The sequence below is a fragment of the bacterium genome (assembly GCA_021372615.1).
Classification (GTDB): domain Bacteria; phylum Armatimonadota; class Zipacnadia; order Zipacnadales; family UBA11051; genus JAJFUB01.
In genome coordinates this window covers 1-56,134 of sequence record JAJFUB010000091.1, presented here as the reverse complement: position 1 = coordinate 56,134, position 56,134 = coordinate 1, and the positions used below count along the sequence as shown (strand labels likewise).

General features: G+C 68.6%; 39 protein-coding genes. 13 read left to right on the top strand and 26 right to left on the bottom strand.

Features of this window, described 5'->3' with window-relative positions:
- Positions 1 to 201: 201 nt before the first annotated feature.
- The gene (locus LLH23_13750; protein MCE5239535.1) at positions 202 to 840 is read right to left on the bottom strand and encodes a DUF1559 domain-containing protein; all 639 of its coding nucleotides are present in this window, start codon (positions 838 to 840) and stop codon (positions 202 to 204) included.
- Positions 841 to 1,008: 168 nt separating this feature from the next.
- Here LLH23_13750 and LLH23_13745 point away from each other — a divergent pair, with 168 nt between their 5' ends.
- From LLH23_13745 to LLH23_13730, 4 genes are all read left to right on the top strand, one after another.
- On the top strand, positions 1,009 to 1,737 hold the full coding sequence (locus tag LLH23_13745; protein ID MCE5239534.1) for a PIG-L family deacetylase: 729 nt from the start codon (positions 1,009 to 1,011) through the stop codon (positions 1,735 to 1,737).
- Positions 1,738 to 1,867: 130 nt separating this feature from the next.
- Positions 1,868 to 2,800 (top strand): hypothetical protein, encoded by a 933-nt coding sequence (locus LLH23_13740; protein MCE5239533.1) that lies wholly within the window; start codon positions 1,868 to 1,870, stop codon positions 2,798 to 2,800.
- Between the two features lie 26 nt (positions 2,801 to 2,826).
- Positions 2,827 to 3,135, top strand: coding sequence for a hypothetical protein (locus LLH23_13735; GenBank protein MCE5239532.1), 309 nt, complete (start codon positions 2,827 to 2,829; stop codon positions 3,133 to 3,135).
- Positions 3,136 to 3,162: 27 nt separating this feature from the next.
- Entirely contained in the window at positions 3,163 to 4,164 is a 1,002-nt protein-coding gene (locus LLH23_13730) for a hypothetical protein (protein ID MCE5239531.1), read from the top strand.
- Between the two features lie 126 nt (positions 4,165 to 4,290).
- On the opposite strand, the gene LLH23_13725 is transcribed toward LLH23_13730, so the two are convergent.
- Both LLH23_13725 and LLH23_13720 read right to left on the bottom strand, forming a co-directional pair.
- Positions 4,291 to 5,592: a hypothetical protein gene (locus LLH23_13725; protein ID MCE5239530.1), complete on the bottom strand. Its 1,302-nt coding sequence runs from the start codon at positions 5,590 to 5,592 to the stop codon at positions 4,291 to 4,293.
- A gap of 53 nt (positions 5,593 to 5,645) precedes the next feature.
- The gene (locus LLH23_13720; protein MCE5239529.1) at positions 5,646 to 6,443 is read right to left on the bottom strand and encodes a hypothetical protein; all 798 of its coding nucleotides are present in this window, start codon (positions 6,441 to 6,443) and stop codon (positions 5,646 to 5,648) included.
- A gap of 142 nt (positions 6,444 to 6,585) precedes the next feature.
- Here LLH23_13720 and LLH23_13715 point away from each other — a divergent pair, with 142 nt between their 5' ends.
- From LLH23_13715 to LLH23_13700, 4 genes are all read left to right on the top strand, one after another.
- The gene (locus LLH23_13715) at positions 6,586 to 9,177 is read left to right on the top strand and encodes an alpha-L-fucosidase (GenBank protein ID MCE5239528.1); all 2,592 of its coding nucleotides are present in this window, start codon (positions 6,586 to 6,588) and stop codon (positions 9,175 to 9,177) included.
- A gap of 11 nt (positions 9,178 to 9,188) precedes the next feature.
- Entirely contained in the window at positions 9,189 to 11,960 is a 2,772-nt protein-coding gene (locus tag LLH23_13710) for a glycoside hydrolase family 99-like domain-containing protein (protein MCE5239527.1), read from the top strand.
- Positions 11,961 to 12,085: 125 nt separating this feature from the next.
- Positions 12,086 to 14,176 (top strand): hypothetical protein, encoded by a 2,091-nt coding sequence (locus LLH23_13705; protein MCE5239526.1) that lies wholly within the window; start codon positions 12,086 to 12,088, stop codon positions 14,174 to 14,176.
- A gap of 75 nt (positions 14,177 to 14,251) precedes the next feature.
- Positions 14,252 to 15,088: a sugar phosphate isomerase/epimerase gene (locus tag LLH23_13700; protein ID MCE5239525.1), complete on the top strand. Its 837-nt coding sequence runs from the start codon at positions 14,252 to 14,254 to the stop codon at positions 15,086 to 15,088.
- Between the two features lie 15 nt (positions 15,089 to 15,103).
- Here LLH23_13700 and LLH23_13695 read toward each other — a convergent pair whose 3' ends face one another.
- The 13 genes from LLH23_13695 to LLH23_13635 form a co-directional block, all read right to left on the bottom strand.
- Positions 15,104 to 15,850, bottom strand: coding sequence for a glycosyltransferase (locus LLH23_13695; protein ID MCE5239524.1), 747 nt, complete (start codon positions 15,848 to 15,850; stop codon positions 15,104 to 15,106).
- A 161-nt stretch (positions 15,851 to 16,011) separates the two neighbouring features.
- Complete coding sequence (locus tag LLH23_13690) at positions 16,012 to 17,094, bottom strand: hypothetical protein (protein MCE5239523.1); 1,083 nt, start codon at positions 17,092 to 17,094, stop codon at positions 16,012 to 16,014.
- A gap of 132 nt (positions 17,095 to 17,226) precedes the next feature.
- Complete coding sequence (locus tag LLH23_13685) at positions 17,227 to 18,195, bottom strand: hypothetical protein (protein MCE5239522.1); 969 nt, start codon at positions 18,193 to 18,195, stop codon at positions 17,227 to 17,229.
- A gap of 175 nt (positions 18,196 to 18,370) precedes the next feature.
- The gene (locus LLH23_13680) at positions 18,371 to 20,197 is read right to left on the bottom strand and encodes a hypothetical protein (GenBank protein MCE5239521.1); all 1,827 of its coding nucleotides are present in this window, start codon (positions 20,195 to 20,197) and stop codon (positions 18,371 to 18,373) included.
- Positions 20,198 to 20,244: 47 nt separating this feature from the next.
- Complete coding sequence (locus tag LLH23_13675; protein MCE5239520.1) at positions 20,245 to 21,087, bottom strand: M55 family metallopeptidase; 843 nt, start codon at positions 21,085 to 21,087, stop codon at positions 20,245 to 20,247.
- Positions 21,084 to 21,941, bottom strand: a complete 858-nt coding sequence (locus tag LLH23_13670; protein MCE5239519.1) for a M55 family metallopeptidase — start codon at positions 21,939 to 21,941, stop codon at positions 21,084 to 21,086. The genes LLH23_13675 and LLH23_13670 overlap by 4 nt, the downstream gene beginning before the upstream one ends.
- Positions 21,938 to 22,990 (bottom strand): hypothetical protein, encoded by a 1,053-nt coding sequence (locus tag LLH23_13665; GenBank protein ID MCE5239518.1) that lies wholly within the window; start codon positions 22,988 to 22,990, stop codon positions 21,938 to 21,940. Before LLH23_13665 ends, LLH23_13670 begins: the two co-directional genes overlap by 4 nt.
- A gap of 12 nt (positions 22,991 to 23,002) precedes the next feature.
- Positions 23,003 to 24,202, bottom strand: coding sequence for a hypothetical protein (locus LLH23_13660; protein MCE5239517.1), 1,200 nt, complete (start codon positions 24,200 to 24,202; stop codon positions 23,003 to 23,005).
- 132 nt (positions 24,203 to 24,334) lie between these two features.
- Positions 24,335 to 25,621, bottom strand: coding sequence for an amidohydrolase (locus LLH23_13655; GenBank protein ID MCE5239516.1), 1,287 nt, complete (start codon positions 25,619 to 25,621; stop codon positions 24,335 to 24,337).
- Between the two features lie 102 nt (positions 25,622 to 25,723).
- Entirely contained in the window at positions 25,724 to 26,374 is a 651-nt protein-coding gene (locus LLH23_13650) for a hypothetical protein (GenBank protein MCE5239515.1), read from the bottom strand.
- Between the two features lie 206 nt (positions 26,375 to 26,580).
- Positions 26,581 to 27,561, bottom strand: a complete 981-nt coding sequence (locus LLH23_13645) for a hypothetical protein (protein MCE5239514.1) — start codon at positions 27,559 to 27,561, stop codon at positions 26,581 to 26,583.
- Positions 27,562 to 27,584: 23 nt separating this feature from the next.
- Positions 27,585 to 28,469: a hypothetical protein gene (locus LLH23_13640; GenBank protein MCE5239513.1), complete on the bottom strand. Its 885-nt coding sequence runs from the start codon at positions 28,467 to 28,469 to the stop codon at positions 27,585 to 27,587.
- A 45-nt stretch (positions 28,470 to 28,514) separates the two neighbouring features.
- Positions 28,515 to 29,465 carry a hypothetical protein gene (locus tag LLH23_13635; GenBank protein MCE5239512.1) on the bottom strand — a complete coding sequence of 317 codons (951 nt, stop codon included), beginning with the start codon at positions 29,463 to 29,465 and terminating at the stop codon, positions 28,515 to 28,517.
- A gap of 108 nt (positions 29,466 to 29,573) precedes the next feature.
- Between LLH23_13635 and LLH23_13630 the strand changes: the two genes are divergently transcribed.
- Positions 29,574 to 30,242 (top strand): DUF1559 domain-containing protein, encoded by a 669-nt coding sequence (locus LLH23_13630; protein MCE5239511.1) that lies wholly within the window; start codon positions 29,574 to 29,576, stop codon positions 30,240 to 30,242.
- Between the two features lie 71 nt (positions 30,243 to 30,313).
- Here LLH23_13630 and LLH23_13625 read toward each other — a convergent pair whose 3' ends face one another.
- Positions 30,314 to 33,802 (bottom strand): hypothetical protein, encoded by a 3,489-nt coding sequence (locus tag LLH23_13625; GenBank protein MCE5239510.1) that lies wholly within the window; start codon positions 33,800 to 33,802, stop codon positions 30,314 to 30,316.
- A gap of 141 nt (positions 33,803 to 33,943) precedes the next feature.
- Here LLH23_13625 and LLH23_13620 point away from each other — a divergent pair, with 141 nt between their 5' ends.
- A complete protein-coding gene (locus LLH23_13620; protein ID MCE5239509.1) occupies positions 33,944 to 36,229 on the top strand; it encodes a DUF2339 domain-containing protein in 2,286 nt (761 codons plus the stop codon).
- Here the strand turns inward: LLH23_13620 and LLH23_13615 are convergent.
- The 3 genes from LLH23_13615 to LLH23_13605 all read right to left on the bottom strand — a co-directional run bounded on the left by LLH23_13615 (position 36,217) and on the right by LLH23_13605 (position 39,927).
- Positions 36,217 to 37,449: a polysaccharide deacetylase family protein gene (locus LLH23_13615; protein MCE5239508.1), complete on the bottom strand. Its 1,233-nt coding sequence runs from the start codon at positions 37,447 to 37,449 to the stop codon at positions 36,217 to 36,219. The genes LLH23_13620 and LLH23_13615 overlap by 13 nt on opposite strands.
- A 1-nt stretch (position 37,450) precedes the next feature.
- Positions 37,451 to 38,686: an MFS transporter gene (locus tag LLH23_13610; GenBank protein ID MCE5239507.1), complete on the bottom strand. Its 1,236-nt coding sequence runs from the start codon at positions 38,684 to 38,686 to the stop codon at positions 37,451 to 37,453.
- Between the two features lie 89 nt (positions 38,687 to 38,775).
- Positions 38,776 to 39,927 (bottom strand): glycosyltransferase, encoded by a 1,152-nt coding sequence (locus LLH23_13605; GenBank protein ID MCE5239506.1) that lies wholly within the window; start codon positions 39,925 to 39,927, stop codon positions 38,776 to 38,778.
- A 534-nt stretch (positions 39,928 to 40,461) separates the two neighbouring features.
- On the opposite strand from LLH23_13605, the gene LLH23_13600 reads away from it, so the two are divergent.
- The 3 genes from LLH23_13600 (at position 40,462) to LLH23_13590 (ending at position 44,959) form a co-directional block, all read left to right on the top strand.
- Positions 40,462 to 41,799 (top strand): PhoH family protein, encoded by a 1,338-nt coding sequence (locus tag LLH23_13600; protein MCE5239505.1) that lies wholly within the window; start codon positions 40,462 to 40,464, stop codon positions 41,797 to 41,799.
- 315 nt (positions 41,800 to 42,114) lie between these two features.
- The gene (locus tag LLH23_13595) at positions 42,115 to 43,560 is read left to right on the top strand and encodes a radical SAM protein (GenBank protein ID MCE5239504.1); all 1,446 of its coding nucleotides are present in this window, start codon (positions 42,115 to 42,117) and stop codon (positions 43,558 to 43,560) included.
- A gap of 10 nt (positions 43,561 to 43,570) precedes the next feature.
- The gene (locus LLH23_13590; protein MCE5239503.1) at positions 43,571 to 44,959 is read left to right on the top strand and encodes a B12-binding domain-containing radical SAM protein; all 1,389 of its coding nucleotides are present in this window, start codon (positions 43,571 to 43,573) and stop codon (positions 44,957 to 44,959) included.
- Between the two features lie 25 nt (positions 44,960 to 44,984).
- Here LLH23_13590 and LLH23_13585 read toward each other — a convergent pair whose 3' ends face one another.
- From LLH23_13585 to LLH23_13560, 6 genes are all read right to left on the bottom strand, one after another.
- Positions 44,985 to 47,582 carry a hypothetical protein gene (locus tag LLH23_13585; GenBank protein ID MCE5239502.1) on the bottom strand — a complete coding sequence of 866 codons (2,598 nt, stop codon included), beginning with the start codon at positions 47,580 to 47,582 and terminating at the stop codon, positions 44,985 to 44,987.
- A gap of 10 nt (positions 47,583 to 47,592) precedes the next feature.
- Positions 47,593 to 49,104, bottom strand: a complete 1,512-nt coding sequence (locus LLH23_13580) for a sulfatase-like hydrolase/transferase (GenBank protein ID MCE5239501.1) — start codon at positions 49,102 to 49,104, stop codon at positions 47,593 to 47,595.
- Between the two features lie 67 nt (positions 49,105 to 49,171).
- Positions 49,172 to 50,518: a hypothetical protein gene (locus tag LLH23_13575; GenBank protein MCE5239500.1), complete on the bottom strand. Its 1,347-nt coding sequence runs from the start codon at positions 50,516 to 50,518 to the stop codon at positions 49,172 to 49,174.
- 406 nt (positions 50,519 to 50,924) lie between these two features.
- Positions 50,925 to 51,746, bottom strand: a complete 822-nt coding sequence (locus tag LLH23_13570) for a polysaccharide deacetylase family protein (GenBank protein MCE5239499.1) — start codon at positions 51,744 to 51,746, stop codon at positions 50,925 to 50,927.
- A gap of 95 nt (positions 51,747 to 51,841) precedes the next feature.
- Entirely contained in the window at positions 51,842 to 52,849 is a 1,008-nt protein-coding gene (locus tag LLH23_13565) for a 4Fe-4S binding protein (GenBank protein ID MCE5239498.1), read from the bottom strand.
- A 22-nt stretch (positions 52,850 to 52,871) separates the two neighbouring features.
- Entirely contained in the window at positions 52,872 to 56,096 is a 3,225-nt protein-coding gene (locus tag LLH23_13560; GenBank protein ID MCE5239497.1) for a DUF4838 domain-containing protein, read from the bottom strand.
- Positions 56,097 to 56,134 lie beyond the last annotated feature (38 nt).

Below are 56,134 nucleotides of genomic sequence, written 5' to 3'. Positions count from 1 at the left end.
CAATGCCGTCTATGCCGACGGCCACGCCAAGTGGCTGAAGGAGGCGCTGTACGGGTACTGGACCATAGACCCGAACGACTGAGGCGGCGTCCGCGAGTCACGAACTGGGAGGCTGTGGGAGCGGTCACCGACCGCGACGATCCGCGTCGCGGTCGGTGACCGCTCCCACAGTTTCCCAGTTCGTGACTCGCGGACGCCGCCTCAGTCGCTCGGGTCTATGGTCCAGTACCCGTACAGCGCCTCCTTCAGCCACTTGGCGTGGCCGTCGGCATAGACGGCATTGTAGCCGTCGTTGTGGCGCTTGGAGGTCGCGTAGGACATGCGGGTGACCACGCCATCGGCGGTGGTGGTGCCCATGGTGGTGGCTGAGCAGTAGATGTCGCTGATGTAGATGGTCGTGGAGGGCGCCTGCACGTCCGTCTCGGCGCGGCCGGCGCCGATGATCCCCATGGAGCTGGCCGTGCCCGTGCTGCTGCAGGGCATGTCATAGGAGGGGTTGTTTGGCCGGTCCTCCCCGCCGCTGCAGCCACACTTGCTGCCGCCCCACGGGCGGCTGGGGCAGCGCAGGATCTGCTCGTTCTTCATGTACGGCATGATGAGGTAGTACCAGTACCGGCCCATGTCCGTGCCGGTGCGGTCCAGGCACTTGGGGACGTAGCGCATGTCATAGTCCTGCGAGTACATGGCGCAGGCGGTGCCGATCTGCCGCAGGTTCGAGACGCAACTGGCTTGACGGGCTTTCTCACGGGCCTTGGCGAAGACGGGAAAGAGTATGGCCGCCAGGATCGCGATGATGGCGATCACGACCAGCAACTCAATGAGCGTGAAACCCTTCCGCATCGGGAGCCCACCCTTCGCAAGATGTGAACGTCCGCCGAGCCTATAACATGTCGTTCTTCTCCGTCGTGCCGTTATCTTCCTTCTTTCGTTCCGACGCCGCCCCATGTTCCGCCGACGAGAAGGTGAACCGCCCGGGTGGGAAGCATAGGCATGGGGAGGTGAGGTGCCGTGCGCGTGCTTGTGGTGATCGCCCATCCTGACGACGAGATGCAGTGCTCGGGCACGGTCGCCCTGCAGGCCGCCGCCGGGCTGAAGGTGACGCTGGCCGTGGCCTGCAACGGCAACCTCGGGGGGCTCCCCGGGGTGGAGAGAGCCGAGCGGAGCCGCGTCCGCCAGGCGGAGATGGCCGCGGCGTGCGAGGTGCTGGGGGCGAGGCTGGAGTGGCTGGGCTTCGGCGACGATGACCTCATGGACCAAGTGCGCACCCACTACGGCGAGACGGAGATGGCCTTTCGCAACCTGATCCGCCGCACGCAACCCGACCTGCTCATCGTGCCGGCCCTGAGCGACTACCACCAGCACCACCGGGCGGCGGCGGAGTTGGCGCTGAACGCCTCGAACAACGCGGGCAATCCGGCCATTGTGTCCGAGGAGCCCCCGTCGTCGGGCATCCCCAGCGCCCTGCACATGGCCCCCCTGCCCGGCGGGGAGTTCGTGCCCGACCTGTACGTGGACATCACGCCCGTCTTCGAGCGCAAGCTCGAGGCGATGCGCTGCCATGTGAGCCAGCACCAGTACCTGCAGGACCACCACCGCACCGATGTCTTCGAGCAGATCAGGGCGGCGGCCGTGCTGCATGGCGTGTCCTGCGGGGTGCGGTACGCCGAGGCCTACGCCCTGTGCCGGCAGTTCAACCGCCCGGCGCCGATCCAGAAGCTGGCGCAGTTCTTCCCGTAGGGGGCAGGCCGGCACCCCAGTCAGTTCGTGTAGTGCGGGCTTCCAGCCCGCCAGAAGGACTGGCCCTGGGCGGGCTGGAAGCCCGCACTACACTTTTTCCTCGGACACGGATGGTCTGCAGGAGTTGGAGATGCCACTCGGTCGTGACTTGCTCGACATGATCCCCTTCCGCGACGCCGCGGCGTGTGACGCCGTGCGCGCCATCGCCGCGGCGGACATCACCCGCCGCGAGCCGCATCACCACCCGGAGTTCTCGATCCGGGTGATCGCGGAGCCGGCCGCGCTGTACGACGCGATGGCCGAGGACATGCTGGGGCGCTTCGTGCAGGCGGCGGAGGCGGGGCGGCGCTTCGTCGGCGTCTTCCCCGTCGGTCCGACGGGGCAGTACCCTCTGCTCGCCAACAAGATCAACGAGCGCGGCGTGTCGCTCGCCCATGCCCACCTGTTCTTCCTGGACGAATACGCCTACGAAGACGGCACGACGATTGACGAGCAGTCGCCGTGGTCGTTCGAGCACACCGCGCGCCAAAAGCTCATCGAGCCGATCCACCCGGACTTGCGCCCGGCCGCCATCCACTTCCCCGGCCCCGACAACGTGGACCGCTATGACGAGATGATCGCCGAGGCCAGCGAAGGGCGGGGGGCCGATGTCATCTATGGCGGCATCGGCTGGTGCGGGCACTTCGCCTTCTGGGAGCCGCACCTGGCGGAGGAGTTCGCCGACGTGGCGGCTTGGCGCGGGGCCCACGCTGCCCACGTGCGTCTGCACCCGATGACCATCCTGCACAACGCGCTGCGCGCGGGGGGCGACTGGTCGTCCATCCCGCCGTGCGCGTATACCATCGGACCGAACATCATGCTGTCGGCGCAGTTCCGCAGCTTCTGGCTCGACGCGTACCTCGGCAGCGGCATGAGCTGGCAGCGCTTCATCGGCCGCCTGGCCACCCACGGGCCGGTCACACCGCTCGTGCCGGCCTCGTTCCTGCAGACCGCACCGGGCGAGGTCGTGTTCCTGCAGGCGGTGGCCGAGGACATCGGCGGGCCGCGGACGAGTTGGCAGTAGCCCGCCAATGGAGGAGGAAGCATCACATGACGAACGACGGAGGGGACCGACCCTATGCGGTCCAGGCCGCGGAGCGATGGACTCAAGAGCAACTGGAGCAGCAGATCGACGCCCATGTCAGCTTCGCCAAAGTGCTGCTGCCGGTGGGCGATGACAACTGCGAGGGTGTCTGGGTAATCATCCTGGAAGGCGACCAGGAGAGTGGCTTCGGCATCCTCGACAACCGGCCATTCGAGTCCGGCCCGACCATTCCCCCCGCCGGAGCCTTTGTGGAGTACCGCACGGTCGACCCAGATGACAAGCCCTACATCGTGGCCTGGGGCATAGGCGAATAGCCGACACGCAACCACAAGGAGACCGCCATGGATTTTGCAGCCTGGGGACATCCCGCCAGCGAGTTCCCTGCCGGACAGGACAGCCTGAAGGACATTGCGGGCGCGTTTGGGCGTCTGAAGGACTGCGGCCTGGACGTCTACCACGCCTTTGTGATGAGCGGCGGCAAGCACTACTTCGAGTCCCAGACGCTCGGGGCGCCGGAGCGCGATCTGCTCGGCCCGTGTGTGGAAGCCGGCGCGCAGGTTGGCCTGGAGGTCCACCCGATCATCGGCCTGGGGGCCGTCTCGGCCTCGACCGGGGAAGGGCTGTACGATCCCGGCCCGTCCGACGAGCCCCTGCCGTCCTGGGCACTCAACTGGCCCTGCGCGGCGTGGAGCGAGAACCGCAGCCGCACCTGCACGGTCGCCCGCGAGATGATGGAGATCTACCGCCCCGACGGCCTGCACATGGATTACCTGCGCTACCCGAACTCGATGGTCCTCAACACCCACCCGTGCCGGTGCGAGCGCTGCCAGGCCGAGCGCGAGCAGTGGCTCGGCAAGCCGCTCCTCGACGCCGACGACCTGCAGAACCCGGGGATGGTGTACCAGGAGATCAAGATGCGCGGCCGGTTCGTGAAGTCGGTCGTGCACGGCCTGCGCGAGGTCGCCGACGACGCGGGCGCGCCGCTGTCACTGGCGGCCCGGGCGCGCTACCTCAAGGACGCCGTGCCCGAGGGCCAGGACTGGGTGGAGTGGTGCGCCGAGGGCCTGCTTGATTTCGTCTGCCCGATGAGCTACAACCCGTGCCACGACCGCTTCCAGCGCTTTGTGGCCGAGCACACCGGCCTGCTGACGGGCGTGGGCACGCCGCTGTACTGCGGCATCGGGCGCAGCTCCAGCCTGGGCAAGATTGACGCGCAGGAGATGTCCGCCCAGACTCGCCACGCTGCCGCCCAGGGCGCCGAGGGCATCTGTCTCTTCCACGTCCGGGCGCTGGAAGAGGAGGATCTGGCAGTGCTGAAGGAACTGGCGGAGGAGCTGAAGTAGGGGGCGCCTGATGGGGGGATGGCGGGGATATGGGGCGGTACGCCCGACACTCTTGTCGGGCCGACGACCGATGCGCGCGTGGGGACACGCGCGCCCACGCGGCCTCTGCCATGCGGCTCCCGCGCCCTACGCCAGTTGGTTCAGTAGCCTCACCGCCGCCTCGACGAAGAGCCCCTCGGTGCCCCGGGCTGCCTTTGCGGTGCGAGCCAGACGGGTCTCGTAGCTGCCCTCGTCCAGAGCGCGGTCGGTCGGGCAGTAGCCGACGTAGTCGTTCGCCAACTCGACCGTCAGCGTGCGGTCGAAGGGCGAGCGCCGCTTGATCTGCAGGCCGTACTGCACGAACATCTCTCCCGGCAGGCCCACGATCCCCGCATCGCCCACGCGCAGCGCCATGACCGGCGTCGGGCGGTGCAGCGGCTCCTCGCTGACCCCGATGAGTTCCCCCGCGTAGATCCAATCCAGGTCCGCCGGATCGTGCTTGCTCTCGCGCAGGGCCCTGGCCGCGGCCAGTTCGTCGGCGGAGGGCTCGCGCCGGGTGAAGGTGACGGTCTCGTGGGCGACGCCGAGGGCCGGCGCGGCGTCATAGTCGCGGATGCCCAGCCAGGCGTAGTAGGCCGCCGCCGCCACGCGGTTGGCGACGCGCTCGGCCTGGTAGAAGGGGTGTGGGTACGCGGAGGCCGGGCGCGTGAAGTCGCAGTTGTTGATGTCGCCGCAGCAGCCGTTGGCCATCACGGCGACGAACTCGCCCCCGGCCATGCGGGTAAGAGCCCGGTCGAAGTACCCGAAGTAGTCGGCGCTCACTCGGTCATGGTACGGCCCGCCCACGTAGTGCAGCGAGTAGTTGGCGAGGGCTGCGATGGGGTCTTGGGTGTCGGCGTCGCGCGCGACGAGGAGCACAACCTCCGGGTCCGTCGGGCCGGCGGGCTCGACCATGTCCGGGTTCTGATAGCCCGGGTTCATGCGCACGCTGCCGTCCCGCATGCGCCAGCGGCGGTTGTGCGTCTCCTCGGGGCAAGCGCCTGAGGCGGAGGCGACTTCGGCGGGCCGCAACCGGTTCTGCGCCAGCTTCACGCTATCCCCCACCGTGACCATCGCCCACTGCAGGTACTCCTCCTCACACACGACGTTGCCGAGGGTGAACGGCGAGGGGCCGTAGTGGGTGTGAGTGCAGGAGATGAAGATGTGGTCGGCGGGGATGCCGGTCAGCTCCTGCGCGCGTTGCTTGGCGGCGTTGAGGTAGACCTGGTCGGCCACGATGAGATCGAGGACGCAGCAGGCGAGGGCCGTGTCGTCGCTCTCGAAGACGACGGTGCGCGCCTGCAGTTCGTCGGCGACATCGGCGGCGAGGCGGTCCTGGAAGTAGCCTGCCAGATGGCAGCCCAGGTGGGGTGTGATGTTGCTGCGGTGTGCGCCGACGCGCAGTGCCATCGGTGGTGCCTCTCCCCGACAAGGGTAACGGCGCGGTCCCCTGATCCCCGCCCCTACGCCTGTGCTTCGTCGGCCAGCACCTTGGCGACGGCCTCGCGGGCCTTGGGGTCGGGGTGGTGCTTGCCGGCCCAGCGCAGGCTGTCCCAGTCTTTCTGGGAGCGCATGGCGCCCATCACGGGCCCGAGCGCGCGGGCGACGTTGGTGCGGACCGATTCGAGCCCCGAGTTCTCGGCCACGACGATCATGTCCGCGCCACGCCCCTCGCGCGCCAGGCGGCGCATCACGAGGTCATTGTTGGCCAACTTCAGGGCGGCCATGCGCCGCGCGTCCTCGAAGGCGCCGGCCTTGGCGATGGCTATCAGCACCTCGCCGGCGATCTCCGAGGTGTTCAGCTTCTGGGCGATGCCGTTGACGATCAGCTCGCGCAGAGGGTCGCGGTCTATGCCGGCCTCGCGGCTCAGCGCGGCCATGCGGCTGGTGTCGGCCGCGTCGGCGATGTCCTGGGCCTCCTGCATGATGTGCTCGGGAATCCCGGCCTCGTCCTCCTCGGCATCCATGTCGCGGAAGATGCGCTTGGCGCGGGCGGGGTTGTGCACGATGACTTCCTGCCGCCGCACCTGCCGCCGCAGACACGCGGGGAGCGCCAACTCCTGGAAGCGCTCGGCCTCCAGCAGCTTGGTGATGATGCGCCGCGCCGGCACCTCGGCGGCCGTGATGGCCCAGATGGCCAGCAACCCCCACTGCTCGTCGGCCAGCAGGCGCTGCAGGCCGCGATCTAGTTCGGACTCCAGCAGCCCCTCGTAGATGCTACGCAGGTTGCCGGCGTGACGTGATAGCGCCGTGATGTCCATGGTCGGCCTCACACATTGGTCTCTGAGGGGAGAGTTCCGCGCGGGGCTGCGACACTCCTGCGTGCTGCCCGGAGGATGCGGAGGCAGGTGCGGCCGGGGAGGAAATGGAACAGAGCAGCACTATCGTGGAGGGACCGTGCCCATGCGCCTGGCCCTGCTTGCCCTGCTGCTGGCTGTAGCCTCCTGCGCGATGGCCCAGAAGCCGCGCAACGACTGGTACCGCAGTTCGCTGGTCAACATCCACTGCGACAACCACTCGGGGCTGCTGGGCAAGGGGGTGCCCCCGGACGAGCTGCTCGAGGCCTTCCGCAGTGTCCCAGTGACCATGGTCCAGGTCTCGGCCCAGAGCAACGGCTACGCGACCTACCCCACCAAGGTCGGCCTGAACAACCCCAACGCCGACGGCTATGACACCCTCGCGACGTTCAAGACGGTCACGCAGAAGCTGGGCAAGAAGCTCTGCATCTACATGTCGGTGGACCGGCGGCCGCTGCAGGTCAAGGACCACCCCGAGTGGGCCATGCGCACAGCCAAGGGCGAGATCACCATCAACGGCGACCCGTGCGTGTGCAACCGGCCCAACCGCGATAAAAGGGGCTACCTCTACGAGCAGTTCCTCCCGCAGATCAAGGAGATCATCGCCCGGTACGACCCCGATGGCTTTTGGTTCGACGGTGACTACATCCTCACGAAGCCCTGCTGGTGCGACAACTGCCTCAGGGAATGGAAAGCTGACACGGGTCAGGACGCGCCGCGCGATGAGGCCTCCCCGCTGTGGGCCAAGTGGTGCGACTGGCACTACCAGCGCTTCCACGAGTACCGCCGCCTCGTCGCCGAGACGATCCACACCGCCAGCAAGCGGGCGATGTACACGAGCAACTGGTCATGGTCGCACAAACCCGAACCGATGCCGGACTGGGCGGACACCCTTACGGGCGACTGTGGCTCGATCCGGCAACTGCCGGCGGTGGTCATGCGCTGGGGGGCGCAGCAGAAGATCCCCTGGGACATCATGAGCTACGCGGCCCCCTACCGGGCGCTGACGCGGGTCTATTCGCCGCAGCGCACCTTCCAGGAAGGCGCGCTGACGATGGCCCACGGCGGCCAGTGGTTCGCCTGGACGGTCGGTGGCGACCTCCCGCCCTCGGCCATCGAGATGACGCGGCGCATGGCGCAGTTCGTGCGCGACCGCGCCCCGGCCCTGGGGCCCTCCACGTCGCTGTCGCAGGTGGCCGTGCTGGACAGCGAGACGACCTGGCTGGCGCAGGGCCGCAAGTGGGACACGACCGTCGCTGGCAATGCGGCCCGGTGTCTGCAGGAGGCGCGCTACTTCACCGACATCGTCAATGAGGAGACGCTCCGGCAGGGCCTGGCGCCGTACCGCGTGGTGGTGCTGCCGATGGGGAACGCCCTCGCCCCCGAGACGATGCAGTGGCTGGAGGCCTTCGTCCGCCAGGGCGGCGTGCTGCTGGTGTGCGGCGACGGCCTGCGCGATGACGGCCTCCTGGGCCTCAAGCGCACGGCGCGTCAGGCCAACAAGCCCGCGGCGATCAGGATCGGCGACCGCAGTTGCTGGATGCTGGGGTCGTGGGATGTGACGCCGGGGACGGCGCAGACGCTGCTGTCGTTCGCCGACGGCCGCCCGGCGCTGACCGTGCACACGCTGGGGCAGGGGAAGGTGGCGTACCTGGCGACTGACCAGGTGCTCTACCCGCAGGATGAGGCGCTGCTGGGGGCGCTGAAGGCCCTGGGCTGCGGGCCGTCGTACGGCGCGGTGGCCAATGCCGGGTTGGCCCCGTTGCTGTGTACGCTGCGCCAGAAGCAGGGGCAGATCGTCCTGCACATCGTGGACATGAGCAGCCGCGTCGGCGGGCGCATGACCGACCTGAACGCCGACGACTACACCGACCTGAACCCCGAGCTGCGCAACGTGCGGGTGTGGTTGCCGCTGCAGGGCGAGGCGCGCCTCCTGGCGGCCTATCCCGCGCTAAGCGGCGCCACTGTGACGCGGCAGGGCGAGTTCCTGGCGGTGCGACTCGAGTACCTCAAGGACCACGCGGCGGTTGTGCTCGGGTATGACGCGCCCCCGCAGTTCGGCCTGTGCGGCCAGAACGTCCCCGAGACGCTGGGGGACTTCCACCCCCTCGACCCCAAGACGAGTGGCTTCTCCGAGGACTTCGAGGACCTCGCGGTGGGCAGCAGGCCAGCGACGCCCTGGCAGTCCTGGAACCGCGACGCGGCGACGGTCGCCGTCAGCGATCAAAACCCCGCGGCCGGGAAGCGCTGCGTGAAGTTCACCGACGCGGCCGGCTGCAGCTTCTGGCCGTTCATGCACCGCTCGGTGACACCCTTCCGGACGGGCCGGGCGCGGTTGACCTTCGACGTGCGGGTGGACGGCGCCGACTGCCTGCTCGAAGTTCGCTACGAGGGCAAGGGCGCCGGCCCGCTGGCGCGCTTCAACCACGACGGGAAGCTCTCCACCACCGCCGGCGAGGCCATGGCCTTCCCGCTCGGGCAGTGGCTGCACGTCCAGTGTGACTTCGCGCTCGGCGTCGAGAAACCGGCGTACACGCTGACGGTCACAGCACCCGGTCAGGAGCCGAAGGTCTTCGCGGACCTCAAGTACGCGACCGAGTGGTTCTTCCTGTGTGACAGCGTCTACTTCGTGGGCTCCGGCGACACGCCGGGGAGCTTCAGCCTGGACAGCATCCGCTTCGAACGCTTGCCGGATTGAGGAGGACTGTCATGAGAGCCGGGATGCTGGTGCTGCTCGGGACGTTGCTCGCAAGCTGCATCTTCGCCGCCCCGCAGGTGGTGAAGGAGTGGAACTTCAACACCGCCGGCGACGTGGAGGGCTGGAAGGGCGCCAACCACATCAAGGACGTCAAGGTGGCCGACGGCCTGCTGCAGGGCACGATCGTGGACTGGGACCCGTTCCTCATCGGCCCGCAGTTCGAGATCACGGCGACGCCGTGGCAGGCGGTCGAGGTGCGGCTGAAGACCGATGACGGCGGCGACGGCGAGATCTTCTGGACCAACACCACCCAGACGCAGTACGGCGGCTTCTCGCCCGGCAAGGAGACACACTTCGCCGTCACCGGGGATAACGAGTGGCACGAGGTCCGCATTCAGCCGTACTGGCAGGGCGAGGGGAAGATCATCCTGCTGCGGCTGGACTTGCCGGCGGTGCGCGGCGGGCAGAAGACCTTCGCCATTGACTGGATCCGCATCGTGGACCTGGGGGCGGCGGCGCCGGTCAAAGAGGAGCGGTGGAACTTCGCCGGCGGGCTGCAGGGCTGGACCGGCCAAGGCGGCGGCACGGTCACGCCCGCCCGGGGGCTGCAGTTCGCGGCCACGGGCGACGACTTCCAGCTCGTGAGCCCGCCCCTGCAGGTGCCCGTGGATGACAAGTGGGTCGTGCATGTGCAGATGACCGCGACCGGCGCCGAGGCGGCCACGCTCACCTGGGCCTCGGACAAGGCCTCGGGTCTGCAGCGGCTGGCCTTCCCGCTGCGCGCGGATGGGCGGCCGCATGTTTACAACCTGGATGTCTCGGGTTCGTCCGGCTGGGTCGGCAACTGCCTGCTGCTCGGGATCAGCCTGCCCCGGGGCGCCGCGGGGACGGTCCAGACGGTGGCCCTGGCCGCCGAGCCCGAGGGCCCGCCCGATGTCGAGGTGACGGGGTTCTTCGCCGAGGATGCGCTTAACCGCGCCGGGCGCGATTCCCCGCTGCTGCTGACGGTGACCAACCATGGCGGCACGGCCGCCCAGGGGCTGAAAATCGGGAAGCTGGACCTGCCGGCCGGCATGCGGCTGGTGGGCACCGGGGCGGCGCTGAACCTGCCGGAGGTGCCGCCTGCCGAGACGGTGCGGCAGCGGCTGATCGTGCGCGCTGATCGGCCCATCGCAGCGCGCGTGCAGGCGACGCTGACCGGGCCGGGCGCGCCCGCGGCGCCGGCGGCGGCGGAGGTGCGCCTGCTACCGGACCTCAAGCTGCCGAAGGCCTCATATGTCCCCGAGCCCAAGCCCGTGCAGTGTGACTACGAGATCGGCGCCTACTACTTCCCCGGCTGGGACGGGGCGAACAAGTGGCGCTGCGTGCGCGATGTCGCCCCGATCCGCAAGCCGGTGCTGGGCTGGTATGACGAAGGCAACCCCGAGTGCGCGGACTGGCAGATCAAGTGGGCCGTGGAGAACGGCATCAAGTACTTCAGCGTGGACTGGTACTGGAGCGCCGGCGGGCGGCACCTGGAGCACTGGCTGCACAATGCCTACATGAAGAGCAAGTACCACAAGTACCTGAAGTGGTGCATGATGTGGGCCAACCACAACGCCCCCAACACGCACTCGGAGGCGGACCAGCGGGCCGTGACGCAGTACTGGATTGACCACTATTTCGCCATGCCCGAGTACTACCGCATCAACGACATGCCGGTGGTATGCATCTGGGCGCCGGGGAACATGCGGCGGGACATGGGTGGCAGCGCCGGGGCCAAGAAGCTGCTGGACATCTCGCAGGAGATGGTGAAGGCGGCCGGCTACAAGGGCATCTACTTCATGGCCATGTGCAGCCCCGATGCCGGCGCCGTCAAGCTGCTCAAGGACGAGGGCTACTCGGAGACGACGACCTATCACTACATGGGCCACGGCGGCAAGGCCGCCAACCCCATGCGCTTCTCCTTCGACCTGGTCGCGGGCTCCAGCCGCGAGCACTGGCAGCAGTTCGTGGACATTGACACGCTGCCGTTCATGCCGAACATCTCGACCGGCTGGGACAGCCGCCCGTGGCATGGCGACCGCGGCGTGGTCATCACCGGCCGCACGGTGCCCCTCTTCCGCCAGATCTGCGAGGAGGCCAAGAAGTTCGCCGACGAGCACGGCATCAAGCGGCTGATGCTCGGCCCGCTGAACGAGTGGGGCGAGGGCTCCTACGCCGAGCCCTGCGCGGAGTTCGGCTTCGGGATGTATGAAACGGTGCGCGATGTGTTCTGTAGCGGCGCCATTCATGGCGCCCCCGGCGCGATGAATCGCGCCCCTACGAACTTCGGGCCGCAGGATGTGGGTCTCGGGCCGTACGACTTCACCGACATGGATGTGCCGCCGCGCACGAGCTGGGACTTCAGCGACGGCACGCAGGGCTGGGGCGCGGCGATGGGCGTGGGCGACTTCAAGGCCGAGAACGGTGTGCTGAGCTTCGTCACGGCCAGCCGCGATCCGGCCCTGACAGCCGCGCTCCAGGGCGTGCGCGCGAGCAAGTTCAGCCGGCTCGTGATTCGCCTCAAGTATGAGGGCCTGCCGGCGGGCAAGGACACGGCGCAGCTCTTCTGGTCGGTCGGCTCGGGCGTCAGCGAGGCGCTCAGTTGCCGCGCGGACATTGTGGCCGACGGGCAGTGGCACGACCTGGTCATGGACCTGAAGGCCAACCCCCGCTGGCGCGGCAAGGTCGTGCAGTTCCGCTTCGACCCCTGCAGCGCCCAGGGAGTGAAGGTGGCGATAGACGAGATGCGGCTGCAGTAGCGGTGCAATTCATCGCGCCCAACGATGGAGCGGCGAGGCCGAATGGCGGCGCGATGAATCGCGCCACTACGCCGATCCCGCCGGCGTGGCGAGCGACGAGTGAAGAGCATACATGAGGGCACATCATGCTAACCGGCCAGCGACGACTCACGGCAGTTCTCGCGGGGATTGTCTGCTTGGCCGCTGGCCTCGCCGCCGCTGCGCCGGTCTCCTTCGCCGGCGGCACGGCTCTCGTCGTGCAGCCTGAGAACAGCTATAACGGCTATGACTTCACGATCTACTCCGCGCTGCTGCGGCGGGGGTTCGCGGTGACGCAGGGCCAGCCGGACGACCTGGCCGACGCGGCGAAGCTGGCCGCCTACGACCTCGTCGTCACCAGCCTGAAGCGCCACTTCACCCCCGAGCAGATCGCGGGACTGAAGGCGTACGTGGCTGCCGGTGGCGCGATGTACGGCAACTGGGGCGGGCCGATGTCCTGCCCGGAGCTGCTGGCCGCCTGCGGCGTCAAGAACGCGCGGAGTGTGTACATCAAGGGGCTGACGCTGCCCGACTCGCCCCTGACGGCCGGCCTCGGGGAGCAGCATTGGGCCTTCCCGGTGTTTGCGGGCCATCTGAAGCTGGGCGACGGCGGCCGCGAGATGGTCGCCTTCGACCGGCTGGACGGCCTCGAGGTGGCCCGCGATGCCGAGGGGCGCTGTCTGGGGTCGCTGCGCGAGGAGGGTCAGGGACGCTGCGCGGTGTTGGGCTTCTGCCCATCGAACTACCGCTTCGTCACCGACGACAGCGGCACGGCAGCGCAGGTGCTCGATAACCTCCTGGCCTGGCTCCTGCCCCATGGCCCGGGCGTCCACCCCCTGCCGCAGACGTTCCGGGTCGCGCTCCCGCGCGGGGCCAGGGTCTCGTCGGTCTCGGTGGACGGGAAGCGGCTGGCGCGACCGGAGGCGCAGACGCTGGGGTCGCTGACGGCGGTGACGATCCCCGTGGCCGGCCTGGCCGACGGGAAGACGGCGTCGGTCCGCGTGGCCTGCGAGTTGCCGCGCGTCAAGCAGCACCTCGAGACCTGGCTGCATGACCCCTCGGCATGCCTCCTCACGAGCTTCACACCTCCGGAAGCCGCCGACTTCCTGACACGGCTGCATGTCGCCACGGTCCAGCCGTTGTTGCGGTATGAGGGCGGCGGGATCAACTGCGCCCACAGCATCCCCGGCGACGCGCTGCGCGGCTCGCTCAAGGACTACCCGGGCGACAAGTTCGCTGACGCCCTCGCCGCGTGCCAGGCGCGCGGCATCCAGGTGATCGGCGGGCTCTACCTGGACTGGAAGCGGTTCCCGGTGCACCTGAAGGACGCACCGCCGTATGTCGGCAGAGATCGCGTCGTGCCGGAACCCAAGCTCCGCCAGACCGTCTGCCCGCTCGATCAGGGCGTGTGGGAGCACAACCTGGGGATTGTGCAGACGCTACTCGACAGCTACCCGACGCTCGATGGCGTCATCCTCGACGACAACTTCGAGTTCGACCGGCAGCCATGCTACTGCGCGGCGTGCCTGGCGAAGTTCGCGGCGTGGTGCGCAAAGCAGCCGGGCAAGCCCGACCCGAAGGCCGATAGCGCCGGCCCGGCGTGGAAGGCCTTCTGGGTGGAGCGCAAGCTGGAGTTCTGCAAGCGTGTCCATGACCTCTGTGCCGCGCAGGGCAAGCCGGTCGGCGGCTGGACGGGCCAGCGCGGCCCCATTGCCTTCCGGGGCGTCTTCGACTTCGCCGGCGACATGGTCTATGTCGAGCCCCCCTGCAGCGTCGCTGCGCTGTGGCCGCGGGTCGCTGACTTCCCGGTCGTCACGCTGTTGTGGGGCATGAACCGCAAGCCCGCCGGGATTGAGGGTGACTTCGTCGAGGCCATCCGCGCGGGCAGCAACATCGCCGGCTTCTGGATCCAGTACGCGCATGTGGACGGGGCGACGGACAACCCCTGGTCGTTGGGCTGGACGAACCCTGAGGGCTTCGCCCTCACGTCCGGAACGCTCACGGCCATCGAGCACGCCTTCGCCGGGGCCGAACAGGCCTGGCGGGACTACTACAGGGACAACCTGGTGCAGGGCGACGCACGCTTCGTCATCACGAGCGCCAGGCTGGACGCCAAGGGCCTGACGGTCAACGTGACGCGCCTGCCGCAGCCCGCGCCGCAGCGGATCATGGGGCCGGTGAGCCTGTCGGGTCTGTAGGGCGGGGGCGGGGTACGCCCGACACTCCTGTCGGGCTCGCGCATGGGGCATCCCCCCCATGCCAGGAGGTCGGCCATGGGGCCGTTCCAGTTGGGGTGCTACATTGACCCGCGTGACCCGAGACTGGCGGCCCGGCTGGCGTGGCTGCGCGAGCGCGGTATGGGGCACATCGGCTTCGACGGCATGGGCCGTGAGGATCAGGCGGCGCGCGAGTACGTCAAGGCGGCGGTGGCGAGCAGCGGCGTCACTGTGCAGGCGGTGCATGGGGAGCCCGGGCTGGTAGCGGCTGAGGGCGAGGAGGAGGCGCTGCGGGCCCAGCACCGGCACGTCGTGGAGCGCGCGGCCGCCTTCGGGGCGCGGGTGGTCGTGCTCCACTTCGGCATTCTGCCCCGGCCGCTGCCGCGCGACGAGCACTTCGGGCGCAGTGCCGACCTGCTCCACTGGCTGGCTCCGCAGGCCGCCGCCGAGGGGGTCGTCATCGCCCTGGAGAACCTGCCGCCGCAGTACCCGGCGGGCTGCCGCATCGAGGACATCATCAGCTTCCTCGAGTTGCTGGCCCTGCCGAACGTGCGCTGCTGCCTGGACAGCGGCCATGCGCACCTGGCGGGGATTGACGTGGCGGGGGCGGTGTGGCAGGCGGCGGGGTGGCTCTACACGACGCACCTCCACGACAATTGCGGCGCGTGCGCGGCGGAGGCGCAGGTGGCGGACGTGGACCGGCACCTGGCGCCGGGCCTCGGCACCATCCACTGGCCGGAGGTTCTGCGAGCCCTGGACGAGGTCGGCTTCGTGGAGCCCGTCATGTTCGAGGGGATACGCACCACGCGGCATGGCCAGGACCTGGATGTGGAGCGCGCGACGGAGATCACGCTGGCGAACTGGGAGGCCTTCGGGCGGATCGCGCAGTGGTAGACGGGGGCATGCGCTTCAGCGCCGGCCGGGGGCGGTGGTCAGGCGCCACCACAGCCGCCACAGTTCCCAGAACGTGCGCCAGATCGTGCGCGGCTTGCTGATCGTGGCCACGCCGGTGATCCGCGCCGCCATCGGTGACTCGATCTCGACGAACCGATAGCCCAGACGCTTCGCCTTGGCCAGGACCTCGGCCAGGTAGACAATCCCCCCAAACTCGATGTGCAACTCGGAGAACAGGCGCGTGGGATAGAGGTGGATCCAGTTGACGTCACGCAGGCGCAGGCCCAGCAGTGTGCAGGCCAGCGCGTGGTAGACGCCGCTGCCCACGTGCTGCCAGCCCCGATAGCCCAGGCGCCGGGGCCGGTAGCCGACGACGATGGTGTCCGGCCCCGAGGCGGCCAGAAAGGCCCGGAGCTGCGCGGCCGACAGGGGGCTGTCCACCGGGCAGATGATGGCCCGGTCGCACCGGGCATGGCGCCCGGCGGTGGTGATGCCGCCCCCGATGCCCCGGTTCTGCTCGTGGTGTAGGGCGCGGATATGGCTGTCAGCGGCGGCCAGGCCGTCGAGTATCTCTCCGGTGCGGTCGGCGCTGCCGTCGTTGACGATGACCAGCTCGAAGTCCTCGGCCGCCTCGGCGGCCGCCGCGCGGATCTGCGCCACCGACTGGGCGAGCAGCTCCTGCTCGTTGTACGCAGGAATGAGGATGCTCAGGCCGGGGCGCAGCGGGCCGGGGTCAGTTGTGCGGTCGCTGTCGGCAGTCATTGTCTCATCTCAGGTATGTCTGCGAGCGTCCTGCGGACGCAACGGCAACGCCGAACGGCGTCCTCACCCCTGCCCCTCTCCCTCGGCCTTCGGCCTCCGGAGAGGGGAGCGACAACAGCCCCGCCCCCCGCCACTTGCCACCTGCCACTTGCCACTTGCCACTACAGCCACTTCTCCAGGAAGTCCAGGCCGGCCTGCACGCGGATCTCGTGGCCGCCCTCATGCAGGTCGAGAGTCATGCGCTCAGGCTCGAAGCCCAGCTTCACATAGTGCTCCCGCGCGCGCTCGAACTCCTCGACCACGAAGGGCCACCAGGCGATGCCGTCGCCCTTGCCGGTCTGGCTCATGAAGGGGCGGGGGGCGATCAGGGAGACGAGGTCGCTGTCGCTGAACTCTCGGAGCCAGCCGGGGATGAAGATGTGGTTCTCATCCACCGACAGGAAGCAACTGTAGCGCGGGTCGTCAATCGCCATCTTCTTGACCCGGTGGTTGAACCACGCGGTGCAGATGCCGACCCTCAGGCGCGGCTCCAGCGGCATGGTGAACAGCGTGTAGGCGCCGCCCAGGCTGATGCCCCACATCGCCACCCGCGTGGTGTCGAGTTCCTCCCTGGTCTCGGCATAGTCCAGCAGACGCTTGATCTTGGCGATCTCCAGGCCCCACAGCGTCTTGTCCAGCATTGTGCACAGGCGTGTGAGGCGCTCACGGGGCTTGGCGCCGGTGACGTTCAGGGGCGCGAGCACCGCATAGCCGGCCTCGGCCAGGCGCTGGCCGTAGCAGTGGTAGAGCACGGCGTCATCGCCGAAGCCGAAGACGCGCTCGGGCGAGCTGCCGATGCCGTGCTGAGCGACGACGAGTGGGAAGGGCTTGTCGCCACCCTTGGGGAGCGCCAGGACGGCGCGCCCGCGCAGGTGGCCGTACAGATTGATGGTCACCCAGAAGGCGGTGAAGTGCTCGTTCTCGGCGAACGGCTCGACCACGGGGGCCAGGTCGGCGTCGGGGGCGCCCCAGTCGCCGACGGCCTGCAGCCAGCGCTCGCGGTTGGGCTGGACGGACCGGGCGTAGGCCTCGGGCGAGGAGTAGTCGCGCTGCCAGAGGCGATCGGCGCGCTCGGGGTAGGCTTCGGACAGGCCGCGCAGGAAGTCCTCGGCCTCGTGGCGCAGGAGGCCCTGACGGTCTTCAGCACCGCGCGCCATGAGTCCTGGCGGGGCTGTGAAGGCATTGTCGTAGAAGGTCACTGTCATCACTCCCGGGTCGCTGGTTCCCTGCGCGGCGGATAGAACCCTTGCAGTCAGACAGAAAGCGGCCTACTGACGTGGAAAGGGGCCCTCCGAACGGAGGGCCCCGGTGTGCGCATGTGGAGGATAGCGCCGTGGTTAGTCGCTGTAGCGCTTGGTCACGCGGTCCTGGTCGGTGCCGTCGGGCTCCATGGTCCAGACCTCGTTCTCGCGGGTGAAGGCGATGCGGCTGGCGTCCGGGCTCCAGACAGGGAAGCCATCGGAGCGGGCGTCCACGCTGACAGGGGCGGCGCCGGTGCCGTCGAGGCCGATCGTCCAGATGTCGAAGTCACCGTTGCGGTTGGAGGCAAAGGCCACGACCGTCCCGGTGCCTGTGGCAGCGACCGAGGGGTGCTCCTCGCGGAAGTTGTTGCCCTCGGTGCCATTGATCGCCGTGGTGGCCCCGCCGCCGGCGCTGACCACCCGCAGGCTCGTGTCCACGCCGGTATCGCCCTGCCGGCTCTGGTAGATGATCTGTGTGCCGTCGGGGCTGAAGACAGGCCACTGGGCGTCGGTGGCGTCGTCGGTGCGGTTGACCATGTGCAGGTCCGTGCCGTCGCGGTCAATGACCCAGATCTCCCAGCGGCCCGTGGGGCTGTTCTTGGTGCTGACGAACACGATCTGGGTGCTGTCGGCTTTCCAGCTCGGCTGGGCGTCGGCGCCGGGGACGGTGGCATCGGCACTGGTCAGCGGATCCAGGCGCTCGTCGTCACCCGCGCTGGGGTCCATCAAGTAGAGTGACTGGGTGCCACCGCCACGGCGGGCCACAATCGCGATGTCGCCGCCATCGGGCGCCCATGCCGGCTGCTTGCCGCCCTCGTCGGTGAGGTCCTTGTCATTGTCAGTCCGAGTCAGGAGCGTCAGGTTGCCGCTGCCGGTCGAGATCGAGTAGACATAGCGGTTGCCGTTGGCGCCTTCGGCGGTGAACGCCAGGCGCGTGCCGGCCGGGTTCCAACTCACGCGCTCCATGACCCACTGGTAGACGAGCTGGTCGTTGCTGCCGCTACAGCCGATGAGCAGCATCGCTGCGACAGCCAGAACCAGACTCACCGCCACGAGCTTGGACATCTTGGTGCTCCCTTCGTCACGGCCGGGGCCGCGGCATCTGAAGAATACGCATGGGGTTCTGACAGCGGCGCGGCGGTGAAGTTTCCGCCGCGGCAGGGATTATACAACGGACAGCAACGAACGGGCAATGGGCAATGGGAGGGCCGGCAGGGCCGCCACGGACCCACGGGCGCCTCTACTCCGTCGGTGCGGGCGGCGGGGCGACCTCCCCCACTCGGAACTCATAGCTCGAACTCCCCAGTTCGAGCCCCGAGTTCACGATGCGCACCGCCAGCCGATACGACCCACTGGTGCGCAGCTTAGGCCTGTACGGGAAGTAGGCGGCGCTGCGCGAGCCGATCACGATGGCGCGGGTCTCGCTGGACACGAGCGCGCCGTCGGCATCATAGGTCTGCAGAACGGCCTTGGGCTTCAGCGCCGCGTATGTGTTGTTGACCGCGGCCACGAACAGCGACACGTCGGAGGGGCGCCTGAACCCGCCGGCGACCGCCGCCGAACGCACGCTTACGGACAGGGGCTCGGGGTACAGGGCTGCGCTGCGGACCTGGGCCGTGCCGGAGGCGCCGGGCAGCACCTCGAAGCCCACCCGGACGCGCACGGCCCCAGGCTTGGTCCACAGCCGCGGCAGCGACAGCGTCACCGCGCCGCTCTGCCCAACCGGCACCTCCTCCGCCTGCTGTAGCCACACTGCCGCGTTGTCCTGCGGGTCGAGGCAGGCCACGACCAGACGCAGGCGGCAGTCCGGCGTCTCCGCGGCGGCCACATTGGCCTGCAGGCGGTACGGCAGGGCGCCGTCCAGCAGCACCGGATCAGACAGCCACGCTGCGCCCAGACCTCGTGCGCTCTGGAGAACCAGGAAGTTGGACTGCGGGATCGCCGTGGCCAGGTCCGCTGCGTGATGGGTGTCGCTCAGGGCCGCCCAGCCGCGCGGGTCACACTCGCCGGCCATGGCAAAGCCCCCGTTGGGCAGCAGGTTCGGCCGCAGTTCTGCCCTGATCTTCGGCGGCGCCGGCAGCGGCACATACGTGGTGTCGTGCGTCAGCTTCACGTTGTCGAGCTTGATCTGCGCGCCGTCCGTCTCCAGGCGGAACACGAGGCGCACACTGTCATAGTGCACCTGGACTGTCGCCGGAGGAGCAGGGGCAGGTTCGGGGGCGGGAGCTGTCTCGACGGCGGGAGCGGTTTCCGTCGCCGGAGCCGCCGCCGGAGCGGTCCCCTCGGCGGGGGCGGCAGGTGCCGGCTGAGTGGCTGGGGCAGCGCCCTCGGCGGGAGCAGCGGGTGCCGGCTGAGTGGCCGGGGCAGCACCCTCAGCGGGAGCGGTCGGGGTCGGCTGAGTGGCGGGAGCAGCGCCCTCCGCGGGAGCAGCCGGAGTCGGCTGAGTGGCCGGGGCAGCGCCCTCAGCGGGAGTGGCGGGTGCCGGCTGCGTAGCTGGAGCAGCGTCCTCCGCAGGGGCGGCAGGCGGCTCGGCGGGCAGTGGAGCGGGGACCTCGACCGTCTCCGGTAGCGCGATCTCGCGTACATACCGCGTGGTCGTATCGGCCGTCGGCAGGCTCTCCCAGGCACCGATGGCGAGGGGATGGCCCAGGGCGTCGCAGAACTCCAACCCGTACGAGACGTTGCCGGTGCGGCTGGAGTACGTGAAGGAGAGCGTCAGGGGCTCGTGCGTGACGCGCAGGTACCCCACGGTGGCGAGCCGCGCGCCCTGCTTGCCGAAGTCACCGAACACGCTGAGACCGTTGCGACCGTCCGTGGCGGCGTCGGGGCGAACGAACCAGGCGCCCTCGACCTGCCAGCCAACCGGTTGGCCGCCGGCGACCAGCTCGAAGCTGCCGTTGAAGGGGAAGGTGGCGGCCTGGCCGAGGGCACAGGCCCCCAGCAGCCCCAGCAGGACGGCGGCGACTGCGTGGGCGCAGCGTGGGGCCGCGTGGGCGCGGACATCCTGCACGCGCCAAGGCCGTCCGGCCCGACGCGCGGGGTTGTTGCTGTGGTTGTGGTTCTGCATGTGAGCGTTCTCCGGGACCTGCGGCGCCGGCCCCGGCGGCGCTCAGGTCAGGGCTTCAGGGCGTCATACGGCAGGGGCTGGAAGGCGGGATCGTAGCCGTAGAGCTTGCAGACCAGGTCAATGATGTCGGCGCCTTCGACTTCGCGAGTGCGCGAATCTATAACCCGACTGTGCGGCGGCGGGTTCCACTCGTCGTAGACGGGCTTCTCCCATTCCTCACGGAACACAATGGGATAGGCCAGCTTGAAGGGCTCGATCTGGCCGATGCGGCTCAGCGCGAGTTCGGCCCGCTGGCGGATCAGGTCCTGCGCTTCCTGCGGGGGTAAGGTCAGCGCCCCCAGGCGGCTCAGGCCTACCTTGACCGGGGCGGTCACGACCCCCGGGATCAGGGCCTCCACCTCGCGGCACAGGTGCGCATCACCGCTGGCGAAGACGAAGGGCACGCCATAGTGTCCCGCGATCGCCGCCTGCAGACCCGCCTCTCCTAGAGACAGGCCATTGAAGGTGTAGTTGCGCACCTCCATACACATGGTGTGTGCCAGATTGCCCTGGATTGTTCCCGCCTTGGCGTGGCCGCCGACCAGGCCGGTAGCCTGGCAAGTGGCGTCCAGATAGGGCAGCCAGAAGGGGCGCTCGCGGCCATGGATGACCAGCGGGCGGTCGTCGAGTTCGTCCAGGTCAATCGTGTAGCCGGCGCCGTGGCCGTCGTTGACGAGGACCTCCGTGGCCCCGCCGTTGTAGAAGCCGTCCACGGCGGCCTGGACCTCGCGCGCGAGCCACTTGCGGCTCCGCAACCGGCGTTCGAGGTTCTCCGCCGACTCGTCGTCGCGGTTCTCCCAAGTGTAGACGCCCGCCACACCCTCGTAGTCCGTCATCAGGTAGATCTTCATGAGGGACGCTCCAGTATCGTGGGGTCATCCGCCCAGAGCGGCTTGTACTCCGGGTCGAAGCCGTACATCTTGTCCATGAAGTCCTTCATGTTCTCGGCCTCGATCTCGCGGGTGTGGCTGTCAATAACGCGGCTGTGCTGGGGCGGGTTGGCCGGGTCGAAGACCTGGGTGTGCCATTCGTCGCGGAACAGCACCGGGCCCTCGATGGTCAGCGGCCTGACCTGCCCGATCCGCCGCATGGCCTCCTCGGCGCCCTCGCGGATCATCTGCCGGGCACGGACCGGGGTGACAGTCATGGCCGACAGCAGACTCAGGCCCACCTTCAGCGGGACCGTCACACACCCGGGGCACAGCTCCTCCATCTCGCGGCATGCGGCCACGTCGCCGGCGCAGAAGACATAGGGCACGCCGTAGTAGCCGGCCAGGAAGGCCTGGTAGCCGGTCTCCCCCACCTGGATGCCATTGATGGAGTACGACTTGATCTCCGTGCCCATGGTGTGGGCCAGGCTGGCGTGGGGGGTGCCGCCCATGGCGTGGGTGCCGAGGCTGCCCAGGCCGGCGAAGGTGCTGTCCAGGCCGGTGCAGTACTGCGGCCGGTTGCCGCCGTGCTCGATGCGCACGCCCGGGCGCACCAGATCGAGGTCAATCGTGTAGCCTGCGCCATGACCGTCATTGATCCAGATGTCGGTGGCTCCGCCGGCGCGGAAGCCATCGGCCATGGCGTTGACCTCCCCAGCCAGCCAGCGGCGCTGGCGGCAGCGGCGTTCCTGGTTCTCGGGGCTGGTGTCCGTCCGGTTCTCCCACTGGTAGACCCCGGCCACCCCCTCCAGGTCGGTGACGACATACATCCTCATGGGTGCCCCGCCTGTTCTGCCATTGAGCCTGTTTCGGGGAGGCGCAACTGGCCATGCGCGTGACGCCGAGGGATGAGCGCACCCATCATCTGGAGTAGCCCCTCGGGGTGCGATGGCGGAGTCTCGAAGCTGAACGTCTTCGTAGGCCCGATGTACTGCGTCTTGAGCCCCAACCGTTCCAGGTCGGGGCACAGATTCTGTATCTCCTGGCGGATCCGCTCCAAGTACTTCTTGCGGCAGGCGCTGTGCTTCAGCAACTCAAGCAGGGAGGGACAGAGCTGCTCCGAGCATTCGGTGAGTCGGTACGAAACCGTCTTGTCGGGCTGGACTGCCAGGAGAAAGGCGAAGAGCGTAGCCGTCACACGCTGCGTGAACTGCATCTCCGCGAGGGGGCTGTGCAACCCGATGTCGGGGTCATATGGTATGTGATAGACGACGGCAGGTAGGTCGCCCGGCTCCACATCTGCTATGATCACCCCGGTGTTGGGGCCCTCGTTACTGAGGACCGGCTCATGCGCCTCGCGTAACAGCCTTAGGCACTCGCCGTCGAAGTCAAGACCAAACACCGTGGCGCTCTGACAGGTCTGCCATCCCGCGCACTGCTGAGCCACTTCGGCAAGCCCTTCCTCCATCCTGCTTCTCGCGCCATTCACGGCCACGACGAGGCGCACAGGGGAGGGCGGATGAGCGCGGCCCAGTCTCTGCGCAAGGTCCTCGGGGTCGACAGTCAACAGCACCCTCAGCTGCGCCGCTGTGGACGACCTGGCTCCGAAACTCGCTGTCTTCAGCTCAAGGATGATCGCTGCACCCGCAGCCGCATACAGCAGTATGTCGGGTCGGCAGTGGCTGTTGACCCTGGCTCCGACGCTGCCACTGGTCGCGGAGGGTACCGGGTGCAGCGGTGGGGACAGAGCCTTGACGGCATAGCCATGCTGTGCGAAGACCGGGCGGATGCTGTCCGCGCCACCGGTCGCGGGGCCGATGCCGGCGAGGTGTAGGTAGAGATTCAGCTGGTAGAGCTCGTCCTTGGCAAGATCATCCCAGGTCACGGCGTCCCCCTGTCAGGCCTGAATGTAGTCCGCATACGGCTTTCCGCCTATGGTCGCTTCTACTCGGGGCACAAGGTGTTGCTGTATGTTGGCAATCAGGCGATGGACCACATTCCCACAGGTACCCGAGCCGATGGTGACGACGCACCCGTCGGGAGTGATCTCCATGGTGAACTGCTGGAGTAGGTGGAGGTCGACACCGTACACGTGATAGCGTCGCGAGGATATGCGGATCGGCTGTCCCCACAGGCGAAAGGGCGGTCTGCCCTTCGCGATGGTGGATGAGAGGAAGCGTTCCAGTGCTTCTTCAGACAGCGGGTGCAGGAACTTGACGTGCAGCGCTGAGCCCCGAATGGAGACAGCGGAACCGTCCGGCACTGGCTCCAGACCGACCGGGAGGTCCTCCTCGATGGCAGCAGTGCTGTGTTCGTAACCGCGAAGGGCCCTCACCACCGTGAGGCGGTGCTCGTAGAAGCTCTGGGCCCAGTTCGTGACCTTCCCGGTGGAGTGAAGGTCCGACCCGCCCTTTCCTCCGCCTGCCGGGGGCAGCCTTAGCATCGACATCGCGTGGAATGGCGCGTAGTTGTCGCGAAGTCCAGGCAGAACTCTGCCCAGCACCCGAAGGCGTTCGCTGAACGTGGTCGCCGCCGAACGGGTTATCCCCCTCTCCCGGACAACATTCTCGGGCGCGTCAACGGTGTCAACGTCCGTCTCATACCGGTTCTCGCTCTCGAACTTCATCCTGATCCAGGCGTTGTTGGAGGCCGACTGGCGGACCGAGTCCCACAGGCGGTCGAAGTAGAGCCCTGCAACCCACATGTTGTCGAGGTACGGGCTGGCAGCGAGGGCTTTGTGGACGATATTGTCTGTGTAATGAACCTTCTCGGTGGTGTGAAGGACTAGGAACCGTGGCGACACACGCTCCAGAATCCCCAGCCACTTGCCGAACGTCTCATCGCCAACGCGGAAGATCATGTCGTCGAACTGCTGCGTGCAGAGTCCCGACCCCCGAAGCAGTTGCTCCATTGTCAGCTGCCCTTGCTGGCGCTTCGGGACGGTCTCAATGACGTAGCTTTTCACCACCGGCGCGCGGTACCGGCCGTCGGTCCGGATCTCGGCGTAGCGCTCCGCGGCGTGACCATCGAGCATGCTGAAGGCGGCATCGCGTGATCGGAGTGCGGCGATGTCTTCGGAGGAGGTGAACTCATACATGGTGTATGCACCGCTGTCTGGGGTACTCGCTCCCGCGATACCACATTCGAGGCGACATCAAGAGCCACCTGCCTGCACCGGCGACTCCTGGCTGTCGAGCGGTTCGACGCAGTCGTCACAGCGGGCGCGCCGCTACAGGCTGTACAGATCCCGCGGGTTGTCGTGTAGCCAGCGCTGCGCGAGGTGCAGCGCACGGGCTTCGGTGAGGCTGCCTGCTCGAACGCGCCGGGCCAGCACCTGCGCCATGGCCTCCCGCGCCTGCAGCAGCGCCCCGTACACATTCTCTACGTTCCACCAGTAGTCCCCGCCGAAGCCGATGACACGATTGGCGGGGACGAAGTCGAGCCACAGGTCCAGGGCCTGCCCGTACAGCAGCGGGGAGATGAGGTGGCTCCAGCACAGGTTCAGCCAGACATTGTGGGTGGCCCGCGCCACCATCCCCGCGTCGGCGGGCGAGGGCGTCCCGGCGTGGAACAGGTCGAAGCGCGTGTCCCGGTGCGCCAGGGCCATGGGCAGGACGTTCGTGGGGCGGATGGTCGTGGGGTCGGCATAGTTGCCCGCCCAGACGCCGGTGTGGATCACCGCCACGAGGCCCAGCCGCCCACAGGCCTCCCACATTCGGTCGCGCAGGTAGCTTTGCAGCGCCGCCAGGTCGTCGCCGTCGGCGTGCCCGGCGCGCAGGTGCTGGTAGGCGGCCAGGGCCTGTGTCTGCTCGACGGGCACATGGGCGAGGCCGATGCTCTTGACGCCGATCATGCCCTCCTCGCGGCGGCGCTCCAGGAGGGCCTCCATGGCCTCGAGGAGGCCGTTGAGGGTGGGGGGCAGCAACAGGGCATCGTCCACGCCGCCCAGGGCATCATCACACAGCGCCCAGCGGTCGGGGTCGGCGGCCTCGGTCATCACGGCCTGGTAGCCCTCCCGGTTGGGCCCGCCGATGAAGCGCGTCTCGAACAGGATCGGCCGGAACAGGTCGGTCCGCCACATGGTGCGGTTCTGGTTGAGCACGGCCACAATGCCGCAGTCCTCCCGCAGGCAGCGCTCGAACAGGCCCGGCTGGTTGTGGGCGCGCATCTTCTCTGTCAGCCGCGCGAAGTTGTCGGCCGTCAGGTCGTCCTCGCCAAAGTAGTGCCTGAGCGCCTCAAACGGCGGCCGCGCCACGGCGTTGTCGCGCACCAGGTCCAGATACGGCGCCAGGATGCTCCACTTTTCGTCCAGGGGCACGTCCTCGCGCTCGAGGGCCTGCGCGCGCTCCGGCGGCATCCCGGCGCAGATGTACTGGGCGGCGAGGTACTGGTAGAACAGCAGGAAGACATCCACCCGCCGCGCCACACGCTTCTCCTCGGCGTGCAGGTGCTCGTGGGCATCCACGACGGGCAGGGCGCGGAGCTGGTCTGACAGGGCGGCGGCCAGTTCATCCATGACAGAACACTTCGCCACCCGCCGGGCCATCACTGCCTGTCCCCACGGAAAACGCGCCCTCCGAGGGGAGGGCGCGTTCCGGGGCTCAACGGTGACTAGCGGCTACTCGAAGTAGACCCCCTCAAACTCGCCGGCCACGAACGTCTTCGGGTCGTCCTTGAAGACCAGGAAGATCTTGCCCTTGACCTTGCCGAGGACGGCCGTGTCACTGGGGTCCTTGGCCAGCGTCCACTCATCAATCTTCAGCGCGACGGCCCAGTCGGAGTTCATCGTCATGGGCGAGCCGTCCTTCTGCTCGTAGCTGTACCACCCGTCGGTGTTCTCGGGGTCCTTGTCAGCCATCTTCTTGATGAACTCGCCCGGCTTGCCCGGCTCCAGCGTGAACTCCATCTTCACTTCAGTGTCGTCAATCAGCATCCCGGTGGGTTTGTCAGGCGCCTTGTCCGTCATCTCCAGCTTGCACTTGCCGTCACCCTTCTCGATGCGGACCAGAGCGGCCTCGAAGGCCACGCCGTTGACCATGCCCTTGACCTGGCCGGCCGGAATGTCGGCCACCGTGGGATTCTCCATCCACTTGGCTTCACCCGCAGCGGCCGGGGCTGCCGCGGGGGGAGCGGCCGGCGTAGCCGACGGCGGGTTGGCGTCGGGTGTCGGCGGCGTCGTCTCCACCGTCTTCTTCGGACAGCCACACAGCGGCAGCACGACCACAGCAACGACCAGTAGCGCTAGCAGCGGTAGACAGTACTTACCCATAGGATCCCGCCTTTCGAGCAGTAGCGTCTCACTGAAGGCGTCTTTTCGCCAGGCGCCGGGCGGACACCTTCATGCCCGGGCCGACTGGCCGCGTGGACGGTATGCAGTCGCGTGGGCGCGCGTGTCCGCACGCGCGCTGGGGGGGTCGGCTCCCGGCGGTTGCGCGCGTGGGGACACGCGCGCCCACGCGACATCTGCGCCCACGTCTACTGCTGCTTGCGCATCTCCATCGTCATCTGGGCGTTCTCGATTGTGACCGGCAGGTTGATCGCCTGGCCCCCGGCCATGCCGCCCATGCTGACCAGCATGATCATGTTCTGCGCGATGTTGGCCTGCGACAGTGGCGTGACGCCCTTGGCGGGGTCAAAGTGGTTCACGAAGGCGATGTTGGTCTCGAGCTTGGTGATGTTGAAGCTCATGCCCATGGGGCCACCCGTGCCCGGGGTCTGGCCGTGCATGGACATGGTGGCCTGGCCCTCCAGACGCGCGGTGCGGACGCCCTGCAGGTCCTCGTAGCCGGCGAACTTGATCTCGCTCTTGCCCGACAGACCGCCCTGCGCGTTGGTCTGCTCGTCCTCGACCTTCCACACAGCCCCGGGCGCGACAGCCTCGTCCGGGAGGCGGGAGGTGAGCGCGCTGAGGCGGCTCAAGTCCAGGCCGGTGAACGAAGACGCGTTGTACAGCGCGTTCATCAGCTTGATGGTCTCCGCGTCCGGCGTCTGCTCACCCGTGGGCTTGACCGTGTACTTGAAGGTGGAGGCGAGCGCCTGGGCCAGCTTCTGGCCGTTTTCGTCCAGCGGCTGCTCCTGCCCGTTGACGCTGCTGGTGAGCTTGCCGTTCTCCCACTTCATCACGATGTCCATGGGCTGCTCGGCCACGGCGATGCCCATGCGCACCGTCATGACGGGGATGGTCGTCTCGACCTGTGCCGACCCGTCGGGGTTCACCGCCTTGCAGGCGTTCTGCATCGTGAGCGACATCTCAAGCGTGGTGTCAAAGCCCATGGCCGGGATGCCGGTTTCTGGCCCGGGGTTGAGGTTGACCGGCAAGGTGCCGGTGGCCCGGGTGGTGTATACGTCCGTCTGCCCCGCCGTGAACTTGTACCGGAGCAGAATGGGCTGCTCCTGCGCCGCCGCCAGGGCGACGACACACAGCATCGCAACCGCTACCGCCAGCACTCGTTTCATAGGTCTCCCTCCTACGGACTGACTCAGTCAAAGATGAACGGGTTCGTCCAGGCCCGGCGTCCGGTCTCGTCCATGATCTCCACACGGACCATGTTCCAGGCGTCGGGGATGGTCCACTCGATCTGCGTGTACGGGCCCGGGCGCCCGAGCCGGAAGCTGGTCCAGCCGACGCCGGGCCGTGGGTTGACCACGCGCACCTCCTGCGCCGGGCTGCACTCCAGCCGCATCTGCCGCCCGTTGAACTCCACGGCCTCGATGGTCGGGCCGGTGCTGGCGTAGAACATCCCGTCGCGGATCGCGGCCAGCAGGTCCGCCTGGTCGCGACTGGCGGCCTTCACCCACACCCAGCCACCGATGGCGTCCGGGTAGTGCCAGTGGGCGTCGTCCACGGCCAGGCCCAGCGGCTGCCGGTCGCGCGCCCACAGCTCATCCCACTGCACGACCGACTCCCCGCGCCCGATGCCGTGGTGGCAAGTCGTGTTGTAGACCTCGATCCCGATGATGCCCTCCACAGGCAGCAGATCGCCGGACGTGAGCGAACTCCAGCTCGGATGGGCGATCCAGCACAACTCACCCGCACTGTGCGCCAGGGCCACGAGGTCGTGGACGCTCATCTCGGGGCTGGGCTTCACTTCCCGGTGCTGGCCGATGAGCACCAAATGGAAGCTCTGGCCCAGCTCACCCTTCCCGCCGTTGAGCTCGGAGCCGGGGATGAGCGTTATTCCCTTATCGTCCAGAATAGTGACATCCGTAAGGCGATTATGGTCCGTAATGGACAGGAAATCGTAGGCGCGTTCGGCGTAGATGTCCACGATCTGCTGGGGCGAGGGCTCACCGTCGGACTGGTTGCTGTGGGTGTGCAGATTGCCCTTGAGCCACTCGCCGGACTGCGCAAACGGGTTGGTCATGGTGCTTGCTCCTGTCACTGATGCTGTTGCGGCTGTCGCCATTCCTTACGCGTAGTACCCCCGGTACTTCTCCAAAGCGCAGCAGATGGCCTCGATGTTCTGAAGCGGCACATCATCGGCGCACTCGGCCACCAGCATCAGCCCGCCCTCCGGCGACCCCAGCACCTCCACCGCCTCACGCACATGGTCGTCAATGTCCTGCGGCTTGCAGAACGGGAAGAGCTGGCGGTCCAGGTCCAGGGCCACGCAGACCTTGCCCTTGCATTCGCGGGCCAGGTGGTGCAGCCCGTTGGCGCGGATCTGGGGGTTGAGGACGTTCACCCCGCACTCGATCAGGTCCTTGATGATCGGGATGATGTGCCCGTCGGTGTGCATGTGCACCTTCGCCCCGGCGGCGTGACACATGCCGTACATCCGCCGGTAGCAGGGCTTCATGTACTTCCGCCACTTGTGCTCGCCGATGGCCAGGCCGTGCTGCATGCCCAGGTCGTCGCCGAAGCCCATCACGGCGGGCTTGCTCTCCAGCATCCGGGCGATCTCTCCGCAGTTGTACTCCAGCACGATGTCAATGAGCATCTGCAGCTCCGGGGGTTCTTCGGCGAAGTCTACCATCAGCTCCTCAAAGCCGCGCAGGTCCGCCAGGATGAGCCACATGAAGCCATGCTTGAAGCCCGAGCCGGGCGGTGGGGCCTGCAGCCGACGGACCTCGGCCCGCGTGGGGACAGGATGGCCGGTGACGATGGACTCGGCGCCCTGGTGGATGTTGCTCCACACGCAGCCCCAAGCGTCCACGTGCTCGCCGGCGGCGTACGTCGTGGGCACTACGTCGAAGTCCGTCGCGCCCTGCTGCCGGTCGCCGAAGATGATCGGGTGGCGCAGCACGATCTGTTCAAGCGCCTCACGGTGCCTGATCCAGGCCGAGGGCAGGAGGCTCACGGAGACGGGGATGAACGCGGGGTAGTCGAAGTCCATGGCCTTGGTGCGGTCGTCGGGCATGTGGGCGCTCCTTGTCCTCAGGGGGGCGGGTGGGGCAGCAGGAGTCCGGTGACTGTGGTGCGAATAAAGACAATGGTGGCTATTGTTGGCATTGAAAGGAGAGACTGTATGCGCAAGGGCTTCACGCTGATTGAGCTGTTGGTCGTGATCGCAATCATCGCGATCCTGGCCGCGATCCTGTTCCCGGTGTTCGCCAAGGCACGAGAGAAGGCACGACAGACAAGCTGCCTGAGCAATGTCAAACAGATCACCCTGGCCATGTTGCAGTATGTCCAGGACTACGACGAGAGGTTCCCTGCCTACGCCTCCGGGTCCTACACAGTGTCTCCGTGGATCTTCTGGCCCCACCAGTTGGAGCCCTACATCAAGGGCTGGCAGGTCTTCAACTGCCCCAGCAGTGTCTATGGGGGCACGAGCATGGGCTACCACGGGATGACATACCCGCAGCGCCCGTGCTATGCCTTCGTCAACTCCCTGTGGGGCTCCTCGATCGCCCTCGCCCAGATACCGACGCCCGCCGCCAAGTTCCTGGTCGCCGATAGCAACCACCCGTCGTTGGGTGACATCCGGGGCTTCCTGACGGCCAGCAGGTGCGCGATGTGGGGCGCCCCCAGCGCTAGCTGCCCTAACAGCACCAACGTCAATTCCACGCACATCTGGCTCGTGCCGCACAACGAGGGCCTCAATATCGGGTTCATTGACGGGCACGCCAAGTGGCTTCAGGGCAATACCTGCTGGGGCCAGTACGTTGCCGGGGCCATGAACCCGACAACATAGTCCCGCCTCGGCCCTGCATCAAGTGGAGACGCGGCCAGGCGCCGCGTCTCCATCGTCTGTGGGACGCCCGGTCACGGCTGCAGCCGGTACGCTCGCACCTGCGCGCTCGTCGTGATCTTCAGCCGCCCGTCGGCCAGTGCCTCCGTCTGCGCCGCCGCCGTCTCGCCCATCTCCGCCAGCCCCGTCACCTGCGCGCCCTTGAGCCCCAACGCCGGCAGGTCCACAGTAAGCAACGGCGTCCCGCGGTCCGCCGGGTTCTTCTCCACGCGCCAGTCCTTGTCCCACTGGCCCAGCTTGCCGCAGGGGATCACGAGCCAGCCCTTGCCGTCACGCTTCAGCCACGCCGCGCCCTGCACTTCCAGCGGCCCGACGCGCCGCGCCAGTTCGCCCCCGTTGAGATACACGTAGTCAGGGCACTGGACATAGTCCATGCGCTTGTCGTCCACCAGGGCGCTGTAGGCCGTGACGCCGCTCTTGCCGCCGGTAATGACCCAGCCGAACGGTGGCAGCACGTGCTGCTTGCCCCCCTGCGTGACGGTCCAGTTCTCCGACTCGTTTAGGTTGGCCGTGACGACGAGCCCGCCCCGATACGTCACCCGCACCTGACCGCGCCGGTAAGCGTCGCTCTGGAGCGCCTGGCTGGTGGGCAGGAACTTCGCGCCGTCCCAGTAGGCAATGCCCGCGACCGTGTCGGCCAGGTACTCCTGCTGCACGCCCTGCATGAGCGCGTAGTAGTGGATGGTGCGCGAGATGGGCGGAAGGTAGCCATACCCGAGCAGCGCCATGTGGCCGTAGGCGAGGCTGGTGGCGACATACTTATAGAAGACCTGCGGGCCGGGTACGGCGCCGGTGCCGAGGGTCTTGATCTCCTCGTCGGTCAGGAAGCACGTCGGGCCGTAGCCCATCATTGTGCCGATCTGGTAGGGGTGCAGCTTGAGCAGGTCGAAGTCCAGCGGCAGGCGCGGCTGACCGTCGCTCATGCGCACCTGGGCGTAGTCCATGTCGCTCAGGCCGGCGTACATCCAGCGGTAGATGCCCTCGCTGACCGTCGAGCCGTACCACTTGCGGGTCTCGACGAGGCTGTCGCCCACGCCGAGGACCATGGCGCGCGCCATGCCCGCTCCCGGGTAGCCAGCCTCGAAGTCCACCGCGTCCGGGCCGCGATTGGTGGTGACATCGAGGTAGACGCACTCGGGCGGGTACAGCTCCTTCATCTTCTGCCCGGTCTTGCGCGCGAGCACCCACATCTGGTCGGTCTTGGGGCAGTAGCTGCCCGGCCAGGCCTCGGCCAGGTCGCCGGTGGCGGTGATCGAGACCCGGTCCTCATCCCACCACTCGTTCAGCGGCGGTTGGTCGGTCACATCAATGTAGGCCCCGAACATGAAGCCCAGGCCCTTGATCTTGGCGCGGGCCTCCTGGACCTGCTGGATGGTGTAGTCCGGGTGAGGCCGCCAGCGCACCCCGAAGCCCTCCGAGTACGACTTGACGAAGATGCCGGCGAAGTCGTTGGCGATGACATGGTCCAGCCCGTAGCGCTTGAGCGTATCCCACTGGTTGAGCAACATGGTGCGGCTCATGATGAACATGTATGGGGCGAGGCGCTCCAGGTTGGGCGAGCGCGGGTTCTGGTGGTTGGGGAGTGCGTCGGCGAACTCGGGTGAGGCCGTGATGAGCAGCCGGTCGTGCAGGTCGTTGCGTTGCCCGTTGGTCAGCGGCGTGTAGACCGTCTGCTTGAAGAGCTGCAGGCGACCCCCGTCGGGCTTGGCGAGGACGCCCTCGACGTTGGAGTAGTCCGAGTGGTACAGGTCCGGCACTACGGACACAAGCAGCCCGCCGCCGACGGCCATGCCGGTCATACCGCCGAAGCGGCTGAACTTCAGGTACGGCACCTCCACGGCCTTGACATCCGGCAGGCCCTCGACGGCGCCAAAGGCCGTGCCGCTCGCCCAGCCGCCGGTCGCATACACGTTGACGATCAGGCTGCGCCCGTCGAGGGCGTAGTCCGTGCTCCACTGCTGGCCGTCGGCGGCGCGCCACCGGGCGGTCAGCTTGCCGCCGGCCAGTTTGCTCGACACCAGCTTGCCGGCCAGCGGCTTCGTGTCCGCCGCCAGCACCCCGCCCCCGACGCAGGGCCGGAACGGCGGACCGCCATTCCACCGGGCGCTGATCCCGTCCATGCAGCCCTGGCCCAGGTCCACCTCGTAGACCAGCTTCCCGGTGGGGGCGGTGCTGGTGAAGCGGGCCCCGGCGGGGGTCTGCTCCGCGGCCGTCTTCACGCCGGCGGGCGGGGTGGGCAGGTTACCCCGATCGGTGACAGGGAAGACCGGCTTCTCGGGGCGGCCGGCAGGCCTGGGGTGGCGGTTGCCGTTGTAGAAATGCAGGCCCTCCAGATAGAGCGTGTAGTCAGCCTTCGTCTTGTCGGCGGTGAACTGCAGGGCCTTGAAGTAAAGCGGCGGCTGCCACCGGGCGCGCTGCTGCGCCGGGATCGCGCCATGCAGCAGCATCCAGTAACCCATGCGGATCGGGCCGAGATCCACCACGGTCTCGGCTCCTCGGGCGTCGGCCAGCAGGGCGCTGGCATTGATCTGCGTGAAGTTCTTGTCCATGAAGTGCAAGGGGCCATAGACCCAGCAGTTGGCGGAGTCGCACGTGCCGTCCAGGCGGATTGGCTGCGGCGGGCGCAGCGCGATGGCCACGGGCTTGTCGGACTGGCCGAGGGTCAGCTTGCCCACCGAGGGGCGCCACAGTCGCTGGGCCACCGAGGCCGCCAACGTGACGCTGCCCGCGCTGCGGTAGTCCACGGTCCAGCCGTCCAGCCGGTCGAACGTCACCTGCAGCCCGGGGTTGGGGCGGCCGGACCAGGTCAACTCGTAGGCCTGCACGCCGGTCTCGCCCGCCGGGACTTGCGCGACGGCCGGGGCGTGCTTGATGTCCAGGCCGCCGAGGACCGCGCGCTGGAGGCGCTCCAGTTCGGCGCGGGGCAGGGCCCCGACGGTGAGCTTCTCGACCAGCAGCGGCGCCCGGTCGGCCTTCATGGCCGCCGCCAGGCCGAGGAAGGTGTGCTCTACCGTCAGCTTGATCGTCTGGCCCGACACGAGGCCGTCGAGGCTGAGCAGGTAGTCGTAGTCCTGCCCGGTCCCGGCCCAGTTCCCCTTGGGGTTGGCGTCAAAGACGGTGAACCAGCTATAGCTGAAGTTGCCCCATGAGGTGTCGCGGTACCACTGGAAGTGGTACTGGGTGCCGGGGGGATCGAAGTTGGGCTGCTTGTTCAGCAGCCGGGGCGCGAACCAGTTGTCGCGCACAGGGGCGCCGTCCACGAGCACGCGCAGGATGAAGTTGCCGCCGCCGCCCCCGGCCGGGACCCGTGCGCGGACGAAGAGCACCGGCGCCTGGTCAGGCGCCAGGTGCGGGGCCGCGACGGTGAAGTCCCGCGTCTGGCCCTCCTCGATCTCCAGCGGAGCGGCGATCACCTCGGCGGGGGCCACCAGGGGCGTCGTTTGACTGTGCGCCAGTGACGCCGCCACCAGCAGAAGGGTCAGGTACAGGCAGCGAGTGCGCATGGCAGGCTCCTGGGGTGCCGTCGGTACGGGGCTCCTTCGCCCCCCAGTGGCGCGCAACCTGCGCGGGCGCAGGACGGGGGGCCGCCCATGGCGAAGGCTAGCCGGGACAACTGGTCTTCACGCCGACGAGGAGGTCGTGCCATGGACCATGATCCTCCAGTGATGCCGCCGTCCGGAAGTGCACACGGCCCCGAAGACCGCCTCCAGCGCCTCGAAGATGAACTGGCAGCCCTGCGCGACCGCCTGGAGCGCATCGAGACCGCCTTCGGCCTGCGGTACGCAGGGCGACCCGCGCCACCGCCCCCTCCGCCTGTGCCGGCACCACCGCCACCGCCCGCACCCGCGCCGTCCGTGATGCCGCCTGCACCACTGCCAACGCCGACCGCCCCGAGGCCGGCTCGACAGCCGCGGCCCGCGGCGCCCGAGGGCTTTGAGGCGGAGATCGCACTGAAGTGGTTGGGCCGCGTCGGGGCGCTGGCGCTCGTTGTGGCGGCGGCCTTCTTCTTGCAGTATGCCTTTGCCAACCACTGGATCGGGCCGCCGGGGCAGGTGGCGCTGGGGGTGCTGGTCGGCGTGGTGCTCCTGGCGTTGGGCGAGCGGAACCGCGCTAAGGGCCGGCAAGCGCTGGCCGAGGCGATGATGGGCGGGGGCATTGCCCTGTTCTATGTCTGCGTCTACGCGGCCTATGCCCTGTACCGGCCGCCGCTGCTGGACCAGCTCCCGGCCTTCGTGCTGATGGCGATCGTGACCGCCCTGGGTGTGGCTGTGGCGGTGTATGCCGATGCGCTGAGCATGGCCGTGCTGGCGACGCTGGGCGGGCTCTTGACCCCGGTCCTGGTCCGCAGCCATGGCGGACCGGGCGATGCGTACGCCTCGATGGTCAATCTCTTCGGCTATCTCATCGTGCTGGACGCGGGGTTGCTGGCGCTGGGGCTGTTCAAGCGGTGGCGGGCGCTGCAGTTGCTCAGCCTCATCGCCACCTGGCTGGTGATCTGGGGCTGGCTGAGCGACCTGCACGATCCGGCGGTGGAGCTGGCCGCCATCACGCCCATGACCGTGCTGTTCCTGGTCTTCGCGCTCATGCCGGCAGCGTACGGCTGGTGGCGCCGCGCGAGGGCGGACGAACTGGACATGGGGCTCATCCTGACCAACCCCGTGGTCTTCTTCCCGACGGTCGCCATGGTCCTGTCCCAGCAGCATGACGAGGTGCTGGGGGCCAGTGCCGTGGCAGTCGCCGTGCTCTACTTCGTGCTCACGACGGCCGCGTGGCGCATCAACCGGGCGGACAACCTGCTGAGCCTGTCGTGGCTCAGCCTCGGGGCCACCTTCGTGACGGTGGCCGTGCCGCTGCAGTTCGAGGGGCTGTGGGTGCCGCTGGCCTGGGGGCTGGAGGGGGCGCTGCTGATCGGCGCAGGGCTGGCCCTCGGGAGCGTCGCCGTCCGGGCCATCGGGGGCGTGCTGCAGGTCGTCGTGGGGGTGTGGGTGCTGCTCATCGTGTTCCTGTACGGCGACAGTCTGCCTCCCGGCAGCGTCCCGTTTCTCAACCGGGTCTTCCTGTCGTGCGTCGGGGTCGTGCTGACGCTGGTGGCGTCATACCTGCTCTACGTCTGCGCGCCCCCGGCGGGCCGCGACGAGGAGACCGCCCAGGCGCGCGGAGGCCTGCTGTTCTGGCTGGCTATCCTGGCGCTGGCCCTGCCGACGATGGAGTGCATACGGGCCGAGGTGGACGGACGCTTCCTGTTCGCCTGGTGGGCGCTGTGTGGCCCGGCGCTCGTGAGCCTGGCGGGCCTGGGCAGGGAAGGCAAGGCTGCGGCGTGGGTGGGACTGTTGTCCCAGGGCGTGCTGGCGATCTGGACGCTGCAGATCTGGTGGCTGTACCGGCCCGAGGCGATGCCGGTCCCCTTCGTCCGGCTCAACTTCGGGCTCTTCGTGCTGGGGCTGGCGTCGCTGGGGAGCCTACACCTCCTGGGCCGGCGGCGGCTGGTGAACGACCTGACCGGCGCGTGGCCGTTGCGCGCGCTTGTGCCGCCGGTCCTGGCCTTCATGGGTCTGTGGGGGTTGACCGCAGAGATCCACCAGACGGCCGGCGCGCTGGCGAGCGTCGGGGCGGGGCGAGGCTTCCTCGTGAGCGTCCTGTGGTGTGTCTACGCCACGGGGCTGGTCGCTGTCGGCATGTGGCGGCGCCATGCCGCCACCCGGCTCATGGGCGTATGGCTGTTCGGGATCGCCGTGGTGAAGGTGTTCCTGGTGGATGCCCGGGCGCTGGGGGGCATCTGGCGCGTGCTGTCCTTCGTCTGCCTGGGCGGCCTGCTGCTGGGGGTGTCGTATCTGTACCATCTGTACGGCGAGCGGCTGCGGGAGTTCATGCGGGGCGAGGCCGGCCCGACGGCGGAGGAGACCGAGGACCACAGCGACTACCGGCCCTGATCGGCGCCCGGCGACATCCGGGCGATGAACTCCTCGCGGGTCATCCAGACGAACCGCACCTCGTGCCCCGAGCCCGCGGCCGCCGGGCCCTGGTAGACGCGTTTGATGAGCCGCATGTACCAGGTGAAGAACCGGCGCCGCCAGAGCGGCTCGAGCGGCTCGCAGTGGAAGCCCGCACGCGCGGCGGGGCGGTGGAAGAGCGTGATGGCCGTCAGGCCCCGGACGTTGGCCAGGCGAGGGTCCTCGACCAGCAGGCGCGCGATCTTGCCCATGTCCGGGATGGTGTGCCGCATCAGGCCCCCGAAGCGCTCGGCCGCCTCGCCGGGAAGCTGGTGGAGCAGTTCGTTGTGGAAGTGGATGTCCAGGCAGCGGTCCCCCGTCTTGAGAACCTCCCGGCCGTCCAGCAGTCGCGCGGGTCCGCGGTACGTGTAGGGCAGCACGTGAATGCTGTCGGTCATCCCCAGGGCCCCGCTGAGGCGGGCGAAGAGCCGCTCCCAGGCGATCCAGGTTCGCACCAGCGCCGAGCGCCGAGGGGCCGCCGCCAGCAGGTCGGACAGCCGGGCGAGGCCGTAGCCCCGCTCGCGCAACTGCGGCGCCACCGCGCGCAGGGCGGCGAGCATGTCCGCCACCTGTGCGCTCTCGCGGGCGGCATCATGCAGTAGCACGACCGACCCCGGCCGCACCCGCGCCAGCACGCGACGCTCGATCGCTGCCGGGCCGTCGCGCAGCCAATCCCCGCTCTCGACGTCGTACAGCGCCAGGCGCAGGCCCGACCGCCGCACGGCCCGCAGCGTGAACGCGGTGACCATGCCCCACGGCGGGCGGAACAGGTGTGGCGGGGAGCCGAGGGTCCCGGCGACCGTCGCACGGGCTCGCGCCATGTCGGTGCGGACCCACGGGGTCGGGCGCAGCCAGTGGTGGCGGTGCTGGTGCCCGTGGAGCGCCACCTCGTGGCCCTCGGTGACCATGCGGCGCAACAGCTCCGGATGGGCAGCGGCCCGCTCGCCGAGGACGAAGAAGGTAGCCTTGAGGTCCAGCTCGGCCAAGGCGTCGAGCACCAGGGGGGTGGTCTGCGGGTCGGGGCCGTCGTCGAAGGTCAACGCCACTTGTGGGGGACCAGGGACACGCAGCGGGCGGCGCCGGCACAGCCGCACCCACAGCTCCGGTAGGAGCCACACGACCAGCACGATCAGGATGACAGCGCACAGGGCGACGAGCATGTCACTCCGCCTGCGGGAGGGCAAGCTGCCTGTCTATCGGGTACAGGCTGTACACGAGCGCGATGAGCAGCAGGGCGACGGCGCCGCCGACGAAGGGCGCGGCCGGACTGATCCGCTCCCAAAGCAGCCCCGCCATCGGGGGACCGCACGCGGCCCCGAGGCCCTCGAGAGTGGTGAACACGCCCCACATGCCGCCGCGGCGGTCATCCGGCACGGTGCGCGCCAGCAGGGCATTCCAGGAGGTCAGAATCAGGGCATACGAGCCGCCCAGCAGCCCCGCCACGACTGCCCCCTCAACCGGCCGGTGCACCCACGCCAGCGCCGCCAGCGGGCCGGCGGCGATGACGAACCCCACGCGGAGGAAGAGGCGCGGGCTACGGCGGTCCACCAGCCGCGAGATGGGCACCAGCAGCAGCACCGCCACCGACCCGCCGCCCAGCAGCAGCCACACGACCTGCCCGGAGGTCCACTGCAGCACGGTCGTGGCATAGCGCTGCACGACGGCCAGGACCATCGCCAGGATGAAGGTCTGCAGGAACAGGCCCGGCACCAGGGCCCGGGCCGCCAGGAGCGCCGCGCCCAGGCGTCTGACATAGGTGCGCACGCCGACGCGCGGGCGGGCCGCCCGGTGGGGCGTCCGCTCGTGCAGCAGGCGTGTGCCCAGCCAGGCGACAGCACCGGCCCCCGCCGCGACCGCCGCCGCCCCGGTCAACATGGCGAAGGTGGGGCCCAGCAGCAGCCGGTCGAGCAGGAGGAGGCTGCCCAGCGTGCCCAGGCCACCGCCGACCAGCCAGGCGATGAAGATGACGCTGAGCGCCTGGGCCTGACGGGTCGGCCCGGCCACGCCGGTGATGCCGGCCATGACGGAGGTCCACACGGGAGCCATGCCGGCGCCGACGAGCATCACACCCACCGCCAGGCCGCCCAGGGCCCGGGAGCAGGCGATGGTGGCGACCCCGGCCAGCAACAGCAGCGCCGCGAGGCACGAGGTGCGGGCCGCGCCGAGGCGGTCCACCATCCAGCCCGAGGGCGAGCGCAGGAGCGTGTCGGAGCCATACAGCAAGCCGCCGGACAGCCAGCCGAGCGTGATGACAGAGGGGAGGTGCAGGCGGTGCTGCAGGACGGCGGGGAGCGCCGCCAGGAAGAGTGCGCTGCGCGCGAACTCGCCGCACCCCAGCACGAGGAGCTGAGCCATTGCGACGACGCCTTTGAGGCCGTAGGGGATGCGGGTGATCATGGTTGCTGTGGAGTCGGCGAGCCCTGTGGAGCCCGACAGAAGTGTCGGGCGTACCCCCTGAGATCGCAAGGGATCTCTACGCCTGACAGTTACGCCGGGCGCTGGGTCGTCTGTGCGGCCTGCACGTGCCCCAGCATCGTGGCCACGATGGTCTCGGCCGCCCGGGGCCGGGCGACACGGGCGGCGGCCTCGCGCATGACCTCGAGTTGCTCGGGATGGGTCAGCAGATCAGAGAGCGCCCAGCGCAGGTCGGTGGTGCGGTGAGCGACCACGGCGGCGCCGGAGCTGGTCAGGAAGCGCGTGTTCTGCTCCTCCTGGCCGGGCAGCGGCCGGAAGATGAGCATGGGCAGGTTCATGGCGAGGGCTTCGGAGGTGGTGAGGCCGCCGGCCTTGGTGACGACCAGGTCCGAGGCAGCCATGAACAGATGCACCGGCTCGACGAAGCCGAAGACGCGCATGCGGCCGAGGTCGCACGCGAGCGCCTCGCGCTGGAACCGCCGGTACGAGCGCGGATCGCGGCCGCACACCACCAGCACCTGCACCTCCGGCGGCAGTCGCCGCAGCAACCGCGGCATCTTCCCCAGACGCGGCAGCACGCCGTAGGCCCCGCCCATCATCAGCAGCACCGGGCGGTCCGGGTCGAGACCGAGTTGCTGGCGCGCCGCGCGGCGGTCGAGCGGCTCGGCGAACTGGTGGCGGATGGGGATGCCGGTGGCGTGGATGCGGGCGGGGTCGAAGCCCCGCTGGATGACGGCCTCGCGGATCTGCTCGGCCCCGACGAAGTACATGTCCACGGCCGGGTGGAGCCACTGGCTGTGGACGGTGTAGTCGGTCACGATGGTGGCCACCGGCACTCGCGTCGCCCCCAGCTCGCGCAGGCGGGACAGCACGCCGGCGGGTGTGGGGTAGGTGCAGATGACGAGATCGGGATCGTAGTCGGCGATGAAGCCATGCAGGGCAGCCAGGCCGAGGCGGTTGAGGCGGCGCTGGACGCGTGAGTCCGGGGCGATGGCCATGGTGCGCCGGTAGAAGTCGCCGTAGATGCGCGGCGCCAGGCGCAGGCTCTGCAGGTACCCAAAGCGCATGAGCGAGTAGAACGTGTGGTTGAGGAACTCGCCGAAGTCGGCCACATGCACTGTGGCGGATGGGCACTGCCGGCGCAGCTCATCCTCGATCGCCACGGAGGCCTGCCGGTGTCCCTCGCCCAGGCTGGCCGACAGGATCAGTACTCGTGTGTCCACTGCTGCGCTCCTCCTACGACCACGGCACCCCCCGCCCCCAGGACTGCGCCGCACATCGGATGCGGCGTCGCTCTGCGCCGCCAGTGGCCCGCAGGCACGCAGAATCGCCTGGGGCGGGGGCGGTGCGGCGACGACCACGGGGACCGGCGAGGCGAGAACCGAAGGCATTATGCGCCATACCCGGCGCGGAATCAAGAGGAGACGCGGCAGGCGAGCGGCAGTGCCGTTGGAGCGCGGCTCCCCAGAGCCGCAACCCGCGTGGCCTTCCGGTGCGGCTCTGGAAAGCCGCGCTCCAATGGGGGCCAGGCACGGACCGGCGGGTGTAGAAGGAAACAGGCCCAAACCTAGCGAAATCTTTATTGGACATGGCCGGGGGAAGTGGGTAGACTCCCACTGTTGGGGGCGGGGGGCGCAGCCATCGCGACAGGAGGTGGTGTCCGGACACGACACCCCGGGGCACGGCACATCGCAGCCAATATCGCGGCAGGCCCTTTGTTCACCGCTAGCCTGGGGCCTGCAAATCGGAGCCACCCGATGGAGCCTTCGCGTGTCAGGCGGTCCTTTGTCCTTGATACCAGCGTGCTCATCCATGACCCGGATGCGCTCTTTGCCTTTGACGAGCACGAGCTGATCCTGCCGTATGTCGTCGTGCACGAGGTGGATGGCCTGCGGCATTCGCCCAATGGTCGCGGGGCGGCGGCCAACCAGGTCGTGCGACACCTCGAGGAACTGCGTCTCAAGCAGCCCTCCCTGCATGATGTCCCCCTCGGCGAGCAGGGCGGTTTGCTTTCGGTCTATCTCCCGGATTCCATTAGCCTCCCCCCCGCCGAAGATGTCCCCAAGTCGCTGCGCGATGATCTCATCATTGCCTGCGCCAGAGAGATCTCCACCGTCCGCCCGGAAGTCATCATCGTCTCCAAGGACCTGGGCCTGCGGGTGAAGGCCTCGGCGCACGGGCTGGCCGCGCAGGACTACCGGCGCAGCAAGGTGCAACAGGTGGACTACGCCTGCGCCGGCCTGCGCCCGGAGGTGCTGGAGATTCCGGCCGCGTACGGGCCGGACCTGCACACCGACACCGTCCCGGCGCCCGACGGCCTGATGGAGAACGAGTTCTGCTACGTGACGCTGGCCGGCCATGCCTCCTCGGGCCAGTTCCTGTGTCGCCACAAGCAGGGGAAGCTGCACCTGGTGCCCACGAAGTGGCGCAACACCCAGGGCATCAAACCGCTGGACGACCAGCAGCGCATGGCGATGGATGTGCTGCTGGATGAGGACGTGCGCTGCGTGGCGCTGATCGGCGTGGCGGGCGGGGGCAAGACGCTGCTGGCGCTGGCGGCGGGGCTGGAGATGCTGGATGCGCACGAATACGAGAGCATCGTGGCGATCAAGCCGATCATCCCGGTGGGCAAGCGGGATATCGGCTACCTCAAGGGCGACAAGGACGAGAAGCTCTACTCGTGGCTGATGCCTATCTTCGACAACCTGCGGGTGCTGCAGATGTACCGCAAGCGGCCACTGGACCCGGAGATGATGCGCGAGTCGGGGCAGTTGCAGATGGAGTCCATGACGTACCTGCGGGGTCGGACGCTCCATGGGTACTGGGTCATCCTGGACGAGATGCAGAACACCACGCCCCTGGAGGCGACCACGGCGCTGTCGCGCATCGGCGAGCGCACCAAGTGTATCCTGCTGGCCGACCCCTCCCAGATCGACAACCCCTACGTAGACGCCCAGTCGTGCGGGGCCGCCTTCGCGGTCAACAAGCTGCAGAACCACGCGATGTTTGCGGTCGTGTCGATGACGGTGTCCCAGCGTTCCCCGTTCGCCCAGTTGGTGGCGGACCGCATGCGGCTCGGGGGTCCGGTGGGGTAAGCGAGCGGGGGACGGCACCTACTGCTTGACAGAGGCGGGCGCATCCCCTACCCTACATGCAAGTACTTGCTTGCATCAACGTGTGGTCTCGTTTGTTGCGGGGACGATGCTCCACATCGAAGGCGGGGTGGCGGCCCAGAGTGGTGCGCAGTCTGACGCCGACAGCCCCCCGCCGTGGCCCCTGACACAGAGCCGACAGACGATGCCTGTACCCCGCCCCATCAGGTGCTTGTCTCCGGAACGGGCTATCGTATACAATTGCTGCTCTACCATCATGCCACTTGGCGTGGGAGTTGGGTCTGGAGCCAGCTTGTCATGCAACGCACGCAGTACGACTTGCTCAGCGTCGAACCCACACCCGGAGCGGGACGACCCTACACGGTGCGCGGCCTGATGGCCGAGCAGCAGGTGGATGTGTCCACGCGCTATCCTGTGCCGCTGCGCCTGGCGGCCGGGCTGGCGCGCCTGACGCCGCGCCGCCGCATGCAACTGCTGGGCCTGGACTTCGGCGTGGAGGCCAGCACGGCACACCTGGACGTGCATGCCACGGGCCTGCTGGCGCCGCTGATGAAGGACCAGATCAAGCGCCTGCGCCGGCTGTTCGAGCGCGTGCCGCCGCCGGTGGGGATGCGCGATGGCGGCTTCGTCTACAACCTCTACCAGCCCCCCTTGCCCTCGGTGCGCTTCGCCAACCATCTGTGCCGGGTGGCACTGGAGGGCCGGACGCCCTTCCGCCCGACGACCTGCACCCTGCAAGTGACGACGCGCTGCCAGCTCAACTGCGCGCACTGCAGCGCGGCCCGGTTCAAGACGCGCGACCGGGAGGAGCTGTCCACCGAGGAATGGGTGTCCGTGGTGCGCCAGGCGGAGCGTCTGGGGTGCTACAACATCGTCTATACCGGCGGCGAGCCGCTGCTGCGGCCGGACATCTTCGAGCTGATCGGGGCTGTCAACCGCGACCGGGCACATGTCGCCATGTTCAGCAACGGGCTGCTCCTGACCGAGGAGAACACCCGACGCCTGGCGGAGGCCGGCCTCTACTCGCTCATGGTCTCACTAGATGATCCGCGCCCGGAGGCCCATGACCGGCTGCGGTGCTTTGAGGGCGGGTTCGAGCGGACGAGGGCCGGCATCGGCCGCGCCCTGGAGGCGGGGCTGCTGGTGGGCATCTCGACGTACGCGACGCCTGAGGACGTGCACGAGGGCCGCGCGGAGCAGATGATCGAGCTGGCGCGCGACCTGGGCGTCCACGAACTGACGATCTTCGACACCGTGCCCACGGGCCGGCTGCTGCCGCTGGAGCAGGATCAGCTCCTCTCCCCCGCCGACAAGCAGAGCCTGATGGCACTGGAGCGGAGGTACAACGCGACGCCGGGGTACCCGCACATCGTGACTCAGGCCTTCATCAACGGGCCGGAGGGGGCGGGGTGCTTCGCAGGGCACGCGCAGTTCTACATGACGGCCTTCGGCGACCTGACGCCCTGCGACTTCACGCCCCTGACCTTCGGGAACGTCCGCGACCACACGCTGCTGGAGTGCTGGGAGAGGATGCTGAGCCACCCGGCGTACCAGCAGCGGTGCGACCATTGCCGCATGCAGGATCCCGAGTTCCGCCGCCAGTACATAGACCACATCCCCGACGAGGCGCTGCTGCCCTGGCCAGCCCTCGATGCGTTGCGTGACGAGCCCCATGCGCCCTGTTCTGTAGCCTGTCAGTCTGTCGGGGGACCGCTGCCTGCCAAGATCACTCGACAAACCTGAAGGGGCCCGCATGAGGGTGCTGCTTGTCCACCCGCCCCACGTGGGGCGTCTGGGACTGCAGGACATGGTGCTGGTGGAGCCACTGGCTCTGGAGCGTCTGGCGGCGGCCGTGCCCGAGGCCGAGGTCGCGTTGCTGGACATGCGCCTGGAGCCCGACCTGGACGCGACTCTGGCGGACCTGCAGCCCGACCTGGTCGGCCTCACGTGCCCCTTCACCACGCAAGTCCGCGTTCTGCTCTCCCTGGCCGCGCGCGTCAAGCAGGCCTGTCCGAGCGCGTTCGTGCTGGTGGGCGGACATCACCCCTCGCTCCGGCCCGGGGACTTCCTGCATCCTCACGTGGACGCCATCGCCTGCGGCGAGGGCGAGCACACGCTGGCGGAGCTGGCCGAGTGTCTTGGCAACGGGGATGAGCCGGCGCGCGTGCCCGGGCTGGTTCTCAACCGCGCCGGGGTCCAGGAGCCGACGGCGCCGCGTCCCGCCATCGCCGATCTCGACAGCCTTCCCCTGCCCGCCCGGCATCTCACGGCACGCTGGCGCCGCCGGTACCACTGGATGAACCAGCACCCCCATGCGCTGGTGGAAACCTCGCGCGGCTGTCCATATCGATGCAACTTCTGCAGCGTCTGGCGGTTCCACGGCTCACAGGTGCGGTATGCGTCGCCCGAGCGGGTGGCGGCGGAAGTCGCGGCTGTGGAGGCTCCGTGGGTGCTGTTCACCGACGACAACTTCCTCCTGAGCGTGCCGCGCGCGCGCCGCGCCGCGGAACTCATCGCCGCCCGCGGGCTGCGCAAGCACTATACCTTCCAGGCGCGGTCCGACACCATCGTGCAACACCCGGACCTGCTGGCGCAGTGGCGCGACATCGGCCTGGTCTGTGTCTTCCTAGGGCTGGAGAAGACCACTGACGAGGCGCTGGCCGACATCGACAAGGGTAACACGGCCGCGAACAATGAGGCGGCCATCCGACTGCTCCAGGACCTCGGCATCGGCTTCACTGGCAACTTCATCGTGGACCCGCAGTGGGAACCGCGCGACTTCGCTCAGTTGCGCACCCACGTGCGGGAGCGCGGGCTGTTCAACAGCTCCTTCTCGGTCCTGACGCCGCTGCCGGGGACGCTGCTGTTCGGGGAGCTGGAGGAGCAACTGGTCACGCGGGACTGGGAGCAGTTCGACCTGTGGCACAGCGTCCTGCCCACGAAGCTGCCGGTCGAGCAGTTCTACGCGGAGTTCGCCAGCCTGTGGCAGGCGGCGGCGGGATCGGCGTCGCGGCAGCGGCGTCTACGCCGCCTGTGGCGGGGCTTGCTCGCCATGTTGCGTGGCGAGGTGGACGTGGCGCAAGTGAGACGGCTCCGGCAGGCCCTGCGCAAGCTGTGCGATCCCCGGAGCTATCTGACGTGACCGCTACGGCGGCTACGCCGTCTCCTCAGCGCACGTCGTAGCCCGCTGCCCGCAGCTTCGCCTGCCAGACGGGCAGCTCCCGCGACAGCCGCGGCCGCAAGCTCCGGTCCGCAGTGAGGACCACCGCCCCCGACACCGCCAGCGACGGGAAGCGCAGGCGGATGACTCGCCCGCTTCGTTCCGCCTCCTGCGCCTGTATCCCCCGACATGACACGCTGAAGACGTCGGATACCTGGAGCCATTGTGGCAGGGCGACCTCGACTGTCACGTCCGCCGCCTCATAGCTCTTCACGGGCTGGGGCTGACGGGCGTTGAAGTTCGAGTCGATGTTGAGGTTCACGACCAGCAGCACGAGGGTCTCGGGGCCGCAGACGATGGCGCGGGCATGGGCCGCGGGGCCGCCGCGCGGGTTGTGCTCGGGGGTGCAGCGGGTGACGGACGCCAGGTCGGACACGTCCCCCATCGCCAGCAGCGGCCCCAGCAACTGCAGCTCGGCATTGACGCGGCCGCACTCGGCCGTGGCAGCCCTGAGGCCCTCCAGGAGCTCCGGTGGGATCGTGACCCCGAAGGCCTGTGGGTCCTTCTGCGCGGTCATGTTGAGGCGAATCGCGTCGTACTGCTTGGACAGCCATGAAGGGGGTTTGAGGTAGTTGACCCCGTAGTTCCAGTTGAGCGCCCCCTTGGCGCCGTCGGCCAGGCAGGAGTACACCAGCAGGCGGTGCTCGCGCGGGTCCAACGGGCGGTACTGGCCGACGACCTGTTTGGTCTGCGGGTCGAGCAGCACCGCGGCTTCCAGGTTGCGGAAGTACGGCCAGAACGGGCGGCGCGCGGTGCGCAGCTCGCGCCGGGAGATGTCGCCGGGGGTCTGGAAGTCCAGCGCGCGGCGGAAGCCCTCGGAGTCGGGGATGCCGAAGTCAATGCCGTACTCGTGGGAGAGCGCATCGGCCAGCTCGACATAGCCGATGTCGGCCCACGGGGCCATGATGTTCATGCAGTACGGCGCCAGGGGCAGGCCCTTGTCGGCCATCAGCGCGTCCGCGGCGACGAGCATCTGCCGGGCGTCCTCAGGCGTCTTCTTCCAGCCGTCAATCTCGTCAATCCACCAGCCGACCAGCGGGGCACGCGCGGCGGGCCGGCCGAGGTAGGCGTCCAGCGTTTTGGCGTCAGGGTAAGCATACGGGAAGTAGCGCAAGCCGTGGCGCGCCAGCTCGGGCAGGTTCTCCCACTTCGCGCCGCAGAAGCCGACCTCGGAGAAGCACAGGCCGGCGATCTCGGCAACTTCGGCCGGGCCGGGCTGCCGGCCGAGGATGACCAGTTGCACGGGGAAGCGCGAGGGGAAGGCGCGCACCGCGTGTCCGGCCGTGACGCCCCCGGCGCGGACGGTGACGACGGTCGGGGCGCCGGGCGTCAGGGGCTGCGGCAGCTTCACATGCAGGGGTAGCGTATCGGCCCGCAAGCCGCCGAGCGTCTTCACGTCGGGCTGCAGTCGCGCCGTCACCTCCTGCCCGTTCACGGCCACGCGCTCGAGGGGCCGACCGACGAGCTTGCCCGAGGCGGCCACGTAGGTGTCGAGTGTCTGCAGGGCGTCGTCGAAGGCGATGAAGTTGACGCACAGCGGCGGGGGTTGCGGGGACAGCGCGAAGATGACTTCCAGCGGCCCGCCGTCGCCCTCCAGCCGCAGGCACATGGGCCCGACCGGGGCGCCCAGCACGACCTGCGCGGCGTGCGCGAGAGACAGGCTGGAGAACTTCACGAGCACCTGCGCCACGGCGCCCGGCGGCACTGTCTGCGGCCATGCTCGCCACCAGGCGAGGCGGCCCTGCTCGCGGAGCGTCGCGGCCGGTACGCCGTCGAGGGCCAGGTCCGTAATTGCCGCTGGCGCCTGGCTGCGATTGCGCACATAGAGCGCGAGGCTACAGCGATCCGGCCCACTGATCGTCGGCGAGAGCGGCGCGACGGCATACTCCACCGCCTCCACGCTCCAGACTGCGCTGGCCTGTCGCACCTGCGGCCCGGCCTGGAGGGCGGCCTGTGCGGCCGGCGTCGTGTCGGGCAGGGCCGGGGCGTCGCTCACGGTCAGCAGGTGGAACCGCGCGGGGGACTGGGCATAGACGCCCGGGCGGCCGGCGCGCCCGGCGAAGGGGTCGCGGGACACGCCGACCGGCTTGCCGTCCAGCTCGACGAGCAACAGACCTCGGGTGATCGTGACGCTTCCACGGTAGCTCCGCCCCGGCTCGCAGGCGAAGGGGCGCAGGCCGGTGATGCGCTTCTCGCCGTCTACCCTCATCAGCAGTGCGGTCTGTCCGTAGGCTCCGAAACGCACGGCGACCCAGTTGCGGTCGTCGAGGAACTTGCACATGAGGCCGAAGCAGCCGTCGCCGCTGGAGTTGCGGTCCGTGGCCGTCGCCTCGACGGTGATGACGCCCTCGGTCAGTTGCTCCTCGCGCACGGCGTAGGTGTAGATGTCGGTGGCGCGTTGCTGGAGGAGAGCGCCGTCCTGCCACTGCCAGTCGCCGCTGGGCAGCTCCCAGCCGGGGCGGCGGGAGGAGAAGTCGTCGCGGAAGTCCAGCGCCAGAGCCGGAGTCACAACAGCCAGGGCGACAAGCAGCGCGAGGTACCGCATGGCCGTCTCCTCAGTAGTCGTGCTCGTTCACCGGCAGGGGGTCCTGGGTGGCGGCCAGGCGGTCCATCAGCAGGGCCTCCAGCTCGCGGCGCTGCGACAGACAGCCGGCCTCGCTCCACAGATTGACGAACTCCCCCGGGTCGTGGCGCAGGTCGTACAGCTCCCCGCCGAAGCGCTCCCCGGCGTCCCGATAGTCCACGTAGTGGATCAGCTTCCACTCGGGCGTGCGGATGCCGACCTGCCAGACCAGTTGAGGGTCCAGGCCGCGAGCGGCCAGGTCGGGCGCGTGGCGCTCCTGGATCAGCACCGCCTCCTGGCCGCGCGCGCCGGGCTCACCGCGCAGCAGGGGCACGAGGGACCGGCCCTGCACGCCGGGCGGGATAGCGACGCCGCACTGCTCGAGCAGTGTGGGCATGATGTCCACCTGCTCGACCTGGGCGGGGTCTGTCCCCGGAGGCGGCGCGCCAGCGCAGCCGCAGGGGGCTGACCCCCTCCCTCGTTCGTCGGGGTCAGCCCCCTGCAGGCCGACGCTGTCGGTCTTCCGGGGACAGACCCCTGGCGCCCGCCAGATCATCGGGATGCGGATGACCTCGTCGAACAGGAACGGCCCGTGCCGCCACTGCCAGTGGTCGTTGAGTGACAGCCCGTGGTCGGCGGTGAAGAGCACGATGGTGTTGTCCGCCACGCCGCACTGGTCGAGCGTCTGCAGGAGCCGCCCGAACTGGTGGTCCACGAAGCGCAACTGGTCGTAGGCGCCGGCGATGTATTGCCGGAGTGTCGCCTCGTCGGGCTGGCGGCCGTTGGCGACGTAGCCCTCATAGCACTGGCGGTACCACGGGGGTCGGCGTGCCAGGTCGTCCTCGCGCAGCTCGGGCACGGTCATGTCGGCCGGGTCGTACAGGCCGGCATAGCTCGGCGGCGGCGTGCACGGCGGGATTAGCTCGTGGAAGGAGCACTGGCAGAAGAAGGGCTGTCCCGCTTGCGCCTGGCGCTCGATGAAGCCGCGCGCCTGGTCGGTGATCCACGTCAAGTCGTGGGCCTCTTCGGGCATGTGGTCGCGCTTGAGGGCGCGGTCGCGCAGCTCCGGGAAGCGCTCCTCGATGAACTGCATGTACTCGGCGCCGAGGTGGTTCTCGCTCAGGTGTACTTCCTGGAAGCCGTAGTACGGCCCGGCGATGGCGGGCGCCAGCGGGCGGTACGGCTGCTGGGGCTCGTGGTGGATCTTGCCGGTGGCACAGGTGGCGTAGCCGGCCTCGCTGAGCGTCTGCGCGAGCGTCACCTCACTGGTGCGCAAGGGCACGCCATTGGCCCACACGCCGTGGATGTGCGGGAAGCGGCCGGTGGCGATGGAGGCGCGGGTGGGCATGCAGACCGAGTGGACGCAGTAGGCCTGACTGAAGGTGACGCCCGAGGCGGCGAAGGCGTCGGTATGGGGCGTGGCGCCCAGCGGGCTGCCCAGGCAGCCGAGGAAGTCCGTGCGCAGGCCGTCCACGATGAAGAGCAGGACGTTCGGTCGGGGCATGGGAGCCTTCCTGACGAACAGTTGCGGGCGTGAGGACACGCCCGCCCACACGACCGAGGCCGCGCCGCTACATGATGCGGTAGACGTGCACCTCGAACGGGTCGTACATGTCCATGAAGGTCTTCTGGTCGGGCTTCAGCTCAAAGGCGGGGCGCTCCTCGAAGAGCGGCTGGACGGATTTGAGCCCGCCGGGGAACTCATACGTGCCCTTCATCACCGCGTCATCGAGGTTGACGGTCAGCAGGACATACCCGCCGTCGGGGTGCTGCTTGAGCAGGCAACGGAGGGGCGACTGGCTGATCGGCTCGCCCTCGGTCTTGACCGAGTACTTCACGCCCTCGGGCGCGGTGGGTGACAGCAGCGCCGGGGTCAGCTCCTTGATCTCCCGGTTGATGAAGGTGGCGGCCTGCCACAGGGCCGCGGACTCGACCCGCTCCATCGGCTTGACGGGTGTGGGATGCGGCTGGCCGGGGACGCCCTTGAGGTACTGCGTCAGCGGCTCGGGCGCCATCCCCATCACGCCGCCATCGCGGCAGACGTACGTGTCCCAGCAGAAGTAGATGATCCCGGTGGCGCCGTGGATGAGGCCGGCGTACACCTGCGCGCGCAGCTCCATCGGCGTGGCGAAGCGGAAGGGGAAGGCGCCGTGGGAGCGCTGGCTGAAAGCGCCGACGATCAGCCACACGGGCTTCTGCTCCTTGTTCACCCCGGCGGCCAGGGAGACGGTGGTGGGGATGCCGCTGCGCGAGCCTTCGTCGCTGATGGTCGGTGAGCGATGCTTGCGGGCGAGGATCGGGTAGTTGTCGTGGCACGAGACGTCGCCGGCGGTGTTCCACTTGGCCCACCACGTCGTCGCCGGGGCGGTTACCCACGGGACGTCGTTGATGAACACCACGCGCCCGGGCGCGGCGGCGTTGATCTGCTGCTTGTAGGCCAGGAACTCCTGGTACTTCCCCTCCATGTCCTTGCCCCAGAATGACCCGGTCGGCTCGTCGCGCCACACGTTACCCAGCCACGCGGGGTGGTCCTTGAACTGGGCCGCCTCCTCGGGCTTGATCGGGTTCATGATGACGACCTGCAGTCCCGCGTCCCGGCCCTTGCTGAGTTGGTCCTCGATGCTGCGCATCCGCCACGGCCACATCGTGTTGAAGCCCGCGTCGGTGAGCACCCTGAGGTCATATTTGACCCCGTAGATCTCGCCGTACGGATTGCCCCACACGCCGACCTGGAAGAAGGACTTCTGGGGGTCGTAGGCCATGAGGCGGTTGCCGTTCTTGTCGGTGTGCGGGACGCCGCCGCGGTACACGATCTGCACGGCGTTGAAGTCGCTCATCGCCTTCAGGAGCGCGTCGGCGTCCTGCGCGCAGGCGGGTAGCGTGGCGAGGAGGGTGAGGGCGGCAAGGGTGCGGGTCATGTGGCCTCCATGAGTCGCCCCTCCGGGGCTCGTGCCCGGGAGGGAGAGGGGAGTGGCGCCGCGTGACGGGGGCTTCCGCCCCCGCCTAGATTGAGTCGGCCCTCCGGGCCTCACGGCGACGGCCCCGCCGCGACAGCCTCGCCATGGCGGCGGCGCCGCAACAGCCGCGGCGGACTCGGCACAGCGGCGCGGTCACAACGGCCTTGCTGAGACGACGCAGTCGCGGCGGCCTCGGTGAGACGACACGGTCGCGATGGCCTCGATGCGACGTTAGCGGCCGTTGATCCTTGAGCGCCGGAGGCGCGGCTCATGATAGGCGGGGGCGGAAGCCCCCGTCACTCCGGTGCCCCCTCCTCCCCTCCGCCAAGAGCCCCGGAGGGGCGACACCCCTTCGCTCGCGGTCACCCTACGCCCCGGCGCGCAACTCCTCGTAGTACCCCGCATACGTCGTGAACGTCATCCCGAGCTGCTTGGCCCGCACGAGCAGCAACTCGATCGGGTCCACGCCGGCGCCGAAGCGGGCGATCGAGGACGGGTGCTGCACCAGCGACACGAAGTCCAGCTCTGTCTCGCAGGCGTGCTCCAGCCAGCGGCCCTCCTGGGCGAAGAGCTCGACCACGGTCTTCGGCGCCCGCGTCGGCAGCGCGAAGTCGTAGACCGGCGGGAAGTACGTGGCGTGGGCGGTCCAGGCTTTCAGTACGTTGTCATGCCAGCCGTGGCCGGGGATCTCGGTGATGTCCCCGTAGCCATCGGCCTCGTAGGTGTACGGCTGGGCCATGTCGTTGGGGATGGTGCCCAGCGGGCCGCGCAGGTCGGCGCTGATGAACTGGATCCCGTGGCGGCGGAACATCTCCAGGCGGTCCGGCGCGCCGGTGAAGCCGTTCTCGAAGCCGCAGCCAGGCCGGAAGCCGATGCTGTTGCACTCGAAGACCTCATCCACCAGACGCTTGCCCTCGGCCACCTCGAACTCCATCTCCTCGAGGCTGATGCCCGGACCGTGCTGGGGGCTGGTGCGCAACATCCGGTGGGAATACGAGTGGCTCTCCACATCGAAGAGCGGGTCGTCCAGCAGCTTGCGGAAGGCCGGGCCGTGCTTCTCCAGCAGCTTGCCGACGATGAAGAAGGTGGCCGGCACCTCGTGCTTGCGGTGCAGGGCCACAAGCTGCTCAGCGGCGGGCAGGCACAGATCAATGTGCTCGGTGTCGTACGCGGCGATGTAGCGGGTCACGTTAGCCTCCGTCAGTAGGGCGGGCAGCTCGCCCGCCTATGGCATTGCGCGGGCGAGCCGCCCGCGCTACTGGTCAATGTGGGGCGTCTCTCGCCCTACAGGCGCCACGGGGGGCGCTTGCGGAAGGGCGACTCGAAGTCGCGCGTCAGGGCCCCGCGCTGCTCGAGATGCACCATGCAGGCGCGCAGGCAGCCGCGCCCGCCGCACAGGGCCGAGTTGTAGCCCGAGGCGCTGCCGTAGTACCGCCGCAGGAGGCCCTGCACCTGCAGCGTCTCGGCCGGCGTGAGGGCCTTCTCGCCGCGCAAGATCGCGTCGCCATCGGGCAGTTCGGCGAAGGCATCGCGCGGCAGGAACGGATTGGTCTCCTTGTTGCTGCCCATGTAGCCGTGGAAGCACTGCCACTCGGCGAGCTTGCCCCACGCCAGTTCGCGGCCGGCGACCGTGACCTTCACCTGCTCGGTGCCGCTGATGGCGTCCACGGGGCATTCCCGCACGCAGGACTGGCAGCGGTCACACAGACCGCCCTCATAGAGTGGGTCCGGCTCCAGCGGGGCGTCGGTGAGCATGAACGCGAAGCGCTGGCGCGGGCCGAACTCCGGGGTGAGGAACACCTTGGAGTAGCCGATCTCGCCCAGGCCGCAGATGAAGGCGGCGATGCGGAAGTGGAACATGACATCCGGGGCCGGGCGGCCCGGCGCAACGGGCTCGGAGAAGCGCAGGGAGCGCCCGTGGTCGGCCGTGTCCTGGCCGCCGGTCATGTCCGACACGACCTGCCGCGCGCCGGTGTTGCGGAAGACGCAGGCCTCGTAGCGATGGTCCTCCAGGAAGCAGGCCAGCTCGTGCAGCACGACGGGCCCATAGACCTCGTTGATGTTGGCGTAGCCCATCGCCGGGTACTGGTAGAAGTGCGTGCCCTCCTCGATGCCGCGCAGGTAGCCGCGCGGGATGCGGAAGGCCAGGCCGATGAGGGCCCTGGCGTCGGGGAAGATGAACCGGGGGTCCATCTCGGGCGGGGCCCCCTCGAAGCGGTCCAGCGAGCCGATGCCGACGAGATCGGCCCCGGCTTGCTTCGCGAAATCCTTGACGTCCTGTGCAGTCAGCATGGTGCTCCTTTGCGGCACGGCGTTACATGGCCTCTGAAGTCGTGAGTTTGGGCTGTTCGCCCTGCATGGTCTGCTTGCACTGCCGCACCCAGTACAGGTCGAAGGTGCAGTCCGGCGGTGTCTTGGTGCCGTAGATCACGCCGTACAGCGTCAGGGCCGTGATCTGTGCCGGCGCGGGCTTGCCGGGGTCGCCGCCGAGGCCCGGCTTCCAGATGTACGTGGTGGGCGCTAGCTGTGCCGTGCCAGTGGGCGAGAAGATGAACCAGTTGAACTGCTTGCTGCCGTCCGCAGCCAAGTAATTGTACACAAGCTGCAGGAAGACCTCGCGGGATGGCTTGCGGTAGCGGATCTCGAAGTACGGGTAGTCGGCCACCGACACCGGCGGATCACACTTGAAGCCTGTGGCGGCCTTGATGCCGCTCAGCTCCGCCTCGGGGGCGACATTCATCGCATAGCGGGCGAAGTCGCCCATCGGCGTGACACTGATCGCCTCCGGGGTGCTCTTCCAGTCGGGGCTGTTCTTGTACACGCGATACAGCACGGGTGCCGGGGGCTTGTCGCCGGAGCAGAAGGCGTGGAAGCCGTCGCCACCGGTGAGCAGGATCTGCCCGAAACGTTTGGCGTCGTTGAAGCCCTCCGGGGTGACGGACCAGGACTGCAGTTCGGCGCCCTGCGTTCCCTGCTGACCGGCATAGCGCTCGCGGCAGACGTTGCCTGTGATCCGCACGCCGGGGGCGACCGTGCAGCCGATCTCGGACAGCGGCACGGACAACTCGACCGTGTAGCCGCCCGCGTCGGTCTGCGCTGCGGCCTTGAGGCCCTGGCAGTTCCAGGCCTTCGAGGCGATCATCGCGCCGCCTTCGTTGCGCTGGTAGTCGAGGTCCTCGACGACACCCTTGCTGTTGACGATGATCTGGTAGGTGCGTGACTGGTCGGCCACACCGGTGACGTGCAGCTCGATGCAGTCATCGCAGAACACGTCCTCATCGTGGGTCGTGCATTCGGCCTTGAGCTTGGTGACCTGCGGCTCGGCGCAGCGCACCAGCAGGTACAGGTTCGCGGCGTCGTGGGCGAAGCGGAAGGTCGTCCCGGCCTGTGGCGCCTTGCCCGACTTCCAGTCGTTCATCACGCCGACCGGGGCGGCGGCCCAGCAGGGGTCATCACCCCGGCCGTCAAGGGCGGGGGGCTGTGGGGCTGCGTAGGACATCGTCTGGGAGATGCCGGCCACGGGCTGCTGCTTCTTCTGCTCGGCGTATATGCGGGCCTCGGTCTCGACGTGCTCCAGGAAGCCCTCGCGCACCCACGTCACGCGCGTCTTGTAGGGCTCCTCGGTCGCGAGCCTAGTCGCTTCCACCACGTACCCCCGCAACTCCTGCAGCACGGCCGGCGGGAAGAGGATCTCCCAGTCCACGGCGCCGTTCCAGGAGCGTTCGTTGGTGAAGGTGTCCGGACCGCGCAGCTTCGGGTCAGTGACGCGGTCCTCGATGCGCGTCCAGAAGCGGCTGATTGGTGTGGCGGCGGGGCCGTAGAAGAGCCGGTAGTGGTCGGCGAGCAGCTTGCCGACATCCCGGCTCGTGTCGTCGTACATCTTCATGCGGACCCAGTAGTTCAGGTACAGCCAGATGGGGTTGGACCACACGGCCCAGCTGTTCTTGGCGTCCTCGAAGCCGTAGCGGTCCTCGCCCTCGTTGAACTCCGCGACGACGCCCATCTGGTACAGCTTCTTCACGTCTTCACCCAGTAGCTTCGGGGCCACCCGCGGGAACCCGGGCTGCCAGCCCCGCATGGCGCTGTAGCACGAGTACTCCCAGGTGCCGATCCACTGGCACTTGGCCTGGTCGCGGTAGGCGCGGATGAGCTTGTAGGCGGTCTCGCGCAGCTCGGCGGTCCAGTTGCCCAGGTACGTGCAGACGGTCACGGCGACGTTGGGCTCGAGCGTGAAGTCCTTGGGCGGCGGCATGTAGTTGTGGTAGGCGATGCCGGCGATCCACTTGTCGGGGTGGGTCTTGCGCAGCTCGCGGGCGCAGCGGTTGACGAAGTCCCACAGGTAGAAGCTGACCGAGCCGTCGGCCCCGCCCCACATCGGCGTGTCCGCGACCGGCCGGTTGTACTGTGCCCGGCACGCCTCGCACTGGCACATGGCGTAGTTGTCGTTGAGCACGATGCCGAAGAAGCGGCCGGCGGTGCCGAAGTACGCCGCGCCGGGCTTGGCGCCCCTGGCCTGGCTGTCGAAGTGGTCGCGCGCGTCGGCCATCTGCTGCTCAAAGACGCCGGGGGCAGTCAGGCACGGGTTGCCGGTCTCATGGAAGGCGTTCGAGAGGTCGTTCGGGCGCTTGGCCATGAGGTCGGCGATCTTGTCGGCGGACTTGTACGAGAACCAGTCCGGGTGGTCCTTGCCGAACCGCTGCAGCCAGTTGCCGAAGCTGTGGTTCGGGCCATAGCGTTCGCCGCCGACCTTGTTGCGTAGCAGCCAGCGCTGGACCTCGACGACGGGGAGCATGTCGGACAGCTTGATGGGGATGCGGTACAGGCCGCGCCGCCAGCGCTCGCTCTCGTCGTCCGGCACATCCTGGCCGGTCAGGTCCGGCCGCATCGGGCGGCAGAACATGCTCTTGCTGACCTGGTATGGGTAGAACGAACTGGAGCGGAAGTCGGTGCGGCGGCGGATGGTCTGGCCCATCTTCGCCACCAGCCGCTTCGTCTGCGGGTACACCATCCCCGCCTCCGAGGGCAGGTACCAGTGCACCCCGCAGCACTGCTCGAGAAACTCGAAGACCGCCAGCGCCGAGCCGTTGGGCTCGCCGTTGAAGAGGTGGTTGAGGCTCTCCCACTTCGCCTCGTCGGTGACGGGGGCATCCCCGCCGGCGAGGACGATGACGCCGTTCTTCTCACCGATAAGGAACTCCCAGGGCTGGAGCTGGTCCACGGGGAAGCCGAGGGACTTGCCGAGGGCGGTGTTGCCGAGGGCGATAGCCGTTCCCCCTCCCTTCTGCGCTCGCTCGCGACCGCCGGAGGGGGTAGGGGGTGGGACGCCTTCGCGCACGACCGCCGGCTTCACCCCCGTGATCTTCTCCAGATGGACCTGCAGTTCCAGGGCGCCGTACTGGGCAGCGGTGGTGGCGTTGGCGGCCAGGACGATCGTCGTCGCAGGCTTCGTAGCGTCCAGGACGAGGACGTCGCGGGCGTGGACGGCGGCCGTAAGGGTGGTGAGGGCGAGGAGGCTGAGGGCCACGAGGGTGCGAGGCATGGTCACATTCTCCCGATTGGCGTGGCGTGTGGATCGCG

Coding starts and splice junctions, on each gene's coding strand:
- LLH23_13750 (MCE5239535.1), bottom strand. CDS start 840: ATGCGGAAGGGTTTCACGCTCATTGAGTTGCTGGTCGTGATCGCCATC.
- LLH23_13740 (MCE5239533.1), top strand. CDS start 1,868: ATGCCACTCGGTCGTGACTTGCTCGACATGATCCCCTTCCGCGACGCC.
- LLH23_13735 (MCE5239532.1), top strand. CDS start 2,827: ATGACGAACGACGGAGGGGACCGACCCTATGCGGTCCAGGCCGCGGAG.
- LLH23_13730 (MCE5239531.1), top strand. CDS start 3,163: ATGGATTTTGCAGCCTGGGGACATCCCGCCAGCGAGTTCCCTGCCGGA.
- LLH23_13725 (MCE5239530.1), bottom strand. CDS start 5,592: ATGGCACTGCGCGTCGGCGCACACCGCAGCAACATCACACCCCACCTG.
- LLH23_13720 (MCE5239529.1), bottom strand. CDS start 6,443: ATGGACATCACGGCGCTATCACGTCACGCCGGCAACCTGCGTAGCATC.
- LLH23_13715 (MCE5239528.1), top strand. CDS start 6,586: ATGCGCCTGGCCCTGCTTGCCCTGCTGCTGGCTGTAGCCTCCTGCGCG.
- LLH23_13710 (MCE5239527.1), top strand. CDS start 9,189: ATGAGAGCCGGGATGCTGGTGCTGCTCGGGACGTTGCTCGCAAGCTGC.
- LLH23_13705 (MCE5239526.1), top strand. CDS start 12,086: ATGCTAACCGGCCAGCGACGACTCACGGCAGTTCTCGCGGGGATTGTC.
- LLH23_13700 (MCE5239525.1), top strand. CDS start 14,252: ATGGGGCCGTTCCAGTTGGGGTGCTACATTGACCCGCGTGACCCGAGA.
- LLH23_13695 (MCE5239524.1), bottom strand. CDS start 15,850: ATGACTGCCGACAGCGACCGCACAACTGACCCCGGCCCGCTGCGCCCC.
- LLH23_13690 (MCE5239523.1), bottom strand. CDS start 17,094: ATGACAGTGACCTTCTACGACAATGCCTTCACAGCCCCGCCAGGACTC.
- LLH23_13685 (MCE5239522.1), bottom strand. CDS start 18,195: ATGTCCAAGCTCGTGGCGGTGAGTCTGGTTCTGGCTGTCGCAGCGATG.
- LLH23_13680 (MCE5239521.1), bottom strand. CDS start 20,197: ATGCAGAACCACAACCACAGCAACAACCCCGCGCGTCGGGCCGGACGG.
- LLH23_13675 (MCE5239520.1), bottom strand. CDS start 21,087: ATGAAGATCTACCTGATGACGGACTACGAGGGTGTGGCGGGCGTCTAC.
- LLH23_13670 (MCE5239519.1), bottom strand. CDS start 21,941: ATGAGGATGTATGTCGTCACCGACCTGGAGGGGGTGGCCGGGGTCTAC.
- LLH23_13660 (MCE5239517.1), bottom strand. CDS start 24,202: ATGTATGAGTTCACCTCCTCCGAAGACATCGCCGCACTCCGATCACGC.
- LLH23_13655 (MCE5239516.1), bottom strand. CDS start 25,621: ATGGATGAACTGGCCGCCGCCCTGTCAGACCAGCTCCGCGCCCTGCCC.
- LLH23_13650 (MCE5239515.1), bottom strand. CDS start 26,374: ATGGGTAAGTACTGTCTACCGCTGCTAGCGCTACTGGTCGTTGCTGTG.
- LLH23_13645 (MCE5239514.1), bottom strand. CDS start 27,561: ATGAAACGAGTGCTGGCGGTAGCGGTTGCGATGCTGTGTGTCGTCGCC.
- LLH23_13640 (MCE5239513.1), bottom strand. CDS start 28,469: ATGACCAACCCGTTTGCGCAGTCCGGCGAGTGGCTCAAGGGCAATCTG.
- LLH23_13635 (MCE5239512.1), bottom strand. CDS start 29,465: ATGCCCGACGACCGCACCAAGGCCATGGACTTCGACTACCCCGCGTTC.
- LLH23_13630 (MCE5239511.1), top strand. CDS start 29,574: ATGCGCAAGGGCTTCACGCTGATTGAGCTGTTGGTCGTGATCGCAATC.
- LLH23_13625 (MCE5239510.1), bottom strand. CDS start 33,802: ATGCGCACTCGCTGCCTGTACCTGACCCTTCTGCTGGTGGCGGCGTCA.
- LLH23_13620 (MCE5239509.1), top strand. CDS start 33,944: ATGGACCATGATCCTCCAGTGATGCCGCCGTCCGGAAGTGCACACGGC.
- LLH23_13615 (MCE5239508.1), bottom strand. CDS start 37,449: ATGCTCGTCGCCCTGTGCGCTGTCATCCTGATCGTGCTGGTCGTGTGG.
- LLH23_13610 (MCE5239507.1), bottom strand. CDS start 38,686: ATGATCACCCGCATCCCCTACGGCCTCAAAGGCGTCGTCGCAATGGCT.
- LLH23_13600 (MCE5239505.1), top strand. CDS start 40,462: ATGGAGCCTTCGCGTGTCAGGCGGTCCTTTGTCCTTGATACCAGCGTG.
- LLH23_13595 (MCE5239504.1), top strand. CDS start 42,115: ATGCAACGCACGCAGTACGACTTGCTCAGCGTCGAACCCACACCCGGA.
- LLH23_13590 (MCE5239503.1), top strand. CDS start 43,571: ATGAGGGTGCTGCTTGTCCACCCGCCCCACGTGGGGCGTCTGGGACTG.
- LLH23_13585 (MCE5239502.1), bottom strand. CDS start 47,582: ATGCGGTACCTCGCGCTGCTTGTCGCCCTGGCTGTTGTGACTCCGGCT.
- LLH23_13580 (MCE5239501.1), bottom strand. CDS start 49,104: ATGCCCCGACCGAACGTCCTGCTCTTCATCGTGGACGGCCTGCGCACG.
- LLH23_13575 (MCE5239500.1), bottom strand. CDS start 50,518: ATGACCCGCACCCTTGCCGCCCTCACCCTCCTCGCCACGCTACCCGCC.
- LLH23_13565 (MCE5239498.1), bottom strand. CDS start 52,849: ATGCTGACTGCACAGGACGTCAAGGATTTCGCGAAGCAAGCCGGGGCC.
- LLH23_13560 (MCE5239497.1), bottom strand. CDS start 56,096: ATGCCTCGCACCCTCGTGGCCCTCAGCCTCCTCGCCCTCACCACCCTT.